At 73.1% G+C, this 57,671-nt stretch carries 51 protein-coding genes (2 of these 51 cut by a window edge); 38 read left to right on the top strand and 13 right to left on the bottom strand.

Annotated elements, in window-relative coordinates; all coding sequences use genetic code 11:
• The 4 genes from NMK34_RS13465 to NMK34_RS13480 form a co-directional block, all read left to right on the top strand.
• Positions 1-1,076: the 3' portion of a 2-oxo acid dehydrogenase subunit E2 gene (locus NMK34_RS13465; RefSeq protein ID WP_318333662.1), read on the top strand. 988 nt of this gene lie to the left of the window's left edge; the window shows 1,076 of its 2,064 coding nt (coding positions 989-2,064); its start codon lies beyond the left edge, outside the window; its stop codon occupies positions 1,074-1,076.
• 124 nt (positions 1,077-1,200) lie between these two features.
• Positions 1,201-2,247, top strand: coding sequence for a class I SAM-dependent methyltransferase (locus tag NMK34_RS13470; RefSeq protein WP_318333663.1), 1,047 nt, complete (start codon positions 1,201-1,203; stop codon positions 2,245-2,247).
• 100 nt (positions 2,248-2,347) lie between these two features.
• On the top strand, positions 2,348-2,917 hold the full coding sequence (locus NMK34_RS13475; RefSeq protein WP_318333664.1) for a hypothetical protein: 570 nt from the start codon (positions 2,348-2,350) through the stop codon (positions 2,915-2,917).
• A complete protein-coding gene (locus tag NMK34_RS13480) occupies positions 2,914-3,486 on the top strand; it encodes a copper resistance protein CopC (protein ID WP_318333665.1) in 573 nt (190 codons plus the stop codon). Before NMK34_RS13475 ends, NMK34_RS13480 begins: the two co-directional genes overlap by 4 nt.
• Here the strand turns inward: NMK34_RS13480 and NMK34_RS13485 are convergent.
• The gene (locus NMK34_RS13485; RefSeq protein WP_318333666.1) at positions 3,459-4,658 is read right to left on the bottom strand and encodes a KR domain-containing protein; all 1,200 of its coding nucleotides are present in this window, start codon (positions 4,656-4,658) and stop codon (positions 3,459-3,461) included. The genes NMK34_RS13480 and NMK34_RS13485 overlap by 28 nt on opposite strands.
• On the bottom strand, positions 4,655-5,872 hold the full coding sequence (locus tag NMK34_RS13490) for an ABC1 kinase family protein (protein WP_318333667.1): 1,218 nt from the start codon (positions 5,870-5,872) through the stop codon (positions 4,655-4,657). Before NMK34_RS13490 ends, NMK34_RS13485 begins: the two co-directional genes overlap by 4 nt.
• 177 nt (positions 5,873-6,049) lie before the next feature.
• Here NMK34_RS13490 and NMK34_RS13495 point away from each other — a divergent pair, with 177 nt between their 5' ends.
• The 11 genes from NMK34_RS13495 (at position 6,050) to NMK34_RS13545 (ending at position 17,020) form a co-directional block, all read left to right on the top strand.
• Positions 6,050-7,354, top strand: coding sequence for a HEAT repeat domain-containing protein (locus NMK34_RS13495; RefSeq protein ID WP_269696721.1), 1,305 nt, complete (start codon positions 6,050-6,052; stop codon positions 7,352-7,354).
• Between the two features lie 88 nt (positions 7,355-7,442).
• A complete protein-coding gene (locus NMK34_RS13500; RefSeq protein WP_128137189.1) occupies positions 7,443-8,087 on the top strand; it encodes a DUF6073 family protein in 645 nt (214 codons plus the stop codon).
• Positions 8,088-8,154: 67 nt separating this feature from the next.
• Positions 8,155-9,015 (top strand): SRPBCC domain-containing protein, encoded by an 861-nt coding sequence (locus NMK34_RS13505; RefSeq protein ID WP_318333668.1) that lies wholly within the window; start codon positions 8,155-8,157, stop codon positions 9,013-9,015.
• Positions 9,016-9,083: 68 nt separating this feature from the next.
• Positions 9,084-9,797, top strand: coding sequence for a winged helix-turn-helix transcriptional regulator (locus NMK34_RS13510; RefSeq protein WP_318336339.1), 714 nt, complete (start codon positions 9,084-9,086; stop codon positions 9,795-9,797).
• 37 nt (positions 9,798-9,834) lie between these two features.
• Positions 9,835-10,302, top strand: a complete 468-nt coding sequence (locus NMK34_RS13515; protein ID WP_318333669.1) for a YdeI/OmpD-associated family protein — start codon at positions 9,835-9,837, stop codon at positions 10,300-10,302.
• Positions 10,303-10,538: 236 nt separating this feature from the next.
• A complete protein-coding gene (locus NMK34_RS13520) occupies positions 10,539-11,582 on the top strand; it encodes an SRPBCC family protein (RefSeq protein ID WP_318333670.1) in 1,044 nt (347 codons plus the stop codon).
• A 34-nt stretch (positions 11,583-11,616) separates the two neighbouring features.
• Positions 11,617-12,870 carry a cytochrome P450 gene (locus NMK34_RS13525; protein WP_318333671.1) on the top strand — a complete coding sequence of 418 codons (1,254 nt, stop codon included), beginning with the start codon at positions 11,617-11,619 and terminating at the stop codon, positions 12,868-12,870.
• A gap of 61 nt (positions 12,871-12,931) precedes the next feature.
• Complete coding sequence (locus NMK34_RS13530; protein ID WP_412098878.1) at positions 12,932-13,918, top strand: ATP-binding cassette domain-containing protein; 987 nt, start codon at positions 12,932-12,934, stop codon at positions 13,916-13,918.
• Positions 13,915-14,763 (top strand): ABC transporter permease, encoded by an 849-nt coding sequence (locus NMK34_RS13535; RefSeq protein WP_135239627.1) that lies wholly within the window; start codon positions 13,915-13,917, stop codon positions 14,761-14,763. Before NMK34_RS13530 ends, NMK34_RS13535 begins: the two co-directional genes overlap by 4 nt.
• A 42-nt stretch (positions 14,764-14,805) precedes the next feature.
• Positions 14,806-15,567: a sulfotransferase family protein gene (locus tag NMK34_RS13540; RefSeq protein WP_318333673.1), complete on the top strand. Its 762-nt coding sequence runs from the start codon at positions 14,806-14,808 to the stop codon at positions 15,565-15,567.
• A gap of 136 nt (positions 15,568-15,703) precedes the next feature.
• Positions 15,704-17,020 carry an alkyl sulfatase dimerization domain-containing protein gene (locus NMK34_RS13545; RefSeq protein ID WP_318333674.1) on the top strand — a complete coding sequence of 439 codons (1,317 nt, stop codon included), beginning with the start codon at positions 15,704-15,706 and terminating at the stop codon, positions 17,018-17,020.
• A gap of 72 nt (positions 17,021-17,092) precedes the next feature.
• On the opposite strand, the gene NMK34_RS13550 is transcribed toward NMK34_RS13545, so the two are convergent.
• Positions 17,093-17,482, bottom strand: coding sequence for a VOC family protein (locus NMK34_RS13550; RefSeq protein WP_167796872.1), 390 nt, complete (start codon positions 17,480-17,482; stop codon positions 17,093-17,095).
• Between the two features lie 134 nt (positions 17,483-17,616).
• Entirely contained in the window at positions 17,617-18,246 is a 630-nt protein-coding gene (locus NMK34_RS13555) for a hypothetical protein (protein ID WP_318333675.1), read from the bottom strand.
• Positions 18,247-18,514: 268 nt separating this feature from the next.
• On the opposite strand from NMK34_RS13555, the gene NMK34_RS13560 reads away from it, so the two are divergent.
• Both NMK34_RS13560 and NMK34_RS13565 read left to right on the top strand, forming a co-directional pair.
• The gene (locus NMK34_RS13560) at positions 18,515-19,357 is read left to right on the top strand and encodes a class I SAM-dependent methyltransferase (protein ID WP_318333676.1); all 843 of its coding nucleotides are present in this window, start codon (positions 18,515-18,517) and stop codon (positions 19,355-19,357) included.
• 30 nt (positions 19,358-19,387) lie between these two features.
• Positions 19,388-20,701 carry a cytochrome P450 gene (locus tag NMK34_RS13565; RefSeq protein WP_318333677.1) on the top strand — a complete coding sequence of 438 codons (1,314 nt, stop codon included), beginning with the start codon at positions 19,388-19,390 and terminating at the stop codon, positions 20,699-20,701.
• A gap of 63 nt (positions 20,702-20,764) precedes the next feature.
• On the opposite strand, the gene NMK34_RS13570 is transcribed toward NMK34_RS13565, so the two are convergent.
• A complete protein-coding gene (locus NMK34_RS13570; protein WP_318333678.1) occupies positions 20,765-21,598 on the bottom strand; it encodes an AraC family transcriptional regulator in 834 nt (277 codons plus the stop codon).
• Positions 21,599-21,810: 212 nt separating this feature from the next.
• Entirely contained in the window at positions 21,811-23,628 is a 1,818-nt protein-coding gene (locus tag NMK34_RS13575; protein WP_318333679.1) for a BTAD domain-containing putative transcriptional regulator, read from the bottom strand.
• A gap of 188 nt (positions 23,629-23,816) precedes the next feature.
• Between NMK34_RS13575 and NMK34_RS13580 the strand changes: the two genes are divergently transcribed.
• The 10 genes from NMK34_RS13580 (at position 23,817) to NMK34_RS13625 (ending at position 38,632) form a co-directional block, all read left to right on the top strand.
• On the top strand, positions 23,817-24,875 hold the full coding sequence (locus tag NMK34_RS13580; RefSeq protein ID WP_318333680.1) for an IS630 family transposase: 1,059 nt from the start codon (positions 23,817-23,819) through the stop codon (positions 24,873-24,875).
• 115 nt (positions 24,876-24,990) lie between these two features.
• Complete coding sequence (locus tag NMK34_RS13585; RefSeq protein WP_318333681.1) at positions 24,991-25,956, top strand: DUF1702 family protein; 966 nt, start codon at positions 24,991-24,993, stop codon at positions 25,954-25,956.
• A 29-nt stretch (positions 25,957-25,985) separates the two neighbouring features.
• Complete coding sequence (locus tag NMK34_RS13590) at positions 25,986-27,866, top strand: CRTAC1 family protein (protein ID WP_318333682.1); 1,881 nt, start codon at positions 25,986-25,988, stop codon at positions 27,864-27,866.
• A 14-nt stretch (positions 27,867-27,880) separates the two neighbouring features.
• Positions 27,881-28,822, top strand: a complete 942-nt coding sequence (locus NMK34_RS13595; protein ID WP_318333683.1) for an enediyne biosynthesis protein UnbU — start codon at positions 27,881-27,883, stop codon at positions 28,820-28,822.
• Positions 28,819-34,524 (top strand): type I polyketide synthase, encoded by a 5,706-nt coding sequence (locus NMK34_RS13600; protein WP_318333684.1) that lies wholly within the window; start codon positions 28,819-28,821, stop codon positions 34,522-34,524. Before NMK34_RS13595 ends, NMK34_RS13600 begins: the two co-directional genes overlap by 4 nt.
• Entirely contained in the window at positions 34,521-34,979 is a 459-nt protein-coding gene (locus tag NMK34_RS13605) for an acyl-CoA thioesterase (protein ID WP_318333685.1), read from the top strand. Before NMK34_RS13600 ends, NMK34_RS13605 begins: the two co-directional genes overlap by 4 nt.
• The gene (locus NMK34_RS13610; RefSeq protein ID WP_318333686.1) at positions 34,976-35,650 is read left to right on the top strand and encodes an NADPH-dependent F420 reductase; all 675 of its coding nucleotides are present in this window, start codon (positions 34,976-34,978) and stop codon (positions 35,648-35,650) included. The genes NMK34_RS13605 and NMK34_RS13610 overlap by 4 nt, the downstream gene beginning before the upstream one ends.
• Before the next feature lie 24 nt (positions 35,651-35,674).
• Positions 35,675-36,601, top strand: coding sequence for a hypothetical protein (locus tag NMK34_RS13615; RefSeq protein ID WP_318333687.1), 927 nt, complete (start codon positions 35,675-35,677; stop codon positions 36,599-36,601).
• A 182-nt stretch (positions 36,602-36,783) separates the two neighbouring features.
• Positions 36,784-38,007, top strand: coding sequence for a multidrug effflux MFS transporter (locus NMK34_RS13620; RefSeq protein WP_318333688.1), 1,224 nt, complete (start codon positions 36,784-36,786; stop codon positions 38,005-38,007).
• A gap of 49 nt (positions 38,008-38,056) precedes the next feature.
• Entirely contained in the window at positions 38,057-38,632 is a 576-nt protein-coding gene (locus NMK34_RS13625) for an adenylate kinase (RefSeq protein ID WP_318333689.1), read from the top strand.
• Here the strand turns inward: NMK34_RS13625 and NMK34_RS13630 are convergent, their stop codons facing one another.
• From NMK34_RS13630 to NMK34_RS13640, 3 genes are read right to left on the bottom strand one after another with little or no spacing between them, the layout of a single operon-like run.
• The gene (locus NMK34_RS13630; RefSeq protein WP_318333690.1) at positions 38,633-39,580 is read right to left on the bottom strand and encodes an acyltransferase domain-containing protein; all 948 of its coding nucleotides are present in this window, start codon (positions 39,578-39,580) and stop codon (positions 38,633-38,635) included. It lies immediately after the preceding gene.
• Positions 39,581-39,628: 48 nt separating this feature from the next.
• Positions 39,629-39,940 (bottom strand): TraR/DksA family transcriptional regulator, encoded by a 312-nt coding sequence (locus NMK34_RS13635; protein ID WP_135239645.1) that lies wholly within the window; start codon positions 39,938-39,940, stop codon positions 39,629-39,631.
• A 2-nt stretch (positions 39,941-39,942) separates the two neighbouring features.
• A complete protein-coding gene (locus tag NMK34_RS13640) occupies positions 39,943-40,782 on the bottom strand; it encodes a cell shape-determining protein MreB (RefSeq protein ID WP_318333691.1) in 840 nt (279 codons plus the stop codon).
• 449 nt (positions 40,783-41,231) lie between these two features.
• On the opposite strand from NMK34_RS13640, the gene NMK34_RS13645 reads away from it, so the two are divergent.
• Positions 41,232-41,462, top strand: coding sequence for a potassium transporter TrkA (locus NMK34_RS13645; protein ID WP_135239647.1), 231 nt, complete (start codon positions 41,232-41,234; stop codon positions 41,460-41,462).
• Positions 41,463-41,504: 42 nt separating this feature from the next.
• On the opposite strand, the gene NMK34_RS13650 is transcribed toward NMK34_RS13645, so the two are convergent.
• Positions 41,505-42,731, bottom strand: coding sequence for a PucR family transcriptional regulator (locus NMK34_RS13650; RefSeq protein ID WP_318333692.1), 1,227 nt, complete (start codon positions 42,729-42,731; stop codon positions 41,505-41,507).
• A 93-nt stretch (positions 42,732-42,824) separates the two neighbouring features.
• The gene (locus NMK34_RS13655; RefSeq protein ID WP_318336340.1) at positions 42,825-43,769 is read right to left on the bottom strand and encodes a hypothetical protein; all 945 of its coding nucleotides are present in this window, start codon (positions 43,767-43,769) and stop codon (positions 42,825-42,827) included.
• Between the two features lie 191 nt (positions 43,770-43,960).
• On the opposite strand from NMK34_RS13655, the gene NMK34_RS13660 reads away from it, so the two are divergent.
• The 7 genes from NMK34_RS13660 to NMK34_RS13690 are packed head-to-tail and all read left to right on the top strand — an operon-like array spanning position 43,961 to position 51,703.
• Positions 43,961-46,795 carry a Na+/H+ antiporter subunit A gene (locus tag NMK34_RS13660; protein WP_318333693.1) on the top strand — a complete coding sequence of 945 codons (2,835 nt, stop codon included), beginning with the start codon at positions 43,961-43,963 and terminating at the stop codon, positions 46,793-46,795.
• Positions 46,792-47,259 carry a Na(+)/H(+) antiporter subunit C gene (locus NMK34_RS13665; protein ID WP_318333694.1) on the top strand — a complete coding sequence of 156 codons (468 nt, stop codon included), beginning with the start codon at positions 46,792-46,794 and terminating at the stop codon, positions 47,257-47,259. Before NMK34_RS13660 ends, NMK34_RS13665 begins: the two co-directional genes overlap by 4 nt.
• On the top strand, positions 47,256-48,827 hold the full coding sequence (locus NMK34_RS13670; protein ID WP_318333695.1) for a Na+/H+ antiporter subunit D: 1,572 nt from the start codon (positions 47,256-47,258) through the stop codon (positions 48,825-48,827). The genes NMK34_RS13665 and NMK34_RS13670 overlap by 4 nt, the downstream gene beginning before the upstream one ends.
• Positions 48,824-49,423 carry a Na+/H+ antiporter subunit E gene (locus NMK34_RS13675; RefSeq protein ID WP_318333696.1) on the top strand — a complete coding sequence of 200 codons (600 nt, stop codon included), beginning with the start codon at positions 48,824-48,826 and terminating at the stop codon, positions 49,421-49,423. The genes NMK34_RS13670 and NMK34_RS13675 overlap by 4 nt, the downstream gene beginning before the upstream one ends.
• On the top strand, positions 49,420-49,683 hold the full coding sequence (locus NMK34_RS13680) for a monovalent cation/H+ antiporter complex subunit F (protein WP_013285827.1): 264 nt from the start codon (positions 49,420-49,422) through the stop codon (positions 49,681-49,683). The genes NMK34_RS13675 and NMK34_RS13680 overlap by 4 nt, the downstream gene beginning before the upstream one ends.
• Positions 49,680-50,078, top strand: coding sequence for a monovalent cation/H(+) antiporter subunit G (mnhG, locus tag NMK34_RS13685; RefSeq protein WP_318333697.1), 399 nt, complete (start codon positions 49,680-49,682; stop codon positions 50,076-50,078). Before NMK34_RS13680 ends, mnhG begins: the two co-directional genes overlap by 4 nt.
• 32 nt (positions 50,079-50,110) lie before the next feature.
• The gene (locus NMK34_RS13690; protein ID WP_318333698.1) at positions 50,111-51,703 is read left to right on the top strand and encodes an amidohydrolase; all 1,593 of its coding nucleotides are present in this window, start codon (positions 50,111-50,113) and stop codon (positions 51,701-51,703) included.
• Positions 51,704-51,746: 43 nt separating this feature from the next.
• On the opposite strand, the gene NMK34_RS13695 is transcribed toward NMK34_RS13690, so the two are convergent.
• Positions 51,747-53,501: an exo-alpha-sialidase gene (locus NMK34_RS13695; RefSeq protein ID WP_318333699.1), complete on the bottom strand. Its 1,755-nt coding sequence runs from the start codon at positions 53,499-53,501 to the stop codon at positions 51,747-51,749.
• 187 nt (positions 53,502-53,688) lie between these two features.
• The gene (locus NMK34_RS13700; RefSeq protein ID WP_318333700.1) at positions 53,689-54,420 is read right to left on the bottom strand and encodes a FadR/GntR family transcriptional regulator; all 732 of its coding nucleotides are present in this window, start codon (positions 54,418-54,420) and stop codon (positions 53,689-53,691) included.
• Between the two features lie 138 nt (positions 54,421-54,558).
• Between NMK34_RS13700 and NMK34_RS13705 the strand changes: the two genes are divergently transcribed.
• From NMK34_RS13705 to NMK34_RS13715, 3 genes are all read left to right on the top strand, one after another.
• A complete protein-coding gene (locus NMK34_RS13705) occupies positions 54,559-56,184 on the top strand; it encodes an ABC transporter substrate-binding protein (protein WP_318333701.1) in 1,626 nt (541 codons plus the stop codon).
• Positions 56,185-56,286: 102 nt separating this feature from the next.
• A complete protein-coding gene (locus tag NMK34_RS13710; RefSeq protein WP_013285836.1) occupies positions 56,287-57,243 on the top strand; it encodes an ABC transporter permease in 957 nt (318 codons plus the stop codon).
• Positions 57,243-57,671: the start of a dipeptide/oligopeptide/nickel ABC transporter permease/ATP-binding protein gene (locus NMK34_RS13715; RefSeq protein WP_318333702.1), read on the top strand. Its footprint extends 1,530 nt past the window's final position; the window shows 429 of its 1,959 coding nt (coding positions 1-429); it begins with the start codon at positions 57,243-57,245; its stop codon lies beyond the right edge, outside the window. Before NMK34_RS13710 ends, NMK34_RS13715 begins: the two co-directional genes overlap by 1 nt.

Genomic DNA, 57,671 nt, shown 5'->3' on the forward strand with positions numbered 1-57,671 from the left:
GGATCATGCGTCTGCCCGGCGCGGTTCCGGTGCCGCGCACCGACTCCTCGCCTGCCGGTCCGCCGCCGCCCGCTCCGACGACGGCGGCGCAGGCGGGCGTCCCGGTGGACGTACCCCGGCTCAACCCCAACGACGACAGCTACGTGCTGCTGGAATGGCTGGTCGCGGACGGCGCCACTGTCGAGGCCGGTGAGCCGGTCGCGGCGGTCGAGACGTCCAAGGCGATCGAGGAACTCGCGGCGACGCAGGCAGGCGTGCTGCGTCAGGACGTGGCCGCCGGCGCCGACTGCGCCCCGGGCACGCCCATCGGCCGGATCCTGCCCGGGCCGGCCGTGCCCGCGTCGGTGGATACGCCGGGCGCGCCCGCTGCGGCGTACCCGGAGGCGGTGGAGGCCGTGGGGACGCGGACGGCGACGCCGGGACGGCCGCTGCCACCGGCGCAGCGCCGCATCGCCGACGTGGTGTCCACCTCGCACCGGGAGATCCCGGTGGCCTTCACCGCCGTCCGCGTCGACGTGACGGCAGCGCTCGCGTACGCCCGCAGCGCCGCCGACGAGACCGGCGCCACGGTCGGCCTGACCGAGGTCGTCATCGCCGCCGTCGCCGCGCTGCACGAACGGTTCGGCGGTCTCTACGCCCGGCTCACCGGCGACGGGCTGGTGGTCGACGCGGAGGCGCCGTCGATCGGGCTCACCGTGGACGTCGGCACCGGACTGTTCCTGCCGGTGATCCGTGACGCGGCCGGACTGGACCTCGGCGACCTCGCCGACGCCGTGGTCGCGCTGCGGATGAAGGCGCTGCGCGGCCGGCTCCGCGAGGAGGACATGGCCGGCATGAACTTCCTGGTCGCGCTGAACGACACACCCGGCGTCACGGTGGCCCGGCCGATCATCCCGCCCGGCGTCACCTGCGCCCTGTCGGTGCCGGACGTGCACCGCGAGGTCGTGCTCGACGGCGACGGCGGGGTACGCGAGCGGACGGTGGCGGACCTGGGTCTGGCGTACGACCACCGGCTCGTCAACGGGGCGCAGGCCGGGGCGTACCTGGCCGCGCTCGGCGAGATCCTGCAAGGCTGACCGGCACTGCGGCCCGGCCGCCGTGCGGTCGTGGCGCGCGCCGGTTGCGACGCCGGACCGGTGAGAACCGTGCGACAACGGTGCCTCTGGCCGGGGGACGATCGAACCTGCATCATAGATGTCCATGAGTGGGCAGCAGTCCGCGGCCCGGTGGCGCACGTCGGTGACGGGCCCGCAGCGCGCCCGATGGGCCACTGTGCTCGGTCACGTCACGTCCGCGATTCCGGCCGGCACCGCCTACGTCCTCGTCGACGGCCACGAGCGCGACGCGACGGTGCTGGCCGACCGGCTGGCCGCCGCCCTGCGCGACGCGGGCCGCCCGCGCATACGACTCAGCCGGGCGATCTGCGCCGGCCCCGCCGACCTGCGGGGCGGACTCACCCACGGCTCCGTCGTCATCGCCGCCGGCCCCGCCTGGCGGGCCCAGCTGCCCGCCGGCCACTGGCACCTGACGATCCGGGTGCGCGGCGCCTCCCCGGAACGCGGGCGTCACCCCCGGAACGGCGCCGCCGACATCGTGGTCGACCTGGGCGACCCCGCGTGGCCTGTCATCCGGCACATCGGCGCCTGGTTCACCCACACCGACGCCTGGTACCGCACGGAGACGCAGGCGTTCTTCGCCGCCCGCGCCGCCACCTGGGACACCGACTCCGGCGCTGACCTCGCCGCGTACGCCGCCGCCGTCACCGAGGCCGCCATCCCCGCCGGGGCCAGCGCCCTCGACGTCGGCTGCGGAACCGGCCGCGCGCTTCCGGCGCTGCGCGACGCCGTCGGACCCGCCGGCACCGTCCTCGGCGTCGACCTGACCCCCGCCATGATCGACGTCGCGCGGCACCGCGCCCACGCCGCCGACGCCGCGCTCGCCCTGGCCGACGTCCGCCGTCTCCCCCTGCCCGGCCGCGCCGTCGACGCCGTCTTCGCCGCCGGCCTGCTCCTGCACCTGCCCGACACCGACGCCGGGCTGCGCGAACTCGCCCGTGTCACCCGCCCCGGCGGTCGGCTCGTCCTCTTCCATCCCTCCGGCCGCGCCGATCTCGCCGGTTGCGGCACGCACCCCGGCGATCCCCTCACCGAGACGTCCCTGCGCCTCGCCGCGCACCGCACCGGATGGCGCCTCACCGGCTACGACGATCCGCCGCACCGGTTCCTCGCTCTCGCCACGCGGCGGTGACCCCCGGCCGGATGAGCAATCTGGGAGAAGAGGGCTCACCCCCATGACGTCTAGCGTCGATGCGTGTACGTTCCGTGATCGCCGGCGAGGGGGATACCGCATGTCGAACGGGTTCATCGGCGCGCTCAACGGTCGTCATCACCGCGTGGCACTGTCGGGCTTCATGGTGGTAGTGCTCGCCCACTGGGCGGAGCATCTGGTTCAGGCGTACCAGATCTGGGTGCTCGGCTGGCCCCGTCCGCAGGCGCGGGGTGTCCTCGGTGAGTTCTACCCGTGGCTGGTGACGTCCGAGGTCATGCACTACGGGTACGCGCTGCTCATGCTCGTCGGTCTCTTCCTGCTGCGCCCGGGGTTCGCCGGGCAGGCGCGCACCTGGTGGACGATCGCCCTGGCCCTCCAGTTCTGGCATCACATCGAGCACCTGCTGCTGCTCATCCAGGCGCAGACCGGGCACTTCCTGTTCGGCAACCCGGTGCCCACGAGCCTGCTCCAGGTGCTCTATCCGCGCGTCGAGCTGCACCTGTTCTACAACTCCGTCGTCTTCATCCCGATGGTCGTCGCCATGTACCGGCACCTGCGGCCCTCCGCCGCCGAGGAGCAGGCCATGGTGTGCACCTGCGCCGGCCGCCGGGTCGCGCCGGCGCTGGCAGTGACGCGGGGTGGTGTGTGACCCGCGCCCGGTGGGCGTCCGCCGTCGTCGTGGGCCTCGCGGTGCTGTTCGGCTGGACCGGGGCCGCGTGGGCCGGCTCCGGCGCGGCGAGCAGCGTCCCCGCCGACGGCGCCGTCCTCACGTCGGCGCCGTCGGCGGTCGAGCTGGTCTTCACCGGGCGGCCGGTGGCCGCCGACTCGCACGTGGCCGTGCGGGACGCCGCCGGGCGGTCGCTGGCCGTCGGCGAGCCGCGGCCGAGCGGGGACCGGTCCCTGGTGCAGACGGTACGCAGCGCCGAGCGCGGCGATGTCGTCGTCGCCTACCACGTGGTGCTCGCCGACGGTAGTGAGAAGAGCGGCACGCTGTGGTTCAGCGTCGGCACCGGAGTCCGGCCGGCCGGGGTGCCGGATCAGGGCGCCGAGGCGGCCGCTCCGCTGCACGAGCACGGGATCGACCCGCTGAGTGCCGTGCTGCTCCTGATCAACGCCGTCGTGGTGTTCGTGGCGGTAGCCATGCTCGTCCTGCGGCCTCGGCGGGGCGTCGAGCCGCCGCCCGCCGCGGCTCAGCACCCGGAGATGAGCAGCCGCTGAGCCCGGCCGGGCGCGGCGGGCAGACCCCACAAAGCGTCCACTGTGGCCATTCCCGGCCCGAGCGGCACCGGCGGAAGGTTGAGCCGCCGGGCCGCCGCCACCGCGCCGGGCGTTCCGTGCGCCATGCCGGCGCCGCTCCAGATCGACCACTCCGCGACCAGCGTCACCGCCGCCGGCAGGTCGGCCGCGAGGCGTACGGCGCAGCGCCGCAGCAGCTCGTTCGCCAGCGCGTACGCGCCGAGGCTGCGGTGCGGCCGCTCGGCCGTGATCGAGCCGAAGACGAGCACCCGGCGCAGTGCATGGCGGTCCACCGCGTCCAGCGCGTGCCGCAGGCCGTCCACCTTCGCCGCCTGGACGGCGCTCAGCCCGGCCGTCGTACCGGCCGTGACCGGGCCGCCGAGCAGCAGCCCGGCGCAGTGCACGACACCGGTCAGCCGCAGGTGTCCGGTGCCCGCGAGTGCCCGGCGCAGGGCGGCGCCGTCGGTGACGTCGGCCCGGAGCACCGTCACCCCCGTGGTTCCCGCGATGCGGTCGAGGTGCCGGCGGCTCGCGGTGCCGAGCCGCTCGGGCGTGGCCGTGTCGGCCAGGATCGGGTGCAGGCCGTGCCGGCAGGCCAGGACGGCGGCGACCCGCAGGCCGAGCCCGCCGAGTCCGCCGGTGACCAGCACGGCTCCGCCGGGACCGGCGGTGCCGGCCGCCGCGGGCAGGTGAACCGGCCGCCAGTCGGTGGTGTGGAGCCGGCCGTCCCGGTCCACCCGCACCTCGCCGGCGACCGGGGAGGCGGCAGTGACCAGGCCGGTGGCGGCGCGCACCGCGGCCGGTGTGGGGCCCTCGGTCAGCTCCGTCACCACGCAGGACAGGCCGGGATGCTCGACCGCCGCGGCGCGTGCCAGGCTGCCGCCGCCCGCGCCCAGGTGCACGACCGCGAGCCGGCTGCCGCGTGCCACGGCCGCCCGGATCGCCCGCAGCAGGCGACCGTTGTCGACCCGGTGGAAGGTGCGGCCGAGCAGCACGGCGATCGCCTCCGGCGCGTCGTCGCGGCTCACCGCCCGCAGCGCCGGGGCGAGCGCGTGCCGCTCGGGGCCGACGATCGTCCACCGGAACGCCCGCGCGTCACCGGGCGGCGCGGCCTCGCGTTCCCGGGGCGTGCGGATGTCGAGCGTGGTCCTCATCGCAGGACCGCGAGCAGGGTGGGGATGGCCTCGGCCTGGAAGTCCACATCCACGTCGAAGTCGTTGATCATCCCTTCGAGGACGAGCAGCGACATCAGCGGGAAGACGAACTCCGGCGCCGCCGTGATGCCGAACCGCCGCTGCAGGTTGAACAGCTCCGCGGCGAACGGCGCGAGCCGGAACTGCCCGGCGGTGCGGCGGTGGTTGCGCACCACGAGATCCCGTACGCCGGCCTGGAACGCCTGCACGTCGCACCCCGGCGGTACGTGCTCGGCGCTGCGCAGGATGACCTCGGCGGCCTGCTGGCCGCGACCCATGGACATGGACAGGAAGAACTCGGCGAACAGCCGCCGTACGTGCGGTTCGAGCCGGACCACGAACCCCGCGTCGAGCAGCACCACCTCCTCGACCCGCAGGTAGAGGTTGCCGGGGTGCATGTCGCAGTGCACGAGCCCGTCGACGAACAGCATCCGGTACACGCCGTGCAGCACTCGCCGGACGATCTGGCGGCGCTGCTCACGGTTGAGGTCGCCGGGTTTGAACTGCCGCAGGTCCGGGATCCACTCCATCACCAGGACGCCGTCGCGGCAGAGCGCCGGCCGGGGCGCCGGGATCCGGAACGCCGCGACGTCGGCGAGGTTCTGCCGCAGCTGTAGCAGCGCCGTGGCCTCCTGCGCGAAGTCGAGCTGCCGCAGCACGGCGGTGGAGACGTGGCCCAGCATGCGGCGCATCGGCACCTTGCGCAGACCGGGCAGGCGTTCCAGCAGCCCCGCGCCGGCACTGAGCAGGTCGAGGTCGCGGCGCATCTGCGGGCCGATGCCGCCGCGCCGCACCTTGACGGCCACCGGTGTCCCGTCGTGCAGCCAGGCCCGGTAGACCGAGGCGATGCTGCCGCTGGCCACCGGCTCGCTGCCGATCCGCGCGAACGGCGTGCCGTCCGGGTAGGCCGCGTCCAGCACCGCGCGCGCCTCCCGGGTGGACATGGCCGGGACCCGGTCGTTGAGGCGGGCGAGCTTGTCGCACCACCGGCCGGGCAGCAGGTCACGACGCGTACCGAGGATCTGGCCGCCCTTGACGAACGTCGGGCCCAGCCGGGTGAGCAGTGCGGTCACCCCGGCGGGCGTGGGCGAGGCCCGCCGGGTGAGCCGCCGCCCGGCCGCGACGGCGAGGTGCCGAGCTGTGATCGCCGCCCAGGCGGCGGCGCGGCCGGACATCTGCGGGAGGGACGAGCGCGGTACGGACGTGGGCGTGTGAGCCACCATCGGAGCCCCCGATCGCTACATGTACCGACAGCTTAGGGAGGGATGGAAAGGCGTGAGAAGTGTCCAGGTTCATTTTTCTATAGCGTCGTCGATGTTGAGCCTGACGGAACCGACCGAAGGGAATGCGAGATGGCGATCGACCTATGCAACAAGTCTCCAGTGTCCGCCGACGGTGAGGTCCGGACGTGGCCGCAGGAAACCGCACTGCTCGAGGACCTCGGCACCGAACAGCGCGACGCGCTCAACTTCGCGTACCGCACCACCCTGAGCAACGTCGATCCCCGGCTGGTGGCCGGCGACCCGGCGGCGTGGGCGAGCGACTTCGGGTACGCCCTCAACCGGGTGGCGATCCGGCTCGACAACCGGACCAACGACGAGCTGCGTCACGACGCCCTGCACCACGCCGACCCGGCCATGCGCGAGCAGGCGATGTACGAGTACGCCGACCGCGACCAGGCCGACGCCTTCGAGCTCCTGGAGCAGGTCGTCCGGCACGACACCAACCGGGAGGTGCGGTGGGACGCGCTGTGGGCGATCGAGAAGCTGGGCGGTGCCCAGGCGATCTCGACGCTGCAGAAGTTCCTCGGTGACGCCGATCCGGAGATCGCCGAATGGTCCAAGCTGTTCATCAGCGAGCTGCAGAGCGGTGACCCGTCGTTCGACGGCCGGGACGCCCTCTACACGCCGGGCCGAACCTTCGACGAGACCATCTACCTGCTGATCCACTGCGACCTGTACGTGCGTCTCGACGAGTCGAACACGCACTGGGGCAAGATCTCGCTGGCCCCGCAGGGCCTCGCGCGGATCTACGGCCAGGCCCACGCCTGCCCCAACGTGCAGACCCGCGAGCGCCAGCTGGTGATCGCCAAGACGATCTCCGGCCTGCACGCCGACGGCTCGCCGCACTGCGACAACTACCTGTTCCGCGGCTTCACCGACCGCACGCGCCGTGACCGGGGCAACTTCTTCTTCGAGTCCCTGGTGCCGCGGACGTTCTTCAAGTCCGGTCGCGCCGACGACCCGAGCGAGGGCGTGCGCAAGGCGAACATCGGCTTCGCCCGGTACGGCACCTGGCACCTGGAGCCGAAGTTCCAGATCCGCGAGGAGGCCGCGATCCGCTACGTCCGCGGCCGCTTCCAGGGCTGGGGCTACGTGAACCTGGCCCGCATCGCGGGCCGCTCGATCGAGCAGGTCCTCACCCCGGGCAACGGCGTGCTGTCCACGCTGCACGACCCGGAGGTCGGCCCGATGACCAACGCCTTCATCCTCGGCACGTTCAAGGGCAAGCTGAACGACTGGGACGGCGACGGCCGCATCGACATGAACTCGCGTGACGTGTACTCCACCGTCGACGGTGAGATCGACTCCGACCAGGACGGCGTCGCGGACGAGCCCGGCCTGACCTGCTGCGACCACACCACGCTGATGCCCTGACGGGCGAGGCACCCCGCATCCGTTCCCACGATCCATGCGATGCGTCCGGGCGGCCGAGGCCGCGCCGAACTCTCAGGAGGAGAAGACCATGACAGCCCCCGCCAGCAAGCCCTCCGTGATCTACGGCCGGCCGGTTCCCACCGACGGCGTCCCGAACCGGTACGTCGGCACGGAGGTCAAGCCGTGGACGCCGCCGGTCCCCGGCATCGACAACCTCGGCATCACCTCGGTCGACACGTTCGCCGTGCCCGGCGTCGGCGAGTACACCGTGCCGTTCGAGGGCTACGTCCGGGTCGTGCGCTCGGAGCCGACCTCCGAGGACTGGGCGACCGCCGAGGTCTACACGAACCTGATCGAGATGAAGATGACCGGCAGCTGCGAGGAACTCGGCGAGATCACCGTCACGCTGAACCCCGACTGCCTGTCGACCGGCCAGATCCGTACCCCCTTCGACCCGTACGCCGGTGAGGGGCCGTCGGCGAAGGCCTGCCGGATGGCGGTCGGTGCCATCTTCGACATGCCGAAGCTCGGCCTGAAGCTGATGAACAAGGAACCGATCATCCTGACCATCGACGACGTCCGGCAGATCCCGCCGGCCGGCTCGCCCGGCAAGGGCCAGATCTACCGGATGCTGCCGCTGCACGACACCCGGTACCCGGAGAAGGACCCGGTGGCGTACGTGACCAGCCTGCGGTTCACCATGGGCGGTTACCTCGCCAAGGACGCGATGTAGCAGTGAGATGGACGCGGGCCGGACGCGACGTGGTCCGGCCCGCGCTCGCTGGCCGGGAGGAGAGACGATGGACGACCACAGGGCTGACCGGGGTCGACGGCTTCTCGGCGCGCCTCCGGTCCGGACGGCGATCACCGTGCCGGTCGGCGTGGACGAGCTGTGGGCGGCCCTGACCGACCCGGTCCGTCTCGCCGCCTGGTTCGGCACCACCCGCGGCGACTGGCACGTCCGGACGCCGTGGCGGATCGACTTCGGCGACGGTGACTTCTTCGTGGTCACGCCGGTGCGCGTCACCGACGACCGGCTCATCGAGTTCACCTGGTCGTTCCTCGGCGTCGGGCCCGAGCAGCACATCACCTGGCGGGCCGAGCCCACTCCCGGCGGCGCGCGGCTCACCGTCGAGGACGCCGACCCGGTGCGGCCGCCGGCCGAGATCGAGCAGATGCGCGCCGGCTGGACCGACTTCCTGCAACGACTCGACGGGTACCTGCGCACCGGCCGCTCGACGCGCTACGACTGGCGGTCCGACATCGACGGCTCGGTCGACCTGCCACCGGGCTGGGACGCGTTCGAACCGTCGCTGCTCTACCGGTGGCTCCCGGTGGCGAGCGACGGCTTCCGGCCCGCCTGGTTCTTCGTCGTCGACGCCGACGGGCCACGTCGTTTCCCGCTCGACGACTGGTCGGTGCGGGAGGGGACGGTGACGTTCACCGTGCATGTCACCGAGCGCGGCGCCGGTACCACCGCCGAGCTGGCCCTGCACCGGCTGGCCGACCGTCAGCGGCTGGAGTTCAGCCACCAGGGCTGGCGCCATCTCGGGCTGCCGGACAACCGCGCGCACGCGCTGCGCCGCCGGTTCGCCGCCGCCTGGACGGCCGCCGCGGACTGCGCGCGGGAGCTCGCCCGCCTGTCGGTACCGCCCGGGTAGGCGGTCACTCGCCGCCACCACATTGTCATGCAATACTCAAGTAGCATGACAGCCGGAGGGTGGACGAAGTGAACGGGGCCCGCGGGAAACGCTCGTATGACCAGCAGTGTGCCCTCGCCTACGCGTTGGATGTGGTGGGCGAGCGGTGGACCTTGCTCGTCATTCGCGAACTACTGCACGGCCCGCGCCGCTACAATCAGTTACTGGAAGCGCTACCCGGCATCGGCACCAACCTGCTCGCCGCCCGGCTCGCCGCGCTCGTCGACGCCGGCCTGCTGACGCCCACCGAACCCCGCAAGCGCACCGGTGGCTACCAGCTGACCGACCTGGGCCGCTCGCTGCACGAGCCGATCCTCGGGCTGTCCCGCTTCGGGCTCGCCTACGCCGCGGGGCACGAGCTTCCCTCCGGGTCAACGGTACGCGCGTCCTGGGCCGTCCTCGCCATCGAGGCCATGGTGGACGACGGACGCACCGGCGTGATCGACGAGAGCTACGAGTTCCGGGTCGACGACGAGGTCTTCCACGTCGACGTGCGGGCCGGTCACGCCGAGGTCGTCGCCGGGCCGGCCGACGCGCCGTCGCTGACCGTCCGCACCGACGCGCGCAGCTTCTTCAGCCTGGGCATGCGGCAGCTCGACCCGATCGAGGCACTGGTCAGCGGGCAGGTCGCGGCGGTCGGTGTGCCGGCGGCGGTCACCCGCTGCCTGCGGCTGCTCGGCATCACCCCCGACGTGGCGGTTTCCACGGACCGGCTGGCCGACGTGGGGCCCGCCCCGGTGTGACGCCGCCGGTCCGCGGACGAGAGGTGAGGGAGCGCAGATGAGCGAGACGTTCGGCGGCACACTCGTGTGCGAGCAGGTCGGGGCGTGGACCTATGTCACCGTCCCGCCCGCGATCGCCGGCCGGCTGGGCACCGCGGCGCGGATCCCGGTGACCGGCCGGATCAACGACACGCCGTACGCCGGCTCGGTGATGACCGGGCCGAACGGCAACCGGTACATCGTGGTCAACAAGACCGTACGAGCCGCCGCCGGAGTGGAGGCGGGAGACGACGTGCGCGTCACCCTGGAACCGGACACCGAGGCGCGCACCGTGGAGGTGCCAGACGACCTGACCGCCGCGCTCGGCGATCATCCCGACGCCCAGGCCTTCTTCGCGACGCTGTCCTACTCGCGGACCAAGGAGTACGTCACCTGGATCACCGGCGCCAAGCGGCCGGAGACCCGGGCCCGGCGGATCACCCAGGCCGTCGAGCTGCTCGGTGCCGGCCGGGTGCTCAAGGGCTGACGCCGGGGGATCGGCGCGCTGCGCAAGTTGCGAGAAGCGGCGAGACCCCCGGCCTTCCTACGATCGGCGTACGCGTTCCGGCCCCGGACGGCGGCACGCGACGCACCTGATCCTGACTCCCGCACACCGATCGGCGCCACACCGGCGGCGACCGGTGATCAGTGGTGCCCGTCAGCGGCCCGGTGAGCGTCCGCCGTCCTCGAGCCGGCCCAGGTCGCACCCCAGGGAGGCAGACCGTGTCCGTCGAATCGGCAGAGCTGAACGGAGCACACACCACGGAGACGTCCTGGCCGGACTTCGCCGAACTCGAACCGTCGCGGGCCCTGGACGCCTTTCCACCGCTCAACGCGATCCAGGCCCGCTCCATCGTGCAGGACCGCTGGGAACGCCTCGTCGCGGTCGTCGAGATCCCGAACCCGATCGAGCGGGTCTGGCAGGCGCTCACCACGCCGGAGGAGATCCGCTCCTGGCTGGCGCGGTGCCGGGGCTCACTGACCGCCGTCGGCAGCGACGTCCTGCTCGACTTCGAGGACGGCGAGTTCTTCCACTGCCGGCCCCTCGTGGCGGAGCCGCCGCGTGACGGCCACGCCGAGCTCAAGTACTTCTGGCGCTGGGTCGGCGTCGGACCGGCCACCCGGGTCGTCTGGGAACTGGACACCACCGGCGACGGCGGCACCCGGATCACCGCGACCGAGGAGGCCCTGAACTCACCGTCGGACTGGCGCGGCTGGAACGGCAACGGCTGGCCGGGGATCCTCGACCAGCTCGCCGGCTACCTGCGTACCGGCACGACGTGGCGCTGGCCGTGGCGGCGGATGGGTCCGTACGTGCAGATCGAGCTGGAGTCCACGCCGTACGACGCCTGGGAGCTGCTGACCAAGCCGGAGTCGCTGCGGTACTGGCTGCAGCGTCGCTTCGGCACGTTCACCGACGGCGACAAGCTCACGCTGATCATGGGAGACGCCAGCGGCGTGGTGGAGATGTCGGTGCACCGCCACGTGGAGCCCAACCAGCAGTTCCCCTCCTACCTGCCATGGCTGGAGTTCGGCCTGCGCCGGGCCTCGTGGCCGGTCGAGCTCAACGGCAAGCTCTACATCGAGCCGGCCGGCGTGGGCCGCAGCCTCTTCCAGATCTTCGTGGACAACTGGGAGAACCTCCCGGCCGAGCTGCAGCGCGAGGAGCGCGAGATCATCTGCGGCTTCTTCCGCGACTCGATGGTCCGGGCGCAGAACCTGACCTCGCCGCGGCCCTCGCCGTCGCACCAGCACGGCTGGACCTGACCCGCGTCGTCACCCTCCGAGGAAGGCAGCTGCGATGACCCTGTCCGACCAGGTCGAGACCGGGGCGCCGGACGCCCTGATCCAGCTCATGTCGCCGGCCGCCGCCGCCGACCCGTACCCGATCTACTCCTGGCTGCGCGAGACCGCGCCGGTCTACCGCAGCCGGTTCGGCGCGTACCTGGTGAGCCGGTACGCCGACGTGCAGTACGTGCTCAAGCACGCCGAGGTCTTCCCCGGCGCGCACCCGGACGCGATGGCACAGATGTTCCCGCAGGCCGTCGAGCACGAGGCGTACGACGTGCTGGTCAGCTCGCTGGTGGGCAGCAACCCGCCCAAGCACACCCGGCTGCGCAAGCTGATCGGGCACGGGTTCACCAGCCGCCGGGTGGCCGACATGCAGGCCTCCATGGAACGGTGGTCGGACCGGCTCGTCTCGGACGTGCTGGAGCGCCTGGTCGACGGGGCCACAGTCGATCTGCACACCGACGTCTCGGTGCCGATGCCGATGCACATGATGTCCGACCTGATCGGCATCCCGGAGCCGGACCGCGAGTCGCTGGCCCGCAACGTGCCCGAGATGATGAACGTCGTCGACCCGGCCGCGACACCCGACGCGGTCCGGCGGGCCGACGAGGCGTTCCGCGAGCTGGGCACCTACTTCGACGCCATGATCGCGCAGCGCCGCCGGGATCCGCGGGACGACCTGGTCTCGGCGCTGGTGCAGGTGCGTGACGCCGAGGACGGCAGCCTCGATGACGCCGAGCTGCGTACCCTGCTGTTCACCCTCTGGTCGGCCGGCTTCGAGACGACGGCGACCGCCATCGACAACGCAATGTTGCTGCTGCTGGAGGACCCCGGGCGCGGACGTTGGCTGGACACCGAGGACGGCACCCGCAGGTTCGTCGAGGAGACGCTGCGCTTCGAGTCGTCGGTGCAGGTCGCGCCCGGCCTGCGCTTCACCGGCGCGGACGTGGAACTGGGTGGGGTCGTCATTCCACAGGGCTCCCAGGTGCGGCTGCTGATCGGGTCCGCGAACCGGGATCCGGAGGCGTTCCCGGACGCGGACGTGTTCGACCCGGGCCGCACCGGTCCCATGCCGCTGAGCTTCGGCGCGGGCATCCACTACTGCCTCGGCGCGGGTCTGGCCAGATTGGAGATCGCCGTGTTGCTCCGCCGGCTGCGCGCCGCCGCTCCCGGCCTGGTTCTGGCCGCCCCGCCGGTGCGGCGGCGCACGATACCGCTCCGCGACTTCGCGTCGCTTCCGGTACGGCTCCGTCAGCTCGGCTGACACTACGCGAAACGCAAGCTCGACAACTGCGCGAAAATATAGCGGATGATAGGGTGTCGCCATGGCGGACGCGATCAGAGCGCGAGACATCAGCAAGCAGCTAGGCAAAAGTAAGGTTGTCAGCGCCTTGTCGCTGGACGCCGCGCCCGGCACTGTGGTGGGCCTGCTCGGCCCCAACGGCGCCGGCAAGACGACGACGGTGCGGATTCTGTCCACTCTGCTGCGGGCCGACTCCGGCACCGTCGAGATCTACGGCGTCGACGCGGCGAAGCAGCCGGGGCGGGTGCGTTCGATGATCGGGCTCACCGGCCAGTTCGCCGCCGTCGATCCGGTCCTCACCGGCCGGGAGAACGTCGAACTGGTGGCCCGGCTCTACCGCATCGGCCGGGCCGAGGCCCGCCGGCGCACCGGTGAGGTGCTCACCCGCTTCGGTCTGGACGAGGTCGCCGACAAGCAGGTGAAGACCTACTCGGGCGGCACCCGGCGACGGCTCGACCTCGCCACGAGCATCCTCATCCGCCCGCGCGTGCTCTTCCTCGACGAGCCCACCACCGGCCTCGACCTGGAGTCACGGCTCGGGTTGTGGACCGAGATCGAGATGCTGGTCCGTGAGGGCACCACAGTCCTGCTGACGACGCAGTATCTGGACGAGGCCGACCGGCTGGCGAAGACGATCACCGTGCTCGACAAGGGGCGGGCGGTGGCCCAGGGCACTCCGTCGGAGCTGAAGTCGCGCGTCGGCGGAGACCGTGTGGAGTTCGTCCTGGAGGATCCCGCCCGGCTCGACGACGCGGTCGCCCTGCTGCGGTCGCCCGGCACCGAAGAACCAGTCGTCGACCGGCCGCTGGCGCAGATCACCGCGCGGATGGGCGACGATCTCGTCCGGGTCGCCGACGCGCTGAACCGGCTGGCCGACCACGACATCCGGGTGGCGACCCATGTGGTCCGGCGCCCCACCCTCGACGACGTCTTCCTGGCCCTGACCGGCAGCCGCGCCGCCGCGGCCGGCGCCGCCACGTCGTCCGCTCGGAAGGGAGAGGGCAAGTGACCGTCGACGAATCGACGACCCGGCAGCGGGACACCCCCACGCCGGCGTGGGAGGCGCCGCCCGAGCGGCGGGGGCCCGGCTGGTTCGTGGGTGACGTGCTGCTGCTGGCCGGCCGCAACATCCGGCACATGCAGCGCCGCCCCGACCAGCTCATGGCGGCGATCCTGCAGCCGATGATGTTCTTCATCCTCTTCACCTATGTGTTCGGCGGCGCCATCTCGGTGCCGGGCGGCGACTACAAGCAGTTCGTGCTGCCCGGCGTCTTCGGGCAGATCGTCGTCTTCGGCGGCATCGCCGGCATGTGCGTGGGCATCGCGGAGGACCTCCGTAACGGCATGATGGACCGGTTCCGCTCGCTGCCGATGAGCGACAGCGCGGTGCTGATCGGCCGCACCCTGGCCGAGACCTTCCGCAACCTGATCGCGCTCGTGGTCACCGGCGCGGTCGGGTACGCCTTCGGGTTCCGGCTGCACGGCACGTTCCTACAGGTGCTGGCGGGGATCGGCGTGCTGCTGCTGTTCGGCTTCGCGCTCTGCTGGGTGCTGTCGATCGTGGGCGTCACCGCCTCCAGCGCCGAGGGTGCGCAGAGCACCGCGATGCCGTGGATGTTCCTGCTCGGCTTCGTCAGCTCGGCGTTCGTGCCGTCCGAGTCGATGCCCGGCTGGCTGCGGCCGTTCAGCGACAACAGCCCGGTCACGCTGACCATCAACGCGGCACGCGACTACTTCAACGGCGTCTCACCGGGCGGCGACGCCCTGGCATCGGTCCTGTGGTCGCTCGGCCTGCTGGTGGTGTTCGTGCCACTGGCGACGGCACTGTTCCGCAAGGCCACGGCGCGCACCTGACGGTGGGGGTCGACCCGGCGATCGGCAGGAGGAACCCACGACATGGAGGTCATCGGCGTCGGCTTCGGCCGTACCGGCACCGCCTCGCTGCGGGAAGCTCTCAACATTCTCGGGATGGGGCCCACGTACCACACGAAGGAGATCCTCAAGGATCCCGCCCGGCTGGCCGACTGGCAGGCGGCCGTGGACGGGGCCGACGTGGACTGGGACCAGGTGTTCGCCGGCTACCGGTCCACAGTCGACTGGCCCGGTGCGGCGTTCTGGCGCGAGCTTGTGGAGCGGTACCCGGAGGCGAAGGTCATCCTGACCGTGCGAGACCCGGTGCAATGGCACCGCTCATGCATGCGCACCATTTTCATGGCGTACCGTCAGGATCTGTTCAGCCGTCTCCTCGTCCCCGCCATGCAGTTGCCGCTGCGGGCCCTCGATCGGCGTTTCGGCGCGTTCAACGAGATCTTCGACGGCGTTTTCCGCCGCCATTTCGGGGACGGACCGATTCAGGACGAGAAATACGCCGTCGAGGTCTTCGACAAGCACGTCCGCGACGTCCAGGAATGCGTTCCGGCTGAGCGCCTCCTGGTTTATCGAGTATCGGAAGGATGGCCCACCTTGTGTAAGTTCCTCGGTGTGGGAGTGCCCATCGTCGCCTTCCCGCACGACAACGACCAGGATGCCTTCCAGCGGGACAGCCGGCTGTTCGTCACCCGCGGCCTGGCCCGCATGGTGACCGGTCCGGTGCGCCGCGCGGTCGGCCGGTTCCGCCGGGCGCAGGACGCCCCGGAGGCGGCCGGCCAGAACCGCTGAGGCCGCCGTCCCGGTCGTCCCACCGGCCGCTGCGGCAGTCCGGTCGTGTCCGGCGCTGCCGCCGCGGCCGGCCTTCGGCCTGCGTTCGTCCGGCCGACCCGTTTGCACGATCCCTGCGACCGGACCGGGAGTGTCGATGGACAAGGAACTCGAGGACTACGCGGACCGCGCCTGGCGCGGTGACGAGCCGCTGTTCGCCTACTACAAGGGTGAGCTTCGCCGGGACGGGCTCCGCCGGATCGACGACGGTGTGTGGATGTGGGCGGCGACCGGCAACGTCTACGTCTTCGAGACGGCCGACGGACTGGTGCTCTTCGACACCGGCGACCGCAACACCGCGGCCGCGCTGCACGCGGCGGTGCGGGCACGCAGCACCGCGCCGGTCGTCACCGCCGTCTACTCCCACGGCCACATCGACCACGTCCTCGGGCTGTCACCGTTCGAGACGGAGGCCGCCGAGCGCCACGACCCCGGCATCTCGGTCGTGGCGCACGCCGCCGTGCCGGAGCGCTTCGCCCGGTACCGGCTGACCGCCGGGTACAACGCGACAGTCAACCGCCGGCAGTTCCGCGCTCCGGGCATCACGTGGCCGACCGACTACCGCGAGCCCGACCGCACCTACCTCGACACGCTCACGCTGCGGCACGGCGATCTGACGATGGAGCTGCGGCACGGCCGCGGCGAGACGGACGACGCGACGATGGCCTGGCTGCCCGACCGGCGCATCCTGTGCTGCGGCGACTTCTACGCCTGGGTGGCACCCAACGCCGGCAACCCGCAGAAGGTCCGCCGCCACGTGGCCGAGTGGGTGCGGGCGCTGCGCTGGATGGCCGGCCTCGGCGCCGAGATCCTGCTGCCCGGCCACGGTCTGCCGGTGGTCGGTGCCGATCGCGTCCGCGAGACGCTGCTCGGCTCGGCGACGTTGCTGTCGACACTGCACGACGGTGTGGTGGCGATGATGAACGAGGGCTGCACGCTCGACGAGATCCTGCACGCCCCCCTGGTCACGCCGGAGGTGTCCGCCCTGCTGGCCCAGCCGTGGCTGCGCCCCACGTACGACGATCCGCAGTTCATCGTCCGCACCGTCTGGCGCACCTACGGCGGCTGGTACGACGGTGACCCGGCCACCGTGCGACCGGCGCCGCGCGCCGACCTGGCCGCCGAGGTGGCGCAGCTCGCGGGCGGGGCGTCCCGCCTGGCCGAGCGCGCCCTCGACGCGGCGGACCGCGGCCGGCTCGACCTCGCGGGTCACCTCGCCGAGTGGGCGGCGTTGAGCGCTCCCGAGGACCGTGACGTGCAGCGGGCCCGCGCCGACGTGTTCGGGCGGCTCGCCGCCGGCACGCCGGCGTTGATGGCGCAGGGCATCTACACCTGGGCACAGGCCGAGGCCCAGGCCAAGGCCGACGACGTCGACCCGTGGTCGACGATGCGCGGGGGCCGCTGGGCGCCCTGACGCCGGGAACACGGCCGGACACGACAGTGGGGGCGGTACCCGGATCCGGGTACCGCCCCCACCGTGCTGCCGTCAGTCGCCGGACTCCTCGACGATCATCACGCCGTTGCCGTCCGGGTCCTCCACAGAGAAGAACGCGCCGAACGGGGCGTCGAAGACCGGCGACGCCTCCACGCCCGCCGAGGCCAGCTCGTTGTGCAGGCCCTTGACGTCCTTGCACGCCACCGAGATGTGCTGCGCTCCGGGGCGGAGGCCGCCCACGCCCCAGGTGGCGAGAACCACTGTGGTCTCGCCTCCCGGAGTGCCCAGCTGCAGCCAGCGCAGGCCCGGCTCCGGCGGCATCTCGTCCGGGGTCATCTCGTGGTCATTGATCACCTCGAATCCGAGGCGGGCGTAGAAGTCCTTCGCCTTGTCCTGGTCGGTGACCGGGATGGTGATCAATGTGATGTGGCTGATTCCCATGGAATTTCCCATCTCACGGCATATGGGCGAACAGTGCGATCATCCTACCGAACCGATCCCCGTTTGTGCATGCCTGAGACGCGCATGTCCGGCGCGGATCTTCATGGTCGCGCCGGACGAGTGCGATGGCGAGATCAGTTCGATTTCACCATTTCCCGGCGCAGGGTGTCGGCCGCGTTTCCGGTACGCATTTCACACACCCGGACGAGCGTGTCGTAGGCGACGAGCGCCCCGCGTACCGTCTCGTTGTAGAGATCCTGCGCGGCCACGCCGAGGTCGCGCATCGGCTGCATGAACAGCAGGAAGAACGCGTTGAAGTCGTACCCGTTCAGGATCTCCTCGCCGATCGGCTCCATGCGCTGGAGCAGCTGCACCCGCACCCGCAGCTTGCGCAGGTAGGCGATGCGCGACTGGGCCATGCCGGCGAAGCCGCCCTCGCCGGCCTGGATCAGCCGGTTCTCGAAACACTCGTCGCGGCCCTTCGCCAGCGCGAGCGCGCTGTACCGCTGCAGCTCCCCGTACTCCCGGACCGCGGTGTCGATCTGCTCCACGGTCCCGTCCAGGGCCCGGAAGGTCTGCGAGTAGGTCTTCAGGACGCCCGCCATCTGCTCGGCCACGTTGGCGGCGTCGAACGAGCCGTCCGGTGACACGGCTCCGGCGGAGGCTTCGACGACGTACCGCACCGTGTCGTCGAGGCAGGCCAGCGAATCGAGGCAGTCGCGAACCGCACGCAGCGTCGCGCCGGTCGCGACCGCGTCGGACACCAGACCGGTGACGATCTCGGCGGCGTCCCCGGCGGCATAGTTGGTCGGGGGGCACTCATTGTGTAGACCCAGTACACCCACAGCTTCCTCCCTCACTGGTGATCGAGCTCTCCCTCGACCCTAGGGGCGTCGCGGGGGCCGAGACTTCTCCTGTGTTGCCCGCCGGTACGACCGGCCGGGATAGGCAAGCGGCGAGAAGCCGGGCTGCGGACGGGCGCGAAGAATGATCGCGGAGAGCGCGGCGAACCTGCGGAAAGGGTGGTGCCCGATGCCCGGCGACGCGACGACGGACGCGGTGTCGACTCCGGAGCTGGCGGAGGTGTTCGATCGGGCGGCGCCACGCTACGACCGCACCGGCGTCCGCTTCTTCGGCCCGATCGGCGCTCGCCTGGTGGCGGGGCTCGATCTGCGCCCGGGCGAGGACGTGCTCGACGTCGGCTGCGGGCAGGGCGCCTGCACCGTTCCCGCCGCCCGCGCGGTGGCGCCGGGCGGCTCGGTGATCGGGATCGACGTGGCACCGGCCATGGTGGAGGGCGCCCGCGCGGAACTCGCCGACGAGGGACTGACGAACGCGGAGGTACGCGTCGGTGACGCGGCCACGCCCGGCTTCGCCCCGGCCCGTTTCGACGCGGTCGTCGCGGGCCTGGTGATGTTCATGCTGCCCGACCCGGCGGACGCCGCGGCCCGCTACCGCCGGCTGCTGCGCCCGGGCGGCCGCTTCGCGATGACCACGTTCGGCGCGGACGACCCCGCGTTCTTCCACGTCACCGACGCCGTCGTGCCGTACGTGGACGGTGGCATGCCCGCGGTACCCGGCCGCACCGACAACCCGTTGCGCTCGAAGGAGGGGATCCACCGCCTGCTGCGCGACGCCGGCTTCGCCGGCACGCGGATCGAGGACGAGACGCTCGACCTGGAGTTCACCGACCCGCGGCAGTGGTGGGCCTGGCTGTGGCAGACGGCGGGCCGGATGGTGCTCGAGCGGGTGCCCGCGGAGCGGCTCGGTGAGGCACGGGCGGCGGCCGAGGCCCGGATGGAGGAGGTCGCCGCCGACCGCGGACGCCTGGTCGTGCACTGGAACGTCTGGTACTCGTACGCCACCGCCGGCTGACTTCGAGCCCGTCCCGAAGGGGGATCCGTCATGGCCGCAACCAGCCCGCCGACATTGCAGGGCCTGCCGCTGTTCGGCAACGCCTTCGCCTTCATGCGTGACCCGGTCGCGCTGGCCCGCGCCGGTTACGCCGAGCACGGTCCCGTGTTCGCGCTGCGGATGGGGCCGCGGCGCTCGGTCGTCGTGGCCGGCGTCTCGGAGAGCCGGCACGCGATCGCGCTGCCCGAGACGATCCTCGCCGTCCAGCCGGTCTACCAGTGGCTGAAGCCCATGTTCGGCGCGGTCATGCAGGCCGCCGACCACCCGGACTACCTGCGTCAGCGGGCCGCGCTGCTGCCCGCCTTCCACAGCCGCAACCACGCGGACTACCTGGCCGCCATCATCGGCGAGACGAGCGACTGGATGGACCGGCTCGGCCCGCGCGGCGAGTTCGACGCGCGCGCCGACCTGGAACGGCTGAGCATGGACATCGCCGTACGCCTGTTCCTGGGGTCCGGCTTCCGCGCCCGGCACGGCGACCGGTTCCGGTCGCTCTTCCTCGACATCGCGGCCGGGATGGAGTTCTTCCTGCCGGCCAACCTGCCGACGCCGCGCCTGCGCCGGCGCGACCGCGCGCGCCGGGAGATGTTCGAGCTGATGGGGCCGCACCTGCGGGCCGTCCGGGCGGACCCGGACACCGGCCGGTACGGCTTCCTGCCGCACCTGCTCGCGGGCGGCGCGGACTTCGACGACGAGACCGTCATCGGGCTCATCCTGATCCTGGTGTACGCGGCGTACGAGACGACAGCGGCTCAGCTGGCCTGGTCGCTCATCCTGCTGCTGCAGCACCCGAAGGAGCTGGCGGCGATGGAGGAGGAGATCGCCGACCTGCCCCGGCACGCCGGCGACTGGACCGTCGCGGATCTGCACCGGCAGCGACTGCTGTTCGAGGCGCTGCTGGAGTCTCAGCGGCTGCGGCCGGTCACGACGCTGCTGACCCGGCAGACCGTCACCGCGTACGAGGTCGGTGGTTTCACCGTGCGGGCCGGCTGGCAGACGCTGTTCTGCCCGCCCGTGACGCACCGCGTGCCGGAGGTGTTCCCGGACCCGGACCGGTTCGACCCCGACCGGTTCAGCAGGGACCGGGACACCGACGGCCGGGCGGCGGCCGGCCTGCTCAACCTCGGTGGCGGCCTGCACGCCTGCCTGGGCGCCCGCTTCGCCGACCTGGAGATGAAGGCGGTGCTGGCGATGCTGACCCGCTCGTACGACATGGAGCTGGGGATCGCCGAGCCGCAGCAGGCGCCCGGGCTGGGTGTGGCCCGGCCCGCGTCGTGCCCGGTGCGGTACACCGCCCGGACCTGACCTCGTGGCCGTCGGTGGACCCGGTTCCACCGACGACCACGGGCACCGGCGCGGGCGGGGGCCTCAGCGGACCTGCGCCCGCCGCGGCCCGGCCTGGGACTCGAGCATCAGCAGGGGGAACGCGAGCAGCAACGGCGGGTCCAGCAGGGCCGGCCGGCGCAGCGGGATGCCGACCGCGACGGTGGCCTGCGCCGCGACCGGCTCGTCGGGGATCTCGGCGGAGCCGACGCAGATGCCGGCCGAGGGCTCCTCGGTGAGGACCTCGCCGATGGTCACGTCGGTGCGGGCGCTGACCGCGAGCACGCTCGCCCTTCCCGTCACCGCGAGCGGCAGCGGGAACACCCCCGGCGAGAGGATCGCGGCGCAGGACGAGGGTCGTTGCTGCGGAATTCCGGACCGGAAGGTGGCGACCACGGTGAGGCCCGGGTGGCCGTCCGGGCGGGCCCCGACGTGGAGGAGCGCGAACGGCTGACGTGCGGGGGCCGGTGGGGTGGAGACCAGTTCGCGCAGGGGCACGTCCGCGACGGCCCGGCCGTACGTGCGGAAGCGGCCGGGTGACACACCGACGAGGCGGGTGAACTGGGTGGTGAAGGTGCCGAAGCTGGAGTAGCCGACCGCCATGCTGATGTCGGTCGCGCTGGCGTCACTGCCGAGGAGCCGGCGTTTCGCCTCGGCCATCCGCACGGCGGTGAGGAACCGGCCGGGCGTGACGGCGGTCAGCATCCGGAACACGCGGTGGAAGTGGAACGGGCTCATCAGCGAGGCGCGGGCGATGTCGTGCAGCCGGTGCGGCTCGTCGAGGTGGCGCCGCATCGAGGTCACCGCCTGGGTGATCGCTCCGATGTGCACGGAAGCCGCGGGCGCGGTGGTGGTCCCTGTTTCGTGGACGGCAGGCATGGGACGTCGGACCTCCTGAGGGGATTGCGGAGATCGATCAACGACGGCAGCAGCAGGGCCGGATGGACGTCGGCGGAGCGCTGTCCGACTAGATGCTATAAATTCATATAGCAGTCGGCAAGCCCATGTGAGCTATGTGTGAACAGTCCGCCACGGTAGGTGCTGCACCGGTTGGAGGGTAGCTGCGCCATTTTCGACACCGGCAATCGATTTCATCGGTTTGTTTCCCGGCAGAGCGCATTCGCCACCGAAGGCGCCGCGCCGAAACGGTCGAGCAGTTGCAGACCGATCCGGCGGATTGTCCGCAACATTCGATAGGACGTGCCGTGCTCGTCGTGCCGGGCCGTCAGGAGCGACTTGTCGACCAGGCGGTTGAGCAGCGGACGCAGATCGATCCGGACGTCCTGTTCGCAGTAGGAGCGGGCCGTCTTCTCCACCATGTCCGGGCTCACCGGTTCCGCCATCCCGCTGACCAGCGCGAGGCACTGCTGCTCGGCGAGCGTGAGCCGGTCCACTGTGCGTACCACCGCCGCGTGCAGCGAACGGTGGTGCGCGGGCGTGCCCCGGCGGCTCGCGTCCAGCAGCCGCAGCGGATCGCGGCACTGCTCGGCCAGCTCGGGCAGACCGGTGGTGCGCAGCACGCGGGCGGCCAGTTCCAGCGCGAGCGGCAGGCCGTCGAGCCGGCGGCAGATGGTGGCGACCAGGGCGCAGTTCTCCTCGTCCACCGAGAAGGACGGGCACGCCTGGGTGGCGCGCCGCGCGAACAGCGCCACGGCGGGCACGCGCAGCAGCGCCGCCGGGTCGGCCGGTGTCTCCGGCCCGGGCGGCCGGAGCGGGCCGATCGTCAGGATCGTCTCGTATGGCAGGCCGAGCAGTTCGCGTGAGGTGACCAGGACGCGTGCCTGCGGACAGGACCGCAGCAGGTCGTCGACGAGCCCGGCGCAGGGCTCCAGGACGTTCTCGGCGTTGTCCAGGAGGAGCAGGATCTGCCGGCCGGCCAGATCGTCGAACCGCCGGACCGGAGCGGCGTGACGCTGCGGGAGCATCGGGTGCAGGGTCCGCCGTACCGCGTCGGCCGCGTCCGCGGCGTCGCAGGCCGCGGCCAGGTCCACCACCGCGACGCCGTCGCGGAAGTCCCCCCTGACGGCTGCCGCCGCCGCCCGCGCGACGGCGCTCTTGCCCACCCCCGCGGGCCCGCTCAGGGTGACCAGCCGCTGCTGGACGAGCAGGTCACGCAGCTGTCGCAGCTCGGCCTCGCGGTCGATCAGCGGGTCGACCGCCGGTCCCGGCCCGAGCCAGCCGCCGGGTGGAGGGCCCGGTACCCGGCTCCCGCCGGCGGCTACCAGTTGCCGGTGCACCCGGCGCAGTTCGTGGCCGGGTTCGACGCCCAGTTCGGCCTGCAGCCTGGTGCGGATCCGGTCGTAGTGGGACAGCGCCGAGGCGCCGTGGCCGGCGCGTCGCTGGGTCTCCAGGTAGAGCGCCTGCGCGGCCTCGTTGAGGGGGTCCACCTGGGCGAGACGTTCGGCGGTGGGCAGGACCGCGACGGCGCCCTTGCTGGTCAGGCCGGCCCGGACGTACGCCATCGCCACGGTGGTCCATTTCCCCCGGAGCAGGGTGACGTCCTCGCACCCGGGCAGCAGGGACTCGAGATCGGTGGTCAGCGACGCGGGCCACTCGCCGAGTGCCCGGCGCAGCAGGCCGTACGCCTCGCCGGTGGCGCCGGAGGCCAGCAGTTGCAGCCCGTGGTCGGCGTGGCTGTGGAAACGGCTGACATCCACCGCGTCCGGTGGCAGCCGAAGCTGGTAACCGGTGCCGCTGTGCCCGATCACGTTGGTGCGGCGCCGCGCCGGGCTGTCCGGCTCCATCACCTGGCGCAGCCGGGCGATGTACGTGTGCACCAGTGACTGCGGCGTGCCGGGCGGCTGGTTCTCCCAGAGCGCCTCGATGATCTCGTCGATCGGCACCGGGGTGCCGTGGCGCAGGGCCAGCAGGGCGATGATTGCCCGTTGTTTGCGGGGCCCGAGGTCCACCTTGCGGGAATCGATTACTGCGTGGGTGGAGCCGAGGACTTTAATCTCCACAATTGCCGCACGCAACACGTTGCCCCCAGGTCGCCCGTATCGACGTCAACCAACGTCAGCGTAGTAATTACTTCGGGAAACCTGAAGTGCACAAATATTGCGCCGGAAATTGGTTTGCTATATGTATCCTGGGTTGCGTGCCGAGGACCGGGCGGCCGAAGGCCGAGTTGGTGTTGACCGACGAGGAGCGCGCCACGCTGGTGCGCTGGTCGCGGCGGGCGAAGTCCTCCCAGGCCCTGGCGCTGCGGTGCCGGATAGTCCTGGCGTGTGCCGAACCCGGGGCGACAAACGCCGCCGTGGCGGCCGACCTCGGGGTGTCGCGGCCGACGGTGGGGAAGTGGCGCAGCCGTTTCCTGCAACGGCGTCTGGAGGGTCTGGCCGACCGGGACCGGCCGGGCCGGCCGCCGTCGATCGGCGCGGACCGGGTGGAGGAGGTGCTGGTGTCCACGCTGGAGGAGGCACCCCCGGGTGCCACCCACTGGTCCCGCAGGTCGATGGCCGAGAGGACCGGGCTCTCGCGGTCGGCAGTCGGGCGGATCTGGCGCCGGTTCCACCTCAGGCCGCACCGGGATCCGCCGTTCAACCTGTCGGCCGACCCGGTGTTCATGGCGAAGGTGGTCGACGTGGCCGGGTTGTATCTGAACCCGCCGGCCGGCGTGGTCGCGCTCGTGGTGCACGAGACGGCACGGATCCCGCCGGGACCGCCGACGGCGCCCGGCCGGCCTGCCCCGGACCGCCCGCGTGCCGGTGCCGCCGGCCTGTTCGCCTCGCGCACCGTGGCCGACGGCGCCACCGCGGGCCGCCGGTACCGGGCGGCGGATCTCAAGAGGTTCCTCACCCGTGTCGACGCGTCGGTCCCCGCCGAGCTCGACGTCCACCTCATCTGGGACAACCACGGCGCGCACCACACCCCGGCCGTCACGTCCTGGCTGGACCGGCACCCCCGCTTCCGCGCGCACGTCACCCCGACCGACTCGGCCTGGATCACCCAGCTCGACCGCTGGTTCGGCTTCCTCGCCGAGCAGATGGTCCCCCGCGGCACCCCGCAGTCCGTGCAGGCCCTGGAGGCCGGCATCAGCTCGTGGGTCGCGGAGCGGGACGAGAACCCCGGCCCCTTCACCTGGACGAAGACGACCGACGAGATCATCGAATCCCTCGGTCGATTTAATCAACGGACATCTGGTGCGGGGGAGTAGCGAGATCAGCTGTGGAAACGCGATTTCGCTACTATATGTAATTCAAGTTTTCTTCAAGAACGGATCGGCAGACTGGCGCCGCACGGACACTGTGGACCGACTCCGCGGGAGCGTCATGAGAACCGACAACGCCACGCTCGACGAAACCCGCCCCCGTAGCTGGCGCCGCCTGCTGCATCAGCCCGACCACCTCGCCGACTTCACGGTCCGGGGCTTCGCGTCCGACCCGCCCGAACTGCGCGCCAGGCTGGAGGCCGCCGCGGGAACCTTCCTCGACGGCTTCAACGAGGGACTCGCCGCCCCCGCCGGCGCGCCCCCACGATTCGACGACCAGCCGGACCACCTGCGCGGCTTCGCCGTCGAAGGGCTGGCCATGCAGGCCGCACTGCTCGACGTTCTCGTCCCGGGCAGCCGCCGGCTGCCGGCCGTACTGCGCCTGCACGGCCCGGCCCACATCCACCTGATCCACGTCGGCGTGGGCTGGGCGATGGCCAAGCTGCGCTGGCCGTTCTGGGCCCGGCTGTCCGGACTGGACCCGCTGCTGCGCTGGCTCGCGCTCGACGGCTGGGGCTTCTCCGCGGGCTTCTTCGCCGACGCCGGTGGGCTGCGCCGCATCACCGCCCACCCGCGCCGGTGCTCCGAGCGCTGCGCCATCCGCTACCAGGGCGTCGGCCGAAGCCTGTGGTTCCGGGGCACCGCGGTACCCACCCGGGTGGCGGACCTCGTCGCCACGCTGCCGCAGTGGCACCAAGGCGACGCCTGGAGCGGTGTGGGCCTCGCCGCCGCGTACGCCGGCGGGGTCTCGCCGGAGGGACTCGCCACGCTGCGCGAGCGTGCCGGAGCGCACGCCGGCGACCTCGGCCAGGGTGTGGCCTTCGCCGCCGCCGCCTGGCAGCGCAGCGGCTGGACCCCGCCCGAACTCGCCACCACCGTGCACGCGCTCACCGGCACCGACCCGCGTACCGCCGCGGACTGGACCCGCGAGGCCGAGGCCGGGCTCCGCACGCCCGCCACCGGCCCGGTCGAGTACCAGACGTGGCGGCAGCGCATCCGGGCCCGCGTGCTGCTCGCGTCGCTCTGATCCGCCCGCGACCATCCGAGGGGGAACCTGTGCCGTCCGCTGTTCGTAGAACGCTCGTACCAGCCCTGGCCCTGCTGCTGTGTGTCGTGGCCGGTCTGTTCACCCGGCTGCCGTCGGTCTCCGCGTCCGACGCCGACGCCCTGAGCGCCCGCTTCGCCTTCACGCCCGCCCCGCTGAACGCCACCGGCGACACCCGCCGGCTCCGCGAGGTCCAGCCCGCACTGAACCATCTCGCCGCGTGGATCTCCGCGGTCGGCGCAGGCGTCGGCCTCGGCGACTTCGACGGCGACGGCCTGCCGAACGACCGCTGCCTGGTCGACCCCCGCGACGACTCGGTCACCGTCGCGCCGGTGCCCGGCACCGGCGAGCGGTACGCCGCCGTCACCCTCCAGCCGGCCGGTGTCGCGTACGACGCCCGCACCACAGCGCCCATGGGATGCCTCCCCGCCGACTTCAACGGCGACGGCGCACTCGACGTACTGGTGTACTTCTGGGGCCGCGTACCGCTGCTCTACCTGCGCGGGCCCGGCGGTGGCGCACCCGGCGCCGCCGGCTTCCGGGCGAGCGACGTGGTCGCTCCCGGCGAGATCTGGAACTCGACCACCGCCAACGTCCTCGACGTCGACGGCGACGGCGGACTGGACATCCTGATCGGCAACTACTTCCCGGACGGCGCCCGGGTGCTCGACCGGACCGCCGCCGACGATCCGGTGATGCGGATGCAGGACTCCATGTCCCTGGGCCGCAACGGCGGTCGCAACCGCCTCCTGATGTTCGACGGGAACACCCCCGCGGCCGGCGGCGCGCCCGTTCCCGCGTACGCCGACCGGTCCGACGCCTTCACCACCGGCCAGGCGCGGGCCTGGACCCTGGCCACCGGCGCGCAGGACCTCACCGGCGACGGCCTGCCGGAGATCTACTTCGCCAACGACTTCGGGCCCGACAACCTGCTGGTGAACGAGTCCCGTCCCGGCCGGCCCGAGTTCCGCGAGGTGAGCGGCACGCGCGACCCGCTGGCCCCGAAGTCCAAGGTGATCGGGCACGACTCGTTCAAGGGCATGGGCGTCGCCTTCGACGACCTGAACTCCGACGGCCGGCCGGACCTGCTGGTCAGCAACATCACCTCGCCGTTCGCCCTGCAGGAGAGCAACTTCGCCTTCGTCAGCACGGGCGGCCGGTTCACCTCCGGGCGCGCGCCGTACCGGGACCGCAGCGAGGAACTCGGGCTGTCCCGCAGCGGCTGGGCCTGGGACGTCAAGGCCGCCGACTTCGACGCCGACGGCCGCCGCGAGATCACCCAGGCGGTCGGCTTCCTGCACGGCGGGACCGACCGCTGGGCCGAGCTCCAGGAACTCGCGATGGCCAACGACACCTTCCTGAAGTACCCGTGGGCCTGGCCGAACTTCCGGCCCGGCGACAGCCTGTCCGGGCACGAGCGCAACCCCTTCTTCGTACGCGGGCCGAACGGCCGGTTCGTCGACGTGTCGAAGCGGCTGGGGATGACGAGCACCCAGGCCTCCCGGGCCATCGCCGTCGGCGACGTCGACCACGACGGGCGGCTCGACATGGCGGTCGCCAACCAGTGGGCCGCCTCGGAGCTGTTCCGCAACACCGGGCCGACGACGACCCACCTCGGGCTGCGGCTGGTGGTGCCCACCGCCAACGGCGCGACCCGAGCGGCGATCGGTGCCCGCGTCGAGGTGCGCCGCGCCGACGGTACGACGCTGACCGACCAGCTGTACCCCGCCAACGGACACACCGGCGTGAACGCCGACGAACTGTACTTCGGCCTCGGCGGCAGCCCGTCCGCCCAGGTCCGGATCACCTGGCGCGACGCCGCCGGACAGCACGAGACGAGCACCACGCTCGCCTCGGGCTGGCACACGGTCACGCTACGACCCGAGTCCTGATCGAGGAGAGAACCATGGCCAACAAGGACCCCCGGATCGTCGCGCTGCGCCGGTTCGCCCTGTCCATCACCGTGTTCACGCTGCTGGGGCACACGGTCCTCGGATTCGAGCAGTCGTGGCTCACGCCGATCGCCGCGCTGCTCACCGCGTACGCCCTCGAGCTTCTCCTGGAGACGCTCGAGGCCCGCGTCGAGCGCCGCCCGGTCCGCTACCGCGGCTCCGCCGTCGATCTCGTCAACTTCCTGCTGCCCGCGCACATCGGCGGACTGGCCTGCGCGATGCTGCTCTACGGCAACGAGCGGCTGTGGCCCACCCTGTTCGCCGTCACCGTCGCGATCGCGAGCAAGTACGTGGTGCGGGTGCGCTTCACCGCCGGGGGACCGGCGAAGCACGTCCTCAACCCGAGCAACTTCGGCATCGTCGTGACGCTGCTGTGCTTCACCTGGGTGGGGATCGCACCGCCGTACCAGTTCACCGCGAACATCAACGGGATCTGGGACTGGGTGGTGCCCGGCGCGATCCTGGCCGCCGGCACCATGCTCAACGCCAAGCTGACCCGGCGCGGACCGCTGGTCGCCGCCTGGGTCGCGGGCTTCGCCGCACAGGCGGTGCTGCGGTCGGTGATCTTCGACCATGCGCTGGTGGCGGCGCTCCTGCCGATGACCGGCGTGGCGTTCGTCCTGTTCACCAACTACATGATCACCGACCCCGGAACCACCCCGCACGCGCCGCGCCGGCAGGTCGTGTTCGGTCTGGCCACCGCGGCGGTGTACGGCACGCTCGTGCTCCTGCACATCGAGTTCGGGCTGTTCTTCGCGCTCACCACCGTGTGCGCCGGCCGCTGGGTGGTGATCGTGGTCGCCCGCCGGATCCGCGAGCGGCGGCAGCCGGTCACCGGACCCGGTGCGCCGGAACGCGCCTCCCAGCCCGCCGTCCCGGTCGGAGCCCAGGCATGACCGGCACGAGAGCCCCGATCGTCGTGGTGGGCATGGCCTGCCGGTACCCGGACGCCACGGACCCGGGGCAGCTCTGGCAGACGGTGCTCGGGCGCCGGCGTGCCTTCCGGCCCCTGCCGCCGGAACGGCTGCCGGTCGCCGACTACCACCGGCCCGGCCGCGACGAGGTCGACCACACGTACGTCGACCGCGCCGCCGTCCTCAGCGACTGGGTGTTCGACCGGTCCCGCTTCCACGTGCCCGGTGAGGTCTTCCGGGCGGTCGACCTGACCCACTGGCTGGCCCTGGAGGTGGCCGCGGACGCGCTCGCCGACGCCGGCTGCCCGGCGGGCGCGGGCCTGCCCGACGACCGGGTCGGCGTGCTGCTCGGCAACTCGATGACCGGCGAGTTCAGCCGTGCCAACGGGCTCCGCCTGCGCTGGCCCTACGTGCAGCGGCTGCTCGCCGAGACGCTGGCGGGGCTGGACCTGTCGGACGCCGAGCGGGAGAAGCTGCTCGCCACCGCGGAGGACCGGTTCAAGGAGCCGTTCCCGCCGCCGGGCGAGGAGACGCTCGCCGGGGCCCTGTCGAACACCATCGCCGGCCGGATCTGCAACCACTTCGACTTCCACGGCACCGGTCACACGGTCGACGCCGCCTGCGCCTCGTCGCTGATGGCGGTCGCCACGGCCGCCCGGATGCTCGCCGACGGCGATCTCGACGTGGCGCTGGCCGGTGGTGTGGACCTCAGCCTCGATCCGCTGGAACTGGTCGGCTTCGCCCGCGTGGGCGCGCTGGCCACCGGCGACATGCGGATCTACGACTCGCGGCCGACCGGGTTCCTGCCGGGGGAGGGCTGCGGGATCCTGGTCCTGTGCCGTGAGGACTTCGCCGCGGAACACGGCCTGCGGCCGTACGCGCGGCTGCACGGCTGGGGCACCTCGTCGGACGGCAACGGCGGGCTGACCCGGCCCGAGCCCGCCGGCCAGCTGCTCGCGCTGCGGCGCGCGTACGACCGGGCGGGTCTCACCCCCGAGCAGGTGTCGTTCGTGGAGGGGCACGGCACCGGCACCGCTGTCGGCGACGAGACCGAACTGTCCGCGCTGCGCGACCTGCACGCCGGCCGCCGGCTCCCGGCGGTGCTCGGCAGCGTGAAGGCGAACATCGGGCACACCAAGGCGGCGGCCGGGGTCGCCGGGATGATCAAGGCCGTACTCGCGATCCACCACCAGGTGATCCCCCCGACCACCGGCTGCGAGTCACCGCATCCCGCACTGGCCGCCGCCGGGTCGCCGCTGGTGGTGACCGACGAGCCGACGCCGTGGCCCGGCCCGGACCGGTACGCCTCCGTCAGCGCCATGGGCTTCGGCGGCATCAACGCCCACGTGGTGCTGGGCGGGATCTCGCCCACCACCCGCCGGGTCGTCACCGACGCGGAGCGCCGGGCCGCCCGTCCCCTGCCGTCCCACGAGGTGGTGGTGTGCGCGGCGGCCGACCGTGCGGCCCTGACCGCACGGCTGACCGACCTGGCCGATCTGGCCGGCCGGCTGTCCCGGGCGGAACTGGGTGATCTCGCCGCCATGATGGCCACGGAGCCGGTCGCCGCGGGTGCCGTCCGGTTCGCCGCCGTGGTACGCGACCCGGACGGCCTGGTCCGCGCCGCCCGGCGCGCCGTGACCGCGCTGGCCGGCGCGGACACCGAGCTGTTCGACCCGGAGGCCGGTGTCTTCCTCGGCGCCGGGGCGGCGCCCCGGATCGGCTACCTGTTCTCCGGACAGGGATCCCCGGTCCGTCCGGACGCGGGCGCGCTGGAGGAACTGCTCGACGGGCCGCTCGCCGGGTACGACTCGGAGGTCGAGATCGCGGCGGGCGGCGTTCCGGACACCGCAGTCGCCCAGCCCGCCATCCTGCGCGCCTCGCTCGCCGGTCTGACCTGGCTGCGCCGGCTGGGCGTGGAGGCCGAGGCGGCCGCCGGGCACAGCCTCGGCGAGATCGGCGCGCTGTGCTGGGCGGGGGCACTGGACGACAAGGAGGCCCTCGACCTGGTCCGCGTTCGCGGCCGCCTGATGAGCGACGCGCCGGGTCGCGGCGCGATGGCCGCCGTCGCCGGGCCCGCGGACCGGGTCCGCGAGCTGCTCCGCCCGGGCCCGCTCGTGGTCGCCGGGGAGAACAGCGCGGAGCAGTGCACCGTGTCCGGCCCGGCCGCGGAGGTGGCCCGGTTCGTCGCCGGCGCCCCGGCCGCCGGCCTGCGGGCCACCGCACTGCCGGTCTCGCACGCCTTCCACTCGCCGCTGATGGCCCCCGCGAGCCTCGCCCTGCGCGATCACCTCACCGGACTCGCCGGGCGGGCACCGCGACGGCCGGTCTGCTCCACGGTGACCGGCGACTGGCTCGGCACCGGCACCGACCTCGCCGACCTGCTCACCCGTCAGCTCGTCGAGCCGGTCCGCTTCCGCGACGCGCTGGCGCGCCTGGCCGCGCGAACCGACCTGCTGATCGAGGTGGGCCCCGGCGCCGTGCTGGCCGGGCTGGCCGCGGACCTGCCGGACGCCCGGGTGGTGGCTCTCGACTCGGGCGCGCCCGGCCCGCACGGCATCGCCACGGTGACCGCCGCGCTGTTCGCGACGGGCGCCGGGCCGGACGTGGGCGCGTACTACGCGCGCCGGGCGTGCCGCCGGCTCACGCCGGACTGGCGGCCGGTCTTCCTGCGCAACCCCTGCGAGGGCACGGGCGGGCCGGCACGGACGCCGCAGCCGCCTCGTCCCCGTCCCGCGCCCGTCACGCCGACGCCAGCCCCGCCGGTGGTCACCGCGGACGACACCGACCTGCTGAGCGCCGTCACCCGGCGGGTGGCGGCCATGGTCGAACTCGACGCGGCCACGCTGCGCCCGGACACCCGGCTCGTCGCCGACCTGCACCTCAGCTCGCTGCGGGTCAGCCAGCTCGCCGTGGACGCCGCCGCGGCGGTCGGCCGGTCGGCGCCCGCGGTCCCGGCCGCCCTGGCCGACGCCACCATCGACCAGCTCGCCGCGATGCTCGCCACGCTGCCCGCGGCAGGGGAGGCCGACGCCCCGCCGGCCGGCATCGCCAGTTGGGTGCGCGCCTTCACCGACCGGTTCGTCGAGTCGGCCGCCCCGACGGCCCGGCCGGGCGCCCGGCGCGGGTGGACGGTGCTCGGCACCGAGGACCACCCGCTCAGCAAGGGGGTGGCCGAGCACTTCCCGCTCGCCGACACCCCGGCCGCGCGGCTGCTGCTGCTGCCACCGGGCCTCACGGTGCCGGCGGAGCTGGTCGTGACCGCGCTGCGCGCCACCGCTGCCGACGGGCTGCCGCTCGTGGTGCTGCACCACGGCGGCGTGGGCGCCGCGGTCGGCCGCAGCATCGCCATGGAGCGGCCGGGCGCCGCGGTGATGGTCGCCGAGACCCCGGTGGACGACCGCTGCCTCAAGCTCGTCGCCGAGGCGTCCGTCGACTGGTCCGGCTACGTCGAGGCCGTCTACGACGAGGACGGTGTCCGCACCACCCGGGTCGCCGCCCCGCTCGCGCTGTCCCGCCGGGACGAGCGCATTCCGCTGACTTCCGGCGACGTGCTGCTGGTCACCGGCGGCGCGAAGGGCATCGGGCTGGAGTGCGCCGCCGAGGTGTGCCAGGCCACCGGCGCCACGGCGGTGCTCTTCGGGCGCAGCCCCGGCACGGACCCGGAGGTCCGGGCCGGCCTGGACCGGCTCACCGCGCTCGGGATCACCGCCGGGTACCACGCCGTCGACGTCAGCGACGGACCCGCCGTCACCGCCGCCGTCACCGCTGCCCAGGAGCGGTACGGACCGGTACGCGGGCTGCTGCACGCCGCCGGCCACAACACGCCCCGGCGGATCGAGGACGTGACAGTCGAGGGTCTCCGCGCGACGCTGGCACCGAAGGCCGACGGCTTCGACCACCTGGTCGCGGCCCTCGGCGACGATCTGCGCTTCGCCGTCGCCTTCGGATCCGTCATCGGCCGCACCGGGTTGACCGGCCAGTCGGAGTACGCCGTCGCCAACGAGTGGCTCGCCCGGCGCTGCGCGGAACTGACGCGGGAGCGGCCCCGCACCCGTTGGCTGACGGTGCAGTGGTCGGCCTGGTCGGGCGTCGGCATGGGGGTCCGCCTCGGCGTCCTCGACGCGCTGGTGCGCGACGGGCTCGAACCGATCAGCGTCCCGGCCGGCACCGACCTGCTGCTGCGCCTGCTGGCGGCGCCGGACACCGAGCCGTGCGTGCTGGCCGCCGGCCGGCTGCCCGCCGGACCGACACTGCGCTACCTCGACGACGACCGCACCGGCGGGCGGTTCGCCGAGCGGGTGCTGGCGCTGACGCCGGGGGTGGAGAGCGTCCTCGGTGCCACCCTGACCGCCGGCACCGACCCCTACCTGTCCGACCACGTCGTCGACGGCGTCCCGCTGCTGCCCGCCGTGCTGGGCCTGGAGGCGATGACGCAGGCCGCCACAGCGCTCACCGGGGCGCCGGGGACGCCGGTGCGCCTCACCGGCGTACGGCTCGAACGGCCGGTGACGGTGACCGACCGGCGCGACATCCGGGTCGCGGCGCTGGTCCACGACGACGGCCGGGTGGAGACCGCCCTGCGCAGCGACGACACCGGCTTCGCGGTGGACCACTTCGCGGCGGTCGTGACCACCGGCGCCGTGCCGGCACCCGATCCGGCGGTGCCGGCGCCGGCCGTGCGGCTCGGGGAGCCGGGCCTGCCGGCGGCGGGCCTCTACGGCGGCCTCTACTTCCACGGGCCCGCGTTCCGGCGGGTGCGCGGATATCACGCGCTGAGCGCGTACCGGTGCGTGTTCTCGGTCCGCGCCGAACCCGGCACCGCGTGGTTCGGCATGTACCTCGACGCGTCGCTGCGGCTCGGCGACCCGGGTGCCCGTGACGCCGTGCTGCACGGGCTGCAGGGCTGTGTCCCGGACCGGCGCGTGCTTCCGGTCTCCGTCGAGCGGATCACCGTGTGGCACCGGCCGTCCGGCGTGCTCACCGTCACCGCCCGGCAGCGCGCGGAGGCCGGTGCCGAGTTCGTCTACGACGTGCTGGTGACCGACGAGTCGGGACGTCCGGTCGAGGAGTGGACGGGGCTGGTCCTGCGGGCGGTGGCCGAGATCGGCTGGTCCGAGATGCCGGCGTTCCTCGCCGGTCCGGCAGTGGCCCGGCGGCTGCGGCACCGGCATCCCGGCATCGACGCCGCGGTGCTCCCCGCGACGCGCGGCGACGGCGGACCGACCGTCCGGTTGACCGACTGGCTCGCCGGCGCCGCGCTGGGCGAGCCCGCGGGCGCACGGCACGCCGGCGACGGGCGGGTCACGGTGCCCGGAGGCGGTGGTGTCTCGGCCAGTCACCTCGACGACCTCGTGCTCGTGACGGTGGCGCCGGGCCCGGTCGGCGTCGACTGGGAACGTGTGGACGACCGCCCGCCGCCGCTGGAGGAACGGCACCGGGCCCTCGCCGTGCGGCTCGCCGCCGAGTCCGGGGAGGACGAGGCCGTCGCGGCCGTCCGCGTGTGGACGGCGATCGAGGTGACCCGCAAGCTCGGGCTCGGGCCCTCGGCGCCGCTGGTGTTCACCGGCCGGGAGCCGTCCGGCACGCTCGGCCTGCGCAGCGGCGACCACGTGCTGAGCAGCGTGCTGCTGCGGACCGCCGGGGACGCGCGGCAGGTGGCGGTGTGCGTGGGGACGCCGGCATGAGCGCCCCGGTCTACCGCTACCGGCACCGGGTGACGTTCGACGAGACGAACCTGGTGGGGAACGTCTACTTCGCCCACTACGCCCACTGGCAGGGGCACTGCCGGGAGCACTTCCTCGCCGAGCAGGCGCCCTCCGTGCTCGCCGCCCTCTCGGACGGGCTGGCGCTGGTCACCGTGTCGATGTCGGTCGAGTTCTACGCCGAGAGCCACGCCTTCGACACGGTCGAGATCGAGATGTCGCTCGTCGAGCTCAACGGCAACCGCATCACGATGGGCTTCGACTATCGCCGGGTCCGCCCGGACGGCGCTCCCGCCGAGCTGATCGCGCGGGGCCGGCAGACGGTGGCCGTCATGGAGCGGGTCGACGGCCAGTTGCAGCCGGCACCGGTGCCCGCCGACCTGGCGGCCGCGCTCGCCGTCTACCGCCGTCCCGCGGCGGGGGTGTGGGTCCGATGACGGTCGGTGTCATCGGCTGCGGGCGGATGGGTGCCGCCGTCACCCGCGCTGCCGCCGCCGCGCGCTGCAGCGTGCTGCTCGCCGGACGGACACCCGGCGCGGCGGCCGCCGCCACCGCCGGCGTACCGGGGGCCTTCGCCGCCGACATCCGCGTCGTCCTCGAACGGGCCTCACTCGTCGTGCTCGCCGTTCCGCTCGGTCCGGCGTGCCGGGTGCTGACCGAGACCCCGGTGCCGGGCCGGGGCCGTCCGCTCCTGGACGTCACCAATCCCGCCCTCGGTGGCGAGGAGGTGCCGCCCGGCTCGTCGGGGGCCCACCTGATCGCGGCGGCGGCACCCCCCGGCTGGCACGTCGTCAAGGCGCTGAACACCGTGCCCGCGGCGATGGTCGGCGAGCCGCTCTGCGGCGGGCTGCCGGTCTCCCTGCCGCTGGCCGGCGACGACGCCGGGGCGAAGGGGGTCGCCGGTGCGCTGCTGTCCCGGCTCGGCTTCGCGCCGATCGACGTCGGCGGGCTCGAACACGCCCGGGAACTGGAGTCGCTGGCCGTGCTCCTCCAGGCCGTCAACCAGCGCCACGGCGTACACGGGCGGATCGGGCTGCACATCTGCGGTCCGGACGGCCCGGTGCGGTCGCTCCACACACCCGCGGTGCCGGGTGTGCGTCTCCCGTAACCGATCACCCATCGAGGAGGAACCATGTCCGTAGCCGACCGGGGAGCAGTCCCGGTAGTCACCGTCGACGCGACACCGCAGGGCCGCACGTCCGCGGCCCTCGGCTTCGCCGTGGCGGGCGCGGTGGCCGGGGTGCTGCTCGCCGTCGCCTGGTCGTTCACCTTCGTCGACTCGGTGATCGGCGACAACATCGCCAACTCGCTCCTGGGTCACGACGCGAAGGCGACGGCGATCGGCGGCTCCGTCGCCGGGCTCGCCTTCGCCTTCGTGTCCGGGCTCGCCGGCACGTTCACCGCCTGCAACGTCGCCGCGTTCGGGATGGTCCCGCAGGTCACCAGGGAGACGACGAGGTCCGGACTGCGCGGACTGCTCGCCCCGCTGGGCTGGCTCACCGCCGGCAGCATGGCTGTCGCGCTGACCTACGGTGCCGTGGGCGTGCTGCTCGGTGACCGCCTGCCGCAGCTGTCCACCGCGACCACGGCCGGGGGCGTACCGGTGCGGCTCGTGCAGGCGTCCGTCGTCTTCGGGCTGGCCGGCCTGGCCCTGCTCTACCTCGGCCTGGCGGCGTTGAAGCTGGTTCCGGACCCGTTCGCGGGGCGGCCGCGGGCCCGCCTGGTCGCGCTGGGCGTCATCATCGGCGCCTTCCTGATCGGCCGCCCGTTCCCGCTGTTCCACAAGCTCTTCCTCTACGCGGTGGCCGACGACAACCCGGCGTACGGCGCCGCCGTCTTCGGCCTGCAGACGCTCGGCAACATGCTGGTGATGGTCCTCGTCGTGGTGATCGCGTCGAGGCTGACCGGCGGGCGCCTGCTCACCGCCCCGAGCCGGCGCGGCACCGTGCTGTCGGGCGTCGCGCTGGTGCTCGTCGGCGTGTTCCTCATCGTCTACTGGGACGTACGCGTGCCGGCGCTCTTCGGCGTGGGCTGGTTCCCGACCGCGCCCTGGAACTGAGCCTGCCGCACCGGTGGGCAGGTGCGTGACCTGCGTTACCTCTCGCCGAGACGGGAATGTGATCACCGGGGGCGCATTTGACTCACTGTGTGAGTGCCGCACCCTCCCGCGCCCGGTCGCACGACCGGGCCGGGACGCCCCAGACGACAGATGCCGCCCCGACGCCCACCCCCGGTGACCTGATGAGCCGAGGCCAGCGGCTGAAGCTCGTGCTGGTCCTCGGCTCGCTGATCGCCGTGGGTCCGCTGACGATCGACATGTACCTGCCCGCGCTGCCCGCGATCGTCACGGACTTCGCTACCACGTCGGCGGCGGTCCAGTTGACGCTCACCGGCACGCTCGCCGGGCTCGCCGTCGGGCAGCTGCTGATCGGGCCGCTGTCGGACGCGGTCGGGCGACGCCGCCCGCTGATCGCCGGCCTCCTGCTGCACATCGTGGCGTCGGCGCTGTGCGTGATCGCCCCGAACGTCGCCGTCCTCGGCGTCCTGCGCGTCGTGCAGGGCCTCGGCGTCGCCGCGACCGCCGTGGTGGCGATGGCGGTGGTGCGTGACCTGTTCAGCGGCGCGGCGTTCGCCACCCTGCTGTCCCGGCTGCTGCTGGTGATGGGCGCGGCCCCGGTCCTCGCCCCGACGCTGGGCGGCGGCGTGCTGCGGTGGACCGACTGGCGCGGCGTGTTCGTGGTCCTGGCCGTCTTCGGGGTGCTGCTCGTCGTGCTGGCCACGATCGCGCTGCCCGAGACGCTGCCGCCCGCGCGGCGCCGGCGCGGCGGGGTCGTCGCGACCGTGCGGACGTACGGCGGGCTGCTGCGGGACCGGGTCTTCGTCGGGCTGGTCCTGGTCGCCGGGCTGGCCATGGCCGCGCTGTTCGCGTACGTCGCGGGGTCGTCGTTCGTGCTGCAGGACGGGTACGGGCTCGACGAGCAGCAGTTCGGCCTGGCGTTCGGCGCGGGCGCGATCGGCTTGATCGGCGCCACCCAGTACAACGTGCGGCTGCTGCGGCGCTACCCGTCGCAGTGGATCCTGGTGACCTCGCTGGCGGCGGGCACGGTGGCCGGGCTGGCCCTGGTGGTGTTCGCCGCGACCGGCTTCGGTGGGCTGCCCGCCCTGCTGGTGTCGCTGTGGCTGGTGCTGGCGGCGGCGGGCCTGGCCATGCCGAACGCCCCGGCGCTGGCGCTGTCCCGCCACGGGGAGGCGGCCGGTACCGCCTCGGCCCTGCTCGGCGCGGTGCAGTTCGGCGTGGGCGCGGTGGCCGCGCCGCTGGTGGGCGTACTCGGCACCGGTGCGGTGGCGATGGCGCTGGTGGTGGCCGGTGGGATGGTGGCGGCGCTGGTGGTGCTGCTGGTGGTCGTGCGGCCGTCCCAGCTCGCCGGCCTGGAGGCGGCGCCGGCGGTCGCCGTCGCGCACTGACCGGGCCGCCCGGATCGCGCCGGGTGCGCGCGGTGCCTACGCTGCTGCCATGACCGCCCCGGCCCGCATCCTGGTCGAGGGGATCCACGGCTCCGGCAAGTCGACGCTCGCCGCGCATCTGGCGCAGCGGTTCGGCCTGCCCTGGTATCCGGTCGACGACCTGCTGTGGGAGCCCGGCTGGGTCGAGGTGCCGGTGGCCGAGCAGCGTCGCCGGATCGAGGCGATCTGCCGGCGCGACAGCTGGATCCTCGACGGCGCGTACCACGGCTGGCGGGACGTGGTCCTCGGCCGCGCCGACCTGGTGATCGGCCTGGACCTTCCGCGCGGGGTCTCGTTCCGGCGGCTACTGCGGCGCACGGTGCGGCGGCTGGCCGGCGGGGAGCTGATCTGCAACGGCAACCGGGAGACGCTGCGCAGCGTGCTGTCCCGGGACTCGATCCTGGTGTGGCACCTGACCGGGTTCGGCCGGGCACGCCGGCGCCTGCGGGCCTGGGCGGCCGACCCGGCCGGACCGCCGGTGCTGCTGTTCGGCGACCAGGCCGCGCTCGACGCCTGGCTGGCCCGCGGTGCGCCGCTGCCGCCGCATGCCGGTCCGGACCGGGGCGGCCTGCGGCCGCTGACGTGACTACATCGGGAAGCGGCCCCGGCGCCACTGCCAGTGGCGACCCGCCCGGAGGTGGTCGATCACCGCGCGCTGGAGCACGGTACGGCGCGGCAGCCGGTCCAGCGGCGTGTCCAGGGTGCGGAACACGAACCGCAGCACCTCGACGTCGCCGTCCAGGCCGGGCTGCTCCTGGTAGGGCTCCAGCGTGAACCGCCGCTGGAACCGGACGATGTTGGAGTCCTCCGGCAGGTACTCGCGCAACTGCGGGTCGAGCAGCCACGAGCCGCAGGAGAACGCGGTGTAGCGCTCGCCCGGGAAGTGGCGCGGGAAGAACGCGCGGGCCCGGTCCAGCGACGCGTCGACCGCCTCCGGGGTCAGCGGTCCCGAGTCCGGGATGTGCAGGTCGATCGCCTCGGCGTCGCCGCGCTGGTGCTGGAGCCGGCCCAGCTCGTAGAGGCCGCCGCGCGCGTGCAGCGTCAGCCAGCACTGCATGACCGGCCACCCCTCGCCGTTCATCCGCCGGTCGACGGCGAGGTTGTTGCCCAGGTCGGCGAGCGTCGCCCAGGACACGTCGTCGGGGACGCCGTGATCGCGGTGGTAGGCCCGGACCACGTCGACGAGTGCGAGGTACGCGTAGACGTAGAGGTGCCGCCAGGCCAGCCCCCGCTCGCGCGGCAGCGCCGGGCCCGGCGGCAGCCAGGCGTGGCCGCCGAGGTCGGCGCGGACCAGGGCGATCGAGCGGTCGAGCAGCCAGCGCAGCTCCGGGGTCCACAGTGGTGACCCCGGTTCCGGCCAGCCCGCGAGGATCTCGGCGGCGTCGTCGGGGCGTACCGCGAGCCGGGCCAGCAGGGCTGGTGCGTCCGCCCGGCCGGGCAGCGGCGCGGAGGGCAGGTCACCGGCGAGCCGGTGTACCCGGTCGACCTCCTCGGCGGGCACGCCGAGCCGGCCGGCGACGTCATCGACATCCATGGCGGTGACGCTACCGGCCGGCGCCCGCCCCGACAGCCCCGCGCGTGCTCAGCGGCGTTGCTGGCACGGCACACAGAAGCGGGCCGAGGGCAGGATCTCCAGGCGGGCGGTCGGGATGTCCTGCCCGCACCGCTCGCAGACGCCGTACGTGCCCTCGGACATCCGCTTCAGCGCCTGGGCGGTGTCCGCGATGCCCTGCCGGGCGGTCTCGACGAGCCGGCGCAGCGTGTCCGGGTCGTGGCCGCCGTAGTCGGGCTGCCGCGTGTGCAGCGTCAGCTCGGTGAGCTGGTCGGTGTACTCGCCGAACTGCCGGTCCAGCAGTTCGCGCAGCGTGTCGGTGCGGTTGAGGGCGTGCGTCATGATCAGGCGCTCCTTTCCGGGCGGGGCGGGGTGTCGTGCGGGTGTCGCAGGGCCGAGATGGCGGCCATGCCGGCGCCGGTCAGCGCGGCGGTACGGGGTGACGCGGCGCGGTGCACCGTCGCGCCGAGCGTGGCGACCAGGCGGGCGGTCACGTCGGGCCGGGTGGCACCGTCACCTATGACGATCGGGCCACGGGCCAGCGCGTCGCGGACCACGGGCCGTAGCGTCGCGTCCTGTCGCAGCTCGCGTACCAGCCGGGCGGTGGTGTCGGCGAGCATGGCGGCGGTCGTCGCGTGGTTGAGGTCCCGAGTACCGACGTCGGCCCGGCGGGCGGCGACCACCCGGCCGTCCTTCAGCAACGCCACCTCGGTGAGCTGGGCGCCGATGTCGGCGACCAGCAGGGTGCCGGCGGCGGCGCCGGCGCCGATGGCGCCCGCCCGGACGCTGTCGAGGAACAGCAGCCGGGACGGCGCGAGCACGGCGGTGAGCACCCGGCGGGTCGCCTCCTGCTCGGCCGGCGCGGCGAGCACCGGACGGCAGGCCACGACCAGCGCGCCGACCGGGACCGGGGTGCGGTGGTCGCGCAGGATCCGCCGCAGCTCGGAGACGCAGGCCGGGCCGTCGATGATCCGGCCGCGCCGCACGACCGGGCTGCGCAGGCCGTGTCCGAGCGGCACGCTCAGCGTCCGGCCCGGTCCGAGCCAGATCCGCAGCAGGCTGCTGCCGAGGTCCACGGCGATCGGCGCCGCGTCGACGGTGACCGGCGGTCGGCTGCCGTGGGAACGGCCGATCAGCATGCCGGTACGGACCGGTGGGCGAATGGCGGTGACAGGGTGCGGCATTCCGACCTCTTTCGGATCAGGGTGCCCAACGGGCGGTGGACGTGCGGGGGAGGGGCGTGGCCGGGGCCGCGGGCGTCGGATTCACTCGACGACGCCGGCGGCCGGAGGGCTCAGACGCGCTTCTGGTCGCCGCTCGCAGATCGGGACGCGAGGAGACCGGCGAACACCGGTGGCGGAGCCATCGACGTGCGGGTCATGCTCACCACCTCCTCGCTACTCGGGTACCGCCTCGGACCTCCAGCGTCGCCGGGAACGTCACGCGCGGCACTGCGCGCCACCGGCCAACAAAGGGCGCGATGATTGCCGGTCGCCGGAACCCGGATCCGCCCATACCCCCTGGCTATGGTTGAGACATGGAGAACGCGAGCTCAGCTCGAACGTCCACCGCGTCGCCCTAGCTCCGGCCGGCTCCGGCCGGTCCCCGGCGGCCGCGTGCGAAGGAGGTCCCCGTGATCATCGAACGTACGAACCTCCCCGGCATCGGGGTCCGGCACACGCTGGTCACCGAGGAGGGCCGTCGCATCGGGGTGATCGACTATCAGGTGGGCGGCCGGCGCGACGTCGTCCACGACGACCCGGACGACCCGGACCGCATGGTCACGCTCACGCTCACCCGTGACGAGGCGTCGGCTCTGGCCAACCTGCTCGGCTTCCCGGAGCTGGTCGCCGTACCGGCCTGAGCCGCCTGTCACACCGGCGGCGGGCCCGGGCCGGCGGCGGCCCTACGCCGGCAGCGGCCGACGCGGCCAGTCCAGTGCCCGCGCGCCGAGCACGGCGGCGTGCAGCGTGAACCGGTCCCGCGCGTCGGCCGGGTCGTAACCGCTCAACGCCCGGATCCGGGCCAGCCGGTAGGTGACGGTGCGCACCGACACGTGCAGCCGGCGGGCGGCCTCGGTCGACACCTCGCCGCAGGCGAAGTACTCGGTGAGCGTGTCCAGCAGCGGCTCGGCGCCGCCACGCGCCTGGGCCAGCGGCGTCAGCACCGCCCGTACCAGGTCGACCATGGCCGGCTGGTCGCGCAGCAGCACGCGGTAGATCAGCAGGTCGTGCGCGTCGATCACGGATGCCGCGCTGTGCAGGCGGCGCGCCGTGGTGAGCGCCTCCCGGGCCTCCTCGTACGAGCGGGCGATGCCGTAGACGCCCGGGTGCGGGCGGCCCACCGCCACCTGCCACGGCCGGCCCCGCACCAGGCGGTCCAGCTCGCCGTGCATCAGCGCGCCCAGGTTGCCGGTCGCGCCGGCGCCGCGGCCCTGGTCGGCGGCCACCGGGTCCGCCGGGGCGATCACCACGAGCAGCCCTTCCTTCGTGGCCACCAGCACGTCCCGGTCGCCGAGCCGGTCGAAGATGACCCGCTCCAGCGCGCTGATCGCCGCCTCGGTGTCCGGCAGCCGTCGGCCGGGCGCGGCCAGCGCGACCTGGTGCACCCGGGCCAGGTCCAGGCCGAACGGCTCGGCCCGCTCCACCAGCCCGCCCAGGTCGGAGTCGCCGCGCAGCAGGTCGTCGACGAGCTCCCGGCGCAGCGACTCCTCCCGCCGGACCAGTTCCCGGCGGGCCACCGCGTACCCCTCGGCGAGCGTGGCCACCGCGGTGTCGACCACGTGCAGCACGGCGTCGGCGGCGGCGCGGACCGCCTCGCTGTCGTCGGACCGGTCCAGGTGCGGCAGTTGCCGCCAGACGCGCCGAGCCGCGGACAGGTAGAGACGTACCGCGCGGCCGGCGGAGATCCCCTGCTCGGCGGCGCGCCGGCCCAGCGCGCCGACCGCGTCGAGCTCGGCGCGGCGCGGTCGGCGTCCGGTCACCGCCGCGTCGGTCAGCAGCCGCAGGTAGTCGCCGAGCAGCTCCACCGGCACGCCACCGGCGTCGGCGCCCGCCGCGCGGGCCACCTCGGCCAGCCACTGCTCGTCCTCGCCGCCCACGACCGGCGCCGGACGGCGGGCGCTGTCGGTCATCGCGGTCCCCCCGGGCGGGGCCGGCACCGGACGCCGGCCCATCGCATCAGCCTAGGCGGGCCGTCCGGTGGCCGGCCGCGCGCGCCGCCTGTGTCATGCCCGCGACGACGGGTCGATCACCAGCGCCGGGCCGGTGCGCCGCCCGCCGCGGGGCCCGCGGGTCAGCAGCTCCGCCGCCCGCGCCGGGTCGTCCCCGGCGGCCACCTGATCGAGTACGCGCAGCCAGCGCTCGCCGTGCGCGTCGGTGAAGCCGGTGCCGACGACGGCGATCCGGCGGCCGGTGACCGGGCCGGGTACGGCGTGCTCGCCCGGCTCGGTGGAACCGATCGCCGGCCCGGCCGCCACCCCTGCGGGGCCGGCGCGGTCCCCGGCGGCGACCACGAGATCCGGTGACCCGCAGCGCACCGCGCGGACCGATCCGGCGCGGTCCACCTCCACGATCGTGGCGCGCAGGTGCCCCGCCGGAGCGAGGTCGCGGACCACCTTCTCGAGCGCGCCGGCCAGGTGCGGCACGGTGCGCCGCGGCCCGGCGGCGGCCCGGTGGAACGCCTGCTCGATCGCCCGGCGCCCGGCGGGGGTGTCCAGCGCGGCGCCGGTGACGGTGCCGAGCAGGACGCGCAGCCCGCCACCGTGGACCGGTACGGCGGCGCCGATCTCGCCGGCGGTGCCGCAGATCGCCAGCGCGGCGCCTCCCGGCCCGGCGGGCACGGTGAACACCGCGACGTCCCGCAGCGCGGCGGCGCGCGTCACCGTCGCGGTCCGCGTCCGGCGGCGCGCCCAGGCCAGGGCCGGCACCACGGCCAGGCCGGCCGCCGAGGCGAGCAGCGCCTGCGGATCACTGCGGTGGCCGGGGACCACCGGTACGACGACGGACAGCGCGACCAGCACGCCCGCCCACGCCGACACCAGCGCCGCGACCCGGGGCCGGGCGGAGACGCCGAGCAGACCCGGTAGCAGCACCCAGCCGACCGGCGTGCTGACCTCGGCGAGGCCCATCAGCATCGCGTTTCCGGTGGTGCCCGCCAGGGCGGCTCGCATCGGCAGCACGCCGACAACCCTATCGGGGCGGCCGCCGGACGCCGACCGGTGTACCGGGCAAAGTAAACCTCACTCCTTACCCGAAACAGAGCGGAGCCGACACGACACGTTCGCGTGATTCTCTCGACATACCGCCTCGCCGAGTCGCCGGTTAGGGTTGACGTACCGCAGGTCGATCTTGAGGAGTGTGTGTGCTGGTTCTGGTGGCGGTCCATGCGTTCGCAGCCGTGACCGCCCCCGTGCTGGTACGCCTCCTCGGTCGGCGGGCTCTCTATCTGCTGGCGACCGTCCCGGCGGCGGCGCTGATCTGGGCGGTGACCCGTACCGAACCGGTCCGTGCGGGCCGGCCCGTCGTCGAGACCGTCACCTGGGTGCCGCAGCTCGGTCTGGAACTCGCGCTGCGCATGGGCACGCTGTCCTGGCTGCTGGTGCTGCTCGTCGGTGGGGTCGGCGCCCTCGTGCTCGTCTACAGCGCGCGCTACTTCCGCTCCGACGATCCCGGCCTCGGCCGGTTCGCCGCGGTGTTCGTCGCGTTCGCCGGCGCGATGCTCGGCCTGGTCGTCTCCGACGACCTGCTGCTGCTCTACGTGTTCTGGGAACTCACCACCGTCTTCTCGTACCTGCTGATCGGCAGCGACCCGACCAAGCGGGCCAGCCGCCGCGCGGCGATGCAGGCGCTGCTGGTCACCACGCTGGGCGGCCTGGCGATGCTCGCCGGGTTCGTGATGCTCGGCCAGCACGCCGGCTCGTACCGGTGGTCGGAGATCGCCGGGAACCTGCCCGACGGCGGCTACCTCGCCGTCGCGCTGGTGCTCGTCCTGCTCGGGGTGACCAGCAAGTCGGCGATCTTCCCGTTCAGCTTCTGGCTGCCGCGGGCGATGGCCGCGCCCACGCCGGTCAGCGCGTACCTGCACGCCGCCGCGATGGTCAAAGCGGGTGTCTTCCTGGCCGCGCTGATGGGCCCGGCGGTGGGCCAGACCACCGTGTGGCGCGCCGTCCTGCTGGCCGGTGGCCTGATCACGCTGTTCCTCGGCGGCTGGACGGCGCTGCGGCAGGTCGACCTGAAGCTGCTGCTGGCGTACGGCACGGTGAGCCAGCTCGGCCTGCTCATGGTGATCCTCGGCGCGGGCACCCGGGACACCGCGCTGGCCGGCGCCGCGATGCTGCTGGCGCACGCCCTGTTCAAAGCCACACTGTTCCTCGTCGTCGGCGTCGTCGACCACGTCACCGGCACCCGCGACCTGCGGGAGCTCAGCGGGCTGGGCCGGCGCGCGCCGGTGCTGGCGGCGGTCGCCGGACTCGCGGCCGCCTCGATGGCGGGCCTGCCGCCGCTGATCGGCTTCGTGGCCAAGGAGGCCGCGCTCGAGGCGTTCCTGCACGGCGGCGCCACCGAACTGGCCGTGCTCGCCGGAGTGGTGGCCGGCTCGGCGCTGACCGTCGCGTACACCGCGCGGTTCCTCTGGGGCGCGTTCGCCGCCAAGCCCGGCGTCGCGGAGACCCGGCCGCACCGGATCGAGCCGGCGTTCATCGGCCCGGCGGCGGTGCTCGCCCTCGCCGGCCTCGCGGTCGGCGTCCTCGCCCCGGCGGTGGACCGGGTGCTGGCCCCGTACGCCGATCAGTTCCCGACCGCCGACCCCGGCTACCACCTGGCCCTCTGGCACGGCCTGACCCCGGCGCTGGGCCTGTCGGCGCTGGCGGTGACCGCCGGTCTCGGGCTGTTCCTGCTGCTGCACCGGCGCCGGCCCTACCTACCGCGGCTGCCGTTCGACGGCGCCACCGGCTACGACCGACTGGCCGGCGCGGTCGACCGCGCGGCGGTGGAGCTGACCGGCGCCACCCAGCGCGGCTCGCTGCCCTTCTACCTCGGCGTCATCCTGCTGGTGCTGGTCGTGCTGCCCGGCGGCGCGGTACTCGCCGGCGCGCCGTGGGCCCGCCGGTTCCAGCTCTGGGACACCCCGTTGCAGGCCGTCGCCGGCGCGGTCATCGTGGTCGCGGCGCTGGTGGCCGCGCGTTCCCGCCGCCGGCTGACCGCGATGATCCTGGTCGGCGTGACCGGCTACGGCACGGCGCTGATGTTCATCCTGCACGGCGCGCCCGACCTCGCGCTCACCCAGTTCCTGGTGGAGACCGTCACGATCGTGATGTTCGTGCTGGTGCTGCGCCGCCTGCCGCGCCGGTTCTCGGCCCGCCCGATCCGCGCCACCCGGCGGTTCCGGGTCGCGCTCGGCGTCGCCGTCGGCGTGGTCACCGCCGGGATGGCGTACGTGGCGGCGGGCAGCCGGACCGCCACGCCGATCTCGGTCGGCTTCCCGGACGAGGCCGTGTCCTACGGCGGCGGCAAGAACGTGGTCAACGTGACGCTCGTCGACATCCGGGCCTGGGACACGATGGGCGAGATCGCCGTGCTGGTGGTGGCCGCCACCGGTGTAGCCAGCCTGATCTTCCGCCGCTCCCGCGCGCTGGACCTGCGCAGCGGCATCCCCGGCGCCGGCCGGCAGCAGTCGTCGCGCCCGCGCTGGCTCACCAGCGGCGCGACCTCCCGGCAGCAGTCGGTGATCCTCCAGGTGGTCACCCGGCTGCTCTTCCACGCCATCCTGCTGTTCTCGATCTACCTGCTCTTCTCCGGTCACAACGCCCCCGGTGGCGGGTTCGCCGCCGGGCTGGTCGCCGGGCTGGGGCTCGCCGTGCGGTACCTGGCGGGCGGGCGTACCGAACTCAACGGCGCCGCGCCCGTGGACGCGGGCCTGGTGCTCGGCGCGGGGCTGTTCGTCGCGGTCGGCACCGGCGTGGCCGCGATGCTGCTGGGCGGCGAGTTCCTGCAGAGCGCGACGCTCGACTTCCACCTGCCGCTGCTGGGCCACGTGCACTTCGTGACGTCGGTCTTCTTCGACGTCGGCGTCTACCTCATCGTGGTCGGCCTCGTCCTGGACATCCTGCGCAGCCTGGGCGCCGAGATGGACCGCCAGGAGGAGGTCGACGAACAGGAGACCGAACCGGCCGGCGTACGGGAAGAGGAGCTGGTGTGAGCCCGAACATCCCCAACCTGGTCTACGTCGTGGTCATCGGCGTCCTGTTCGCCACCGGCGTCACCCTGCTGCTGGAACGCAGCCTCACCCGCGTCCTGATGGGGGTCATCCTGCTCGGCAACGGCGCCAACCTGCTGCTGCTCACCGGCGGCCGGGCCGGCGGCCCGCCGATCGTCGGCACCACCGCCCAGGAGGACATGTCCGACCCGCTGCCCCAGGCGATGGTGCTGACCGCGATCGTGATCACGCTCGGTATGACCGCGTTCCTGCTCGCGCTGGCCTACCGGAGCTGGCACCTCAACGGGCACGACGAGGTGCAGGACGACGTCGAGGACCGCCGGATCATGGAGCTGGCCGACCGGGACGAGGGCCCGGGCACCTCGGACTCGGACACCGTCGACGCCGCCGACGGCAGCCCCGAGGCACGGGTGCTCGTCGCCGGCGAGGCGGAGGCCGTCCGATGACCTGGCTCGTACCGCTGCCGGTGGTGATGCCGCTGCTCGGCGCCGCCCTCACCCTGCTGCTCGCCCGCCGGGCCCGCGCCCAGCGGTGGGTCAGCATCATCGTGCTCACCGCCACCGTCGCGGTGGCCGCGATGCTCCTGGTCCGCTCCTCGCTGGACGGCCCGCTCGTGGTGGAGGTGGGCGGCTGGGTGGCGCCGATGGGCATCGTGCTCGTCGCCGACCAGCTCGCCGCGCTGATGCTCGTGGTGTCCGCCTCGGTCACCCTGTGCGTGCTCGTCTACTCCATCGGGCAGGGCATGGCCGACGGCAACGAGGAGACACCGCTGTCGGTCTACCACCCGACCTACCTGGTGCTGACCGCCGGCGTGTGCAACGCCTTCCTCTCCGGCGACCTGTTCAACCTCTACGTCGGCTTCGAGATCCTCCTGGTGGCGAGCTACGTGCTGCTGACGCTCGGCAGCACCGAGACGCGGATCCGGGCCGGCACCACGTACGTCGTGGTCAGCCTGCTCTCCTCGCTGATCTTCCTGGTGGCGATCGGCCTGGTCTACTCCGCCACCGGCACGCTGAACCTGGCGCAGCTCGCCGACCGCCTGGACGCGCTGCCCGACGACATCCGCCTGGTGCTGCAGGGCATGCTGCTGCTCGCCTTCGGGATCAAGGCGGCGGTGTTCCCGCTGTCGGCGTGGTTGCCGGACAGCTACCCGACCGCGCCCGCGCCGGTCACGGCGGTCTTCGCCGGCCTGCTCACCAAGGTCGGCGTGTACGCGATCATCCGCACCGAGACGCTGCTGTTCCCCGGCGGCCGCACCGCCGACCTGCTCATGGTGATAGCGGCGCTGACCATGGTGGTGGGCATCCTCGGCGCGGTCGCGCAGTCGGACATCAAACGGCTGCTGTCGTTCACGCTGGTCAGCCACATCGGGTACATGCTGTTCGGGGTCGGCCTGACCACTCCGCTCGGCCTGTCCGCGGCGATCTTCTACGTGGTGCACCACATCACCATCCAGACCACCCTGTTCCTCGCCGCCGGCCTGGTCGAACGACGCGGTGGCAGCACCGCGCTGGACCGCCTCGGGGGCCTGGCCCGGCTGTCACCACTGCTGGCGGTGCTGTTCTTCGTGCCCGCGCTGAACCTGGCCGGCATACCACCGTTCTCCGGGTTCCTCGGCAAGCTCGGCCTGGTGCAGGCCGGTGTCGACGACGGCGGGTTCCTGGCCTGGTCGCTGGTCGCCGGGGGACTGCTCACCAGCCTGCTCACGCTCTACGCCATCGCCCGGGTGTGGAACCTCGCCTTCTGGCGGGCGCCGCACGCGGACATGCCGGAGTCCGGTGACGCCGAGCAGGCGGCCCGCACCGACGGCGCCGAGCAGCCGCACGACGGCCCCTCGCCGGCCGGAGCGGTGCTGCCCCGGCTGATGACCGTGTCCACCGCCGCCCTCGTGGTGCTCGGCCTGGCGTTGACGGTGGTGGCCGGGCCGCTGTTCGACATCAGCACCGACGCCGCCGACGACCTGTTGCGCCGTGCCCCGTACGTCGAGGCCGTGTTCCCGGAGGGACCGCCGTGACCAGTCAGCCGAAAGCGCCGCTGACCCGCCGTGACCGCTGGCGCAACCGGGCCATCGCGGTGACCGGCCTGGTCACCGTCTGGGTGCTGTTGTGGGGCACCTTCAGCTGGGCCAACGTGATCAGCGGACTCGTGGTCGCGGCAGTGCTGCTGGTGGTCTTCCCGCTTCCCCCTGTCACGTTCGCCGGCCGGATCCGGCCGGTACCGCTGCTGCGGTTCGTGATCCGCTTCCTGTACGACCTGGTGGTCGCGTCCGCCCAGGTGGCCTGGCTCGCCGTCCGGCCCGGGCACCCGCACTCGGCGATCATCGCGGTGCGCCTGCGGGTGAACACCGACCTCAACCTGACCCTCAACGCCGAGGCGCTGTCGCTGGTGCCGGGCAGTCTCATCCTGGAGGCCGACCGGAGTACCGGGACGCTCTACGTGCACGTCATCGGGATCCGGAGCCCCGACGAGGTGGAACGGTTCCGGCGCAGCGTGCTGGAGCTGGAGGCGCGCATCGTCGCCGCCGTCGGCTCGGCCGAGGAGCGCGACCGGATCCGCCACGACGAGGCCGAACCCGCCGGTTCGGTCGAACTGGAAGGAGCACCGACGTGACCGTCGTCGCCGTGATCGTCACCGCGCTGCTCGTCGCGGCCGGTGGGCTCACTCTCGTCCGCATCATCCGCGGGCCGTCCATCCTCGACCGGGCCGTCGCCACCGACGTGCTGCTCGCCGTCGCGGTCGCGGCCATCGCCACCGAGGCCGCCTACAGCCGGGACGCCACCGCGCTGCCGGTCCTCGTCGTCCTCGCCCTCGTCGGTTTCGTCGGCTCGGTGAGCGTCGCCCGGTTCGCGTCCCGGAGAAGCCCGAAGTGACCGCCGACGCGATCCTGGACATCGTCGCCAGCGTCTGCCTGATCGCCGGCGCGCTGCTCTGCCTCGCCGCGGGCATCGCGTTGGTCCGCTTCCCGGACGTGCTGTCGCGGATGCACGCGGCGGCCAAGCCGCAGGTGCTCGGGCTGCTGCTGGTGCTGCTCGGCTGCGCGCTGCGGCTGCGTACCGGGGTGGACATCACCACGCTGGTGCTGGTCGGCCTGTTCCAGCTCGCCACCGCCCCGGTCGCGGCGCACATGGTCGGGCGGACCGCGTACCCGCACGACGACATCCGGCGGGACCTGCTGATCACCGACGAGCTGGCCGACCACATCGACCGGATCCGCGCGGACCGGGCCGGTGAGCCGGAGGAGACGGCGCCGGTCCGCGCGTCCTGACACTCCGTACGAGCGCCGAGGCAGGGGAGCCCATGAGCGGCACGGTCTACGAGAACGCCCGCATCCACACCCTCGACCCGGACCGCCCGTACGCCGAGGCGATGCTGGTCCGCGGCGAGCGGATCGTCGCCGTCGGCGACCTCGCCGAGTGCCGGGACCGGGCCGGCGGCGGCGCGCGGCGGGTCGACCTCGGCGGGATGGCCGTGCTGCCCGGGCTGATCGACAGCCACATCCACGCGGCGTCCTACGTGCGCGGGCTGGACCAGGTGGACCTGCGCGGCACGCCGAGCCTCGACGAGGCGCTGACCCGGATCGCGGGACACGCCGCCACGCTGCCGCCGGACGCCTGGCTGCTCGGCGGCGGGTGGGACAGCAACAGATGGACCCGGCCGGTGCAGCCGGCCCGTACCGACCTGGACCGGGTCTGCCCGGACCGGCCGGCGGCGCTGCCGAGCATCGACGGCCACACCATCTGGGTGAACACCGCCGCGCTGGCCCGCCTCGGCATCGACGCCGCCACCCCCGACCCGCCCGGCGGGCAGATCGCGCGGGACGAGCACGGCGAGCCGACCGGCATCCTGCGCGAGGCGGCGGCCGACGCGGCGTACGCGGTGGTGCGCTCCCCGCACGCCGGTGACCTGGTGGCGCAGCTGCGTGCCCACCTGCCCCGGCTGCTCGCCGCCGGCCTGACCGGCATCCACGACCTCGACGGGCAGGACGCCCGTGCCGCCTACGAGACGTTGTACACCCGCGGCGAGCTGCCGCTGCGGGTGCACAAGACGATCCCCGCCACCGCGCTGGACGAGGCGATCGACGCCGGCTGGGCCACCGGCGACGGGGACCGCTGGCTGAGCACCGGCCCGGTGAAGATCTTCACCGACGGCGCGCTCGGCTCGCACACCTGCCTGATGACCGAGCCGTACGACGGCGAGCCCGGCAACCACGGCATCGCGGTCACCCCGGCCGAGGAGTTCGAGCGGCTGGTGGCGACCGCCGCCGGGGCCGGGATCGCGGTGGCGGCGCACGCCATCGGCGACGCGGCGAACCGGATGGTGCTGCGGGCGTACGCGCGCTGGCGCGAGTCGGCCGGTCCGGGCCCGGTAACGCGGCTGCGGCACCGGATCGAGCACACCCAGCACCTGCTGCCGGACGACGTGCCGCTACTCGCCCGCAGCGGCGTGATCGCCTCGATGCAGCCCACGCACTGCACCAGCGACATCCCGCTCACCACCCGGATGCTCGCCGGCCGGGGCCTGGCCTCGTACGCCTGGCGCAGCCTGCTCGACGCCGGGGCCACAGTGGCTTTCGGGTCGGACGCCCCGGTGGAGGACCCCGACCCGTTCTTCGGCATCCACGCCGCGGTGACCCGCCAGCAGCCCGACGGCACCCCGCCCGGCGGCGTCGACCCGCACGAGCGGCTCGACCTGGACACGGCGCTGCGCTGCTTCACCGAGGCCGGCGCGTACGCGTCCTACGAGGAGCACCTGAAGGGCCGGTTGCGCCCCGGCATGCTCGCCGACTTCATCGTGCTGCCCACCGACCCGTACCGGGTCGAACCGGCGCGGCTGCGGGACCTGACAGTGGCACTGACGGTGGTCGGTGGCGTGGTCCGCTGGCAGCGCTGACCGTGTCCCGCCCGGACGACGCTGTCCGGGCGGGACACGGCGGTCAGGCGCCCTTCACCCAGTCGAGGCTGAACCGGGCGAAGTAGATACCGCCGGTGTTGCCCACCTCGTACAGGTTGCCGACAGTGCCGTCGGCCAGGACCGCCATCGTCGAGTAACCGGCGCCGCCGGGCTTTACCAGCGCCCGTGCCGGCCAGGTCGCGCCGTCGTCTGTGGACAGCCGCACGGTGAGGTCGTTGCGTGCGGTCGGGTGCGCGTTGTTGCTGAACAGCGCCGTGCGGGTGCGTACCGGCGCGCGGTTCGCGCCGACCTCGGCCGGGCGCAGGTAGGACATCTCGTCGGCGTTGCAGAGCGGGTCGGGCAGCAGGGCGCTCGCCGTCGCCGTACCGAACGTCGCGCCACCGTCGGTGGACGTGGCGTAGAACCGGCTGCGGGTCGAGTTGTGCCGCATGTTCTGCACCACCGCGCCGGTGCCGCGCTCGATCGCCTTGCTCTCGTTGATGTTCCCGCCGGCGGATCCGCCGCGGCGCCAGGTCGCGCCGTGGTCGTCGCTGTAGATGTTCGCGGCGTGGCTGGTGCCCGCGGAGTCCCGGTAAACGATCGGCTGGATCAGGCGGCCGGTGCTGGTCTGGATGCCGTGTCCGGAGGAGAAGAACACCTGCCGCCAGGTGGGGTCCTTGACGGCCGGGTTCAGCTCGACGGGCGCGCTCCAGGTGGCGCCGTCGTCCCGGCTGGTGATGTAGCGCAGGTGCATGCTGTTCGGGTCGTCGGCGGTGTTCAGGCCGGAGCCGGCGGACCAGAAGCTGATGCCGGGCCGGGGGGAGTAGGTGAAGAAGCAGTAGACGACGCCGGTGGCGCGGTCCACGAGCAGGCTGGGGTCGCCGACGCCCTCGCTGGTGGTGGGCGGGGCGTGGATGACTCGGGGCTGCTCGAAGGTGCGCCCGCCGTCGGTGCTGCGGATCATCACGATCTGGATGTCGTTGGTGCCGCCGCCGAGGTCGTACGAGCCGTCGACGCGGGCGTCGGCCACGGCGACGACGGTGCCGTTGTTGGTGACGGCCAGGCCGGGGATGCGGACCGAGGCGACGGTGCCGTCGTACCGGCCGTTCGTGCCGTTGAGGTCGCGGATCACGGTCTGCGTGGTCAGCAGCGTGGTGGTGGCGAGCTGCGGGTTGCCGGCGGCGAGGTCGCAGGAGGTGGTGCCACGCAGCGTGGTGTCGAAGCCCGGCGCGGTGACCCGCAGCGTGTACGGGGTGCCGGCGCCGACGGTCCAGTAGTGCAGGTGGTTGCCGCCGGCGGCGACGGTGCGGGTCCACGGCGAGCCGGTGCGTCCGGGCCAGGTGACGGTGAAGTCCCGGGCCGTCGTGGTGCGGTTCTCCAGGGCGAGCTGGATGCGGCCGTTCGTGCAGTCGAAGCCGGCCAGCGCGGACATGCCGGTGCCGCAGTGGAAGATGCCGCTGGTGGTGTCGTCCAGGCCGGTCGGGGTCGTGGTGCGCAGCGTGTACGGCGTGCCGGGGGTCAGCGTCCAGTACAGCTCGGCGTTGCCGCCGGCGGCGACCGTGCGGGTCCACGGCGAGCCGCTGCGTCCGGGCCAGGTGACGGTGTAGGTCTGCGTGGTGGTGCTGCGGTTGTCGAGGTCGAGCAGCAGCCGGCCGGCGGTGCAGTCGGCGCCCACGGTGGCTGTCACACCGGCGGGGGCGGCGGCCTGGGCGGTGGTGGCGGGAAGGATGGAGAGCAGGGTGAGGGCGGCCGCCGCGAGGACGGTTGCGCGGCGCGGTATGGCGCGGCGAGGGGACACGTGGTTCCTTCCGGGACGGGGGGAGGGAGAATCGGAGCTATCCGACGTCAGATGTCCGATGTCTGGACGCTAGGCGGGTTCCCCCTCGCCCGTCAAGGATCGGTTCCGGTCGACGTCTCCCGTCCGGCCCGGGTGGCCGTCAGCGGTCCTGCCCGGGCCTCTCGCCGCGGTCTCGGCGTACGGCGGATCAGGTCTGCGCGGCGCGGGCGATGCTCGCCCGGATGGGTGCGTAGTGCTCGGCGACGGCCGAGCGCAGCGCCGCCGCGTCGGCGGCGGTGAGGGCGGCGACGATGGCTTGGTGCCGCTGAGCGGTGATGACCCGGTCCTCTGGCTCGGTCTGCAGCGTGGGCGCGACGATGGCCTGCACCTGCCAGAACGCCTCGGTGAGCTGGACCAGCAGGTCGTTGCCGAGGGGTTCCATCAGCTTCAGGTGGAACGCGCGGTCGACGTCGAGGAAGTCCTCGCCGCGGGCGGCGCGGCTGTGCATCTCGTCGGCGAGCGCGGACAGCTCCGAGCGGTGCTGCTCGTCCAGGGCGTCGATCACGGTGGCGGCCAGGCCCTGCTCCAGCGTCTGGCGGATGTCGACGACCTGTGCCAGCACGTGGTGGTCGTCCTCGCCGCTGAGCAGGCCGCGGAACGTCAGGCTCTCCACCAGGGCGTTGAGGGACATGCGGCCGACGAACGTGCCGTGGCCGTGGCGTACCTCGACGATGTCGAGCGCGGAGAGGATCTTCACGGCCTCGCGGACGCTGGAGCGGCTGGCGCCGACGGCCTCGCACAGCTCGGTCTCGGTGGGCAGGAGGTTCCCCGGCTTGAGGCGGTTGCGCAGGATGTACTCCTTGATCCTGGTGGCGACCTCCTGCCGGCGAGGGCTGGGCCGCTCGGCGCCGCGTAGCGGACTGGCGTCAATGGTCGTCATCTGCCCCTTGCCCTTCGTTCCCGAATCTGTCACTCTCACCCTACCGGCATCAGACGTCAGACGTCATACACCCTATGCTTCACATCCCCGAGCGCGAGCGGGCACGCGAGCGCATGAAGAGCCTATGGAGGCAGCTACGTGAGCACCACCGGTAAGCCGTCGAGGAGCCGGCGCGCCCTGCGCGGCCGCGTCCGCTCCCTGACCGTCGCCTCCCTCGCGGGCGGCCTCGCGGTCGCGCTGGCGGCCTGCAGTGGCGGTCCCGCCTCGACCAACGCCGTGGGCGACGGGAAGGGGGGCACGTCCATCGAGGCCACGCTGGCCTTCACGCTCTCCAGCGGTTTCGATCCCAGCAACGCCTCCTCGGCCGTGGCGACAGCGGTCAACCAGCACGTCTTCGAGGGCCTCGTCGACCTCGACCCGATCACGCGGGAACCCTACAACGCCCTGGCCAAGAGCGACCCGACCCCCGGGGCCGACGGCCGGACCTACACCGTGACGCTGCGGGACGGGGCCAAGTTCTCCGACGGCACTCCGGTCACCGCCGAGGACGTGGCCTGGTCCTTCACCCGCGTGCTCAAGCCCGCGGACCCGAAGGCGCCGCCGCTGATGCAGGGCTTCGTGTCGTTCCTGGACACCGTCACCGCCAAGGACGCGACGACCGTCGAGTTCACGCTGAAGTACCCGTTCGCGCTGTTCAGCGAGCGGATCGCGGTCATCAAGATCGTCCCCAAGGCGAAGACCGGTGACGCGGCCGCGGCCAAGGCGTTCGACACCGCCCCGATCGGCTCCGGCCCGTTCAAGGTGGACAGCGCGTCCAAGGAATCCGGCATCAAGCTGAGCAGGAACGCGAACTACAACGGCCCGCGCGCCGCCGAGGTCGAGACGATGACGTGGAACACCACCACCGAGGCGTCGGCCCGCGTGTCGGACCTGCAGGGCGGCCGGGTGCAGGCCATCGAGGCCGTGCCCTACCTGAACGTCGACTCGCTCAAGGACAAGTACACGATCGACGTGAAGCAGGCCTTCAACCAGGTCTTCCTCATGTTCAACAACGCCGCCGCGCCGTTCAGCGACAAGCGGGTGCGCCAGGCCCTGCACTACGCCATCGACAAGGAGGCGGTCATCAAGACCGCGCTCAACGGCTACGGCAGCCCGGCGACCAGCTACCTCGACGAGGGCAACAAGGCCTACCAGAAGGCCGCCACCGTCTACGACTACAACCCGGACAAGGCCAAGGCCCTGCTCCAGGAGGCCGGCGTCACCAACCTGTCGTTCCGGCTCGACACCACCGACAGCTCGGTGGTCAAGGACGTCGCCCCGCTGGTCATCGAGCAGTGGAAGAAGATCGGCGTCAACGCCACGCTGAACACCGTGCCGTCCTCGGCCATCTATGGCGACATCGTCCCCAAGGACACCTTCCGGGTGCTCATGGCCACCGGTGACCCGAGCGTCTTCGGCGTCGACACCGACCTGCTGATGCGCTGGTACTACTTCGGCGAGACCTGGCCGGGCCAGCGCTACCGCTGGAGCGACGCCGACCGCAAGGCCATGGGCGACCTGCTCGACAAGGCCGCGCAGACCTCCGACGAGACGGCCCGCAAGGCGCTGTGGAAGCAGGCCCTGGACATGGCGGCGGACCAGGTGCCGCTGTACCCGATCCTGCACACCAAGGTCGTCACCGCGTACGACCCGGCCAAGGTGGACGGCTTCTCCGGCGCCTCCACCACCGGCCTGTACTTCCTGGGCACCGGCCGGACCGGCTGAGCCCACGCTCGGGGTTCCGGCCCCGCAGACGTCCCGCCCGGCCCACGTGACCCGTGCGGCCGGGCGGGACGTCCCGGCGCCCCGCCACGAGAGAGAGAATCCATGCTGACCGTCCTGAACCTGGTCGCACGACGATTCCTGACGCTGATCCCCCTGGTGCTGGGCATCACGCTCTTCGTCTTCGTGATCATGCAGTTCTCCCCGATCGACCCGGCGTTGTCAGTCCTCGGTGACCAGGCCACGCCGGCGCAGGTCGAGGCGTTCCGTGCCGCCAACGGCCTGAACGACCCGCTGCCGCTGCGCTACCTGCACTTCCTCGGCGACCTCGTCCGCGGCGACCTCGGCATGACGTTCCCGCCGTCGGTCCCGGTCGCCGAGAAGATCGCCATGGCGCTGCCGCTGACCATCCAGCTCACCGCGCTCGGCGTCGTCGGCGCGCTCGTCATCGCGCTGGCGCTCGGCATCCCGGCCGCCCTGTACCGGGACCGCTGGCCCGACCAGGTCATCCGGATCGTCTCCATGGCCGGCATCGCCACGCCCTCGTTCTGGCTGGCCCTGCTGTTCATCCAGGAGTTCTCCGTCCGCCGGCCGATCTTCCCGACCGGCGGCTACGTCAACCCCGCCGACTCGGTCGGTCTGTGGTTGCAGTCGCTGGCCATGCCCGCGCTGGCGCTGGCCGTACCGGTCGGCTGCTCGCTGGCCCGCATCGTCCGGACGTCCATGGTCGAGGAACTCGACAAGGACTACGTCCGTACCGCGATCGGCGCCGGACTGCCGCCGCGCGTGGTGATCGGCCGCAACGTGCTGCGCAACGCGCTCGTCAACCCGCTCACCGCGCTCGGCCTGCGGATCGGCTACCTCATCGGCGGCACCGTCGTCATCGAGGCGATCTTCTCGCTACCAGGCATGGGCACCCAGATCATGAGCGCCGTCCAGCAGAACGACACCGCGCTGGCCCAGGGCACCGTGCTGACCATCGCGCTGTGCTTCGTCCTGGTGAACCTGGTCGTCGACATCCTCTACCTCTTCGCCAACCCCCGACTGCGCGGAGGCCACTGATGCGCCGGTCCCTCACCACGCGGCTGTCCCGCCCCGGCATGGCCTTCGCCCGGCTCGGTCTCGCCGCCCGGTTCGCGCTCGGCTTCGTCGCGCTCATCGTCGTGGTCGGCGTGCTCGCCCCGCTGCTGCTGCGCCACGACCCCACCCAGACCGGGCTCGGACCGGCGCTGACGGGCCCGAGCGGTGACTTCTGGTTCGGCCTGGACAAGCTCGGCCGTGACGTCTTCTCCCGGCTGGTCGCGGGCACCCGGCGCTCCCTGATCGTCGGGTTCGGCGCGGCCGGCATCGCGCTGGTGCTCGGCGCGATCCTCGGCGCGGTCGCCGGCAGCAGCCGGACCGTCGTCGACGAGATCATCATGCGCTGCCTCGACGTGGTCATGGCCTTCCCCACGATCGTGCTCTCCGCGCTGCTGATCATCTCGTTCGGC

Origin of the sequence: Micromonospora sp. BRA006-A, from assembly GCF_033433935.1 — a bacterium.
Taxonomy (GTDB): domain Bacteria; phylum Actinomycetota; class Actinomycetes; order Mycobacteriales; family Micromonosporaceae; genus Micromonospora; species Micromonospora aurantiaca.

Coding starts and splice junctions, on each gene's coding strand:
- NMK34_RS13630 (WP_318333690.1), bottom strand. CDS start 39,580: ATGGATGTCGATGACGTCGCCGGCCGGCTCGGCGTGCCCGCCGAGGAG.
- NMK34_RS13640 (WP_318333691.1), bottom strand. CDS start 40,782: ATGCCGCACCCTGTCACCGCCATTCGCCCACCGGTCCGTACCGGCATG.
- NMK34_RS13585 (WP_318333681.1), top strand. CDS start 24,991: ATGAGAACCGACAACGCCACGCTCGACGAAACCCGCCCCCGTAGCTGG.
- NMK34_RS13540 (WP_318333673.1), top strand. CDS start 14,806: ATGGAGGTCATCGGCGTCGGCTTCGGCCGTACCGGCACCGCCTCGCTG.
- NMK34_RS13655 (WP_318336340.1), bottom strand. CDS start 43,769: ATGCGAGCCGCCCTGGCGGGCACCACCGGAAACGCGATGCTGATGGGC.
- NMK34_RS13635 (WP_135239645.1), bottom strand. CDS start 39,940: ATGACGCACGCCCTCAACCGCACCGACACGCTGCGCGAACTGCTGGAC.
- NMK34_RS13485 (WP_318333666.1), bottom strand. CDS start 4,658: ATGAGGACCACGCTCGACATCCGCACGCCCCGGGAACGCGAGGCCGCG.
- NMK34_RS13530 (WP_412098878.1), top strand. CDS start 12,932: ATGGCGGACGCGATCAGAGCGCGAGACATCAGCAAGCAGCTAGGCAAA.
- NMK34_RS13610 (WP_318333686.1), top strand. CDS start 34,976: ATGACGGTCGGTGTCATCGGCTGCGGGCGGATGGGTGCCGCCGTCACC.
- NMK34_RS13495 (WP_269696721.1), top strand. CDS start 6,050: ATGGCGATCGACCTATGCAACAAGTCTCCAGTGTCCGCCGACGGTGAG.
- NMK34_RS13490 (WP_318333667.1), bottom strand. CDS start 5,872: ATGTCCGGCCGCGCCGCCGCCTGGGCGGCGATCACAGCTCGGCACCTC.
- NMK34_RS13525 (WP_318333671.1), top strand. CDS start 11,617: ATGACCCTGTCCGACCAGGTCGAGACCGGGGCGCCGGACGCCCTGATC.
- NMK34_RS13565 (WP_318333677.1), top strand. CDS start 19,388: ATGGCCGCAACCAGCCCGCCGACATTGCAGGGCCTGCCGCTGTTCGGC.
- NMK34_RS13690 (WP_318333698.1), top strand. CDS start 50,111: ATGAGCGGCACGGTCTACGAGAACGCCCGCATCCACACCCTCGACCCG.
- NMK34_RS13620 (WP_318333688.1), top strand. CDS start 36,784: ATGAGCCGAGGCCAGCGGCTGAAGCTCGTGCTGGTCCTCGGCTCGCTG.
- NMK34_RS13570 (WP_318333678.1), bottom strand. CDS start 21,598: ATGCCTGCCGTCCACGAAACAGGGACCACCACCGCGCCCGCGGCTTCC.
- NMK34_RS13505 (WP_318333668.1), top strand. CDS start 8,155: ATGGACGACCACAGGGCTGACCGGGGTCGACGGCTTCTCGGCGCGCCT.
- NMK34_RS13470 (WP_318333663.1), top strand. CDS start 1,201: ATGAGTGGGCAGCAGTCCGCGGCCCGGTGGCGCACGTCGGTGACGGGC.
- NMK34_RS13560 (WP_318333676.1), top strand. CDS start 18,515: ATGCCCGGCGACGCGACGACGGACGCGGTGTCGACTCCGGAGCTGGCG.
- NMK34_RS13710 (WP_013285836.1), top strand. CDS start 56,287: ATGCTGACCGTCCTGAACCTGGTCGCACGACGATTCCTGACGCTGATC.
- NMK34_RS13500 (WP_128137189.1), top strand. CDS start 7,443: ATGACAGCCCCCGCCAGCAAGCCCTCCGTGATCTACGGCCGGCCGGTT.
- NMK34_RS13625 (WP_318333689.1), top strand. CDS start 38,057: ATGACCGCCCCGGCCCGCATCCTGGTCGAGGGGATCCACGGCTCCGGC.
- NMK34_RS13700 (WP_318333700.1), bottom strand. CDS start 54,420: ATGACGACCATTGACGCCAGTCCGCTACGCGGCGCCGAGCGGCCCAGC.
- NMK34_RS13670 (WP_318333695.1), top strand. CDS start 47,256: ATGACCTGGCTCGTACCGCTGCCGGTGGTGATGCCGCTGCTCGGCGCC.
- NMK34_RS13550 (WP_167796872.1), bottom strand. CDS start 17,482: ATGGGAATCAGCCACATCACATTGATCACCATCCCGGTCACCGACCAG.
- NMK34_RS13615 (WP_318333687.1), top strand. CDS start 35,675: ATGTCCGTAGCCGACCGGGGAGCAGTCCCGGTAGTCACCGTCGACGCG.
- NMK34_RS13605 (WP_318333685.1), top strand. CDS start 34,521: ATGAGCGCCCCGGTCTACCGCTACCGGCACCGGGTGACGTTCGACGAG.
- NMK34_RS13475 (WP_318333664.1), top strand. CDS start 2,348: ATGTCGAACGGGTTCATCGGCGCGCTCAACGGTCGTCATCACCGCGTG.
- NMK34_RS13595 (WP_318333683.1), top strand. CDS start 27,881: ATGGCCAACAAGGACCCCCGGATCGTCGCGCTGCGCCGGTTCGCCCTG.
- NMK34_RS13545 (WP_318333674.1), top strand. CDS start 15,704: ATGGACAAGGAACTCGAGGACTACGCGGACCGCGCCTGGCGCGGTGAC.
- NMK34_RS13515 (WP_318333669.1), top strand. CDS start 9,835: ATGAGCGAGACGTTCGGCGGCACACTCGTGTGCGAGCAGGTCGGGGCG.
- NMK34_RS13600 (WP_318333684.1), top strand. CDS start 28,819: ATGACCGGCACGAGAGCCCCGATCGTCGTGGTGGGCATGGCCTGCCGG.
- NMK34_RS13650 (WP_318333692.1), bottom strand. CDS start 42,731: ATGACCGACAGCGCCCGCCGTCCGGCGCCGGTCGTGGGCGGCGAGGAC.